Raw genomic sequence first — 57671 nt, forward strand, 5'->3', positions numbered from 1 at the left:
GCATTCACGCGGTTATCGGTCGTGGGGCTCCACGGGAGCAGCGCTCCGTCCGAAGCACGGAAGGCTGCCAGCCGGGACCGGGAGGCGGAACCTACGCTGCTGAAAAGTCCCCCCAGGTATACGGTGTCAGCTGACACCGCCAGAGCGCGGACGGTTCCACCCACTCGAGGATTAAAGGTGGAAATTACGGACCCGTCTGCAGCATTGAGCGCAGCGACCCGTGACCGCGAAATGCCATTGACTGTAGTGAATTCGCCGCCGACGTAGATCCGCGATCCGTCCGGGGACGCGGCGATACTCAGTGCCTGGCCGTTCAGGCTCGGAGCAAAGGAACTGAGCAGTTCGCCGGTGGAGAGCCGGTACGCAAGCAGATTATTTCGGGGAACTGTCCTGCTCCCGGGAGAAGCCCCGGCCGGACGGGCTTGGCTGAATTTTCCAGCTACATAGACCGTATCCCCCACCACTGTCTGCTGCCAGGCAACCCCGTCCAACTGCGCCGTGGGCAAGGGTCAGACGATACTGTCAGAGGTGTGGCCGGGTTGGATGGAACCGTTGGAGCAGTGTCCGCGACGGCTCCTCCTGCCGTCATGGACAGGGAAGTTATGGCCAGTGCAGAGGCTACCAGCAGACCGACTGCCCTTCGCCTGCTTTCTGCGGTGCGCCTCAGCGGCCGGCCGGCGTTGACCAGCCGGTACATGTGGTCGAATGAATGGTGCGGGTTCCTATTCCTTCTCATCGTGGTGTCCATCCCTCGTGGGTGCCCGTCGGGCGCACCTAACCCAATAAAGCGGACGGCGGCCGTGTGGCCCCCGGGGTGTTGCTGCCAAATTAATGCCGTTGACTGCTCTTGGCATTTAGTTCATATCTTCCGCAGTTCTTATCTCCTGTCTTGCCCCCCAGGGACTGGCACCTTGCCTTCCTACGTTGCCCTCTCTTTCGACGCTCCTTCCATCACCCTCACATCCTCCCGACTGTAGAGACGGCTAACCCATTCGTTGTTGCGGCCGAGAAGAACGTTCGATGACAGCAGGCTGCTGGACTGGCTTCCTGGAACAAGCGGAAAATGCCGTGGAACCGAGGCAACCTGACGAATGGGAACACGGTTCTGCAGCGCAACCCAATGAAGCCAAATGTCGTCCGCGGTGGGGCTTTTCTCAATAAAAGCCGTGCCTTCCTCCGCCAGGCGGGTCAACATCTGCGGAGGGTACAGGACTCCGGACACGCCCAAGGCGAGGTGGTCGCTCCGGGGTTCAGTCGTGTGGATCGGCTTCCAGCTGGAATAGTCCCCAATTCTGCCGTCCTGCACCGTGATCCGGTTCGCCCAGTGACAGGTCACCGCGTGCGGGTTCCCGGCATAGGAAACCAGCAGCGCCTTAAGCCAGTTGCGCGGATAGATGATGTCGTCGTCGGCGGTCACCAGTGGATCCACATGCGGTCCCTGAGATGAGGCATACGGATAGTACTTGGTGTGGGGTCCGTAGCCATTCGTCAAACGCAGCTCCAGGCCGCGTTCCTGCAACCGGGACAACTCCGCCGGCGGAGCCGCCACCACCTCCGGATCCTCTACCCACAGAATCACGCGGCGGGGACGGACCGAACCCCTGCCAATGGATTCAACGGCGAGATGGACAGTTGCGAGCCTGTTCCCGTAGGACGTCAGCGACACGATTGCCTGCTGATCGCCCACGACGGGGCCGAGGAGAACCTGTTCCGCAAGGCCAGAAGCGGTGTCTCGGTAGTGGCCCTCAAATGCCGCCCGGCCCGCCTCATGCCCCGCACAGCGGGACGCAAACGTGCCCGGACCGCCTGCAGGGCTGCCGCCATCGTCACGGTACCCACACCTCGAACTCGCGGAACGATGCAGTCACCGGCGCATTGGTTGCCGATCCCGAGGTATACGCGCTAAGACCGGAGGCACCCGCCGCCTGCAAACCAACCGCAGTATCAGTGGCGGATATTTGCCAGGCTACCGGCTCCGGCGAGCCATCCTTCCACACCTTCGCCTGGAGGTCAGTGGTGGTGGCGCTGTTGCTGGTCACGAGGATTTTCAGGCGGAGCCTCTCACCGGCAGCAAGCTTCAGTCCGCTGATGGGCTGGCTTCCAAGATTCGTGGTTGCACCGGCGAGCACCCTCGACACATCCAGGGTCACCCAGCCGGTGGCCGAAACCTTTGCCGTGGCCCGGTAGTCATTCTGTCCGTCGATCCTCCGGCCAAGCAGGGCAAGCTGACCCCCTCCCCCGTGGGAAGCTTGTCAAGAGAAGCCACAACGGAGGTCTGTGCATGTTTCGAAAGCACTAACGGGAGGAAGGCGCCGGCCCCCGTCCCGGCCCGCGGCATCTGCATCCTGGCCGTTCCCTCCGCCACGGAAAAATTCGCTGCGGCTCCGTTCAGCGTCCAGACACCGCCGGAATCAGCCGTCCCCAGGCCGCCCGTGACGCTCCGGTTGAAACTGTCGCTCCCCAGGATGCCATTTATCGGCGCCGCGGCAACGGTGACCGAGGAAGCGGATCGGTGCGTGGCGCCGTCGTCATCAGTAACCACCAGAGCAATCGGATACGAGCCGGCCGCCTCGTACATATGGGACACGCTCGCTCCGGTGCCTGTGGTACCGTCCCCGAACTCCCACCGGTACGCTGTTACGGTTCCATCAGCGTCTGTAGAGCCTGATCCGTCGAAGCCCACCGTCAGCCCAGAAACCTGGGTGCTGAAGGCAGCAACGGGTGGCAAATTGGCCGGTTCGGCTCCGGGAGCACCTGCCGCGAGGTTATCGAAGCGCATGGTGACCGGAGCGTTCGTGGCAGATGATGCGAGGTAGCTCTGGACTCCCACCCCGCCGGTCCGCTGCAGGGCAGCGGAGGCGTCGCTTGCCTGCACCTGCCAGTCCGGCTCGGCGGTACCGGCTTTCCAGGCCTTCCCCGAAAGTATGGTCGGGTTGGAGCCCGTCACGCTGATACGCAACTTCAGTGTCTCGTCCGCAGCCTGCCGAACACCCGTCAGGGTCCGGGTTGCCAGAACAGTTTCCGTGCCCGAAACAGTCCGGGTAAGGGTCAGGATCACGTTGGCGCCCGCAGCCGACTTCGCCTTGACCCGGTAGTCTCCCCCGTCCGGAACTGCCCGGCCTATCAGGGCGGCAAAAACGCCTCCGCCGTCCGCTGCCTTGTCGAGTGACACATCCACCACCGCATCGGTCTGGTCCGACAGTTGAGCCATCAGATAAGCCGAGGCTCCCCAGCCGGGCCGGGGCATTGCCACGTTGGCGCGGCCGTCGCTGACGGAAAAAGCCGATGCTCCGCCGCTGAGTGTCCAGGCACCGCCCGCTTCAGCGGTTCCGAGCCCGCCGCTCTGGGTGCGGCCTAAGGTGTCATTGACTACAAACGGATCGGCGGCCGGTGCCGTGACGGTGACTTCCGTCCTCCGGGTAGCAGTGGCGCCCCTGTTGTCCGTCACGGTAAGGGTAATCGGGTATGTTCCCGCAGCCGCATAGGTGTGCACGGCCGTTCCGCCGCTGCCCGCGGTGTTGTCCCCGAAGTCCCAGGCGTAGCTTGTCAGTGTGCCGTCAGCATCAGACGATGCCGCGGCATCCACCGACACCTCCAGCCCGTTCACCACCGGTGTGAAATTCGCCTGCGGCGGGATGTTCGGTGCCGGGGTGCCTTTACCCGCGTTGTAGTGGCTGGCCACGGAAGCCGCTGTCAGCTGGGTGGGATACAACGCCACTTCATCGATGCTCCCGGTGAAGTAACGGTTGGTGGGACGACTGGGCCAGCCCTGGAGTGTGTCACCGCCAATTCGCCAGAAACCGTCGTAGGACTCTGCGGAGGTGACATCCGGCCGGGAAGCGGCAAGTGCCCCGTCGACGTACAAATGCATCCCGGCGGAGCCGAGTGTGGCCACAACGTGGTGCCACTGCCCGTCGTTGTATGCAGTGCTGCTGTTCACTGTTGTTTTGACGCCGTTGGGACTCGCCCCAAACCAGAGCTTGCCTGTGTTGTCCATGTACACGTGCCGGTCCGCGTTGCTGGACAACGTATTGGGCATATTTCCAAACCCGATAATCTTCCCTCCGGTAGTACTGGTGGTTTTGATCCAGGCTTCAGTGGTGAAGGTGTTGGGCCGCTTGGCCCTGGTGGGGTTGGTCAGGATCCCCGCCGTTGTGCCGGAGAGTGTGGCAGCGGTATTGGAGTCATTCAACAGCGCCCCGCCGGCACCGAACACGGCGCCGGTCCCCGAAGCCAAGTCACCTATGCCGGCCTGGTCGAAACCGGTTCGAGCGCCCGATGCTTCGCCGAGCCGCCAATAATTGCTTGGTTCGTCCGCGCTGACAACCTTCTCGTAGGTGGGCGCGGCGGGTGTGGTCGCCGCGGCAGTAATGTTGACGTAGTCCGATTTGACGATGTTCCCTGTGGGATCGGTGGCGGTGATTCGGTAGCGGTAGGATTTGCCCGGGGTCAGCCCGGTGTCGAGGTACGCCATTGAGGGGCGTTCCCAAAAGTCGATTCCTGGGAAGTGGTGTGGATGGTTGCTGCATCCCGCAGCACCGAATACGTGAGGTTCTTGTTGTCCTGATCCCAGTTGGCCTGCCAGCGGACGCGGACAATCCCCGCGGCCGGTGAGACCAGGGTGGGGTTGAAATTGGCTCCGGTGACCCTGGGTCCGCGCAGGTTCGGAGCTTTGTCCCGGGCAGCGAAGCGCACCAGGCCCTGCTGTTCCCGCCCGTTGACTACGGGAAACTCTCCGCCCATCACCACGTATTCGGAGTTCCCGGCAACGGACCACGCTCCCTGGCTCTGACCTGTATAGGTGCCGTCGATGATGGAGGGGAACCAGGTCAGCAGGGAGGGTGCCGGAGTGCCCGTATAGCTGGTGTAACCGTGGGGATCGGCCGTGACGGTCTGGGTAGCCTGCTTGCTGAAGGCCAGCGCACGGTTGAAGGTCCAGGGGTTTTCCTGGGGAAAGCCGCCTATGTTCCCGCAGTAATGGGCATGTCCGGCTGTATAGACAACTTGTTCCGCGGCATAAACTGAATATGTGTCTCCATGGCAGTCTTGTATCCAGTTCGTGGAGAAGTCTGACCAGCGGACGGAGAACACCCCCTCAAGAGTGCTGGTGCGTCCGAACGTGTAGCCGGACCCGTAGACAAACGTTCCGTCCGAGGTGAGGCTAGTGATGGATCCATGGTTGCTACCGTTACGAACAACGTCATTGATAGGGAACGGCAGGCTTGCTCCGGCGACCGTATCCACGGCGCCTAGTCCGAACCCAGGCCTGCTGGAGCCGTTCAGGGTGGTGAATGTTCCGCCAACCACCATCTTGGTTCCGTCGGGAGACAGTGAAAGGGCGTTGACGCGCCCGGTGTTGGCTACAGGGTTCCATTCCAGCAGCGTCGCGTCTGCGGCATCAAAGGCTGCCAGCTTACTGCGGGAAACCGTGCCCACAGAGCTGAACACGCCACCCAAATAGACTCGATCGCCCACGGTTACGATAGCCCGTACAGACGCGTCCATCTTGGGGGCGAAGCTCGGGATAAGTGCACCTGTTGCGGCGTCCAACGCCGCTACCCGCCATACTTTCGCCCCGTTCACCGAGGTAAAACTTCCGCCCACATAAATACGGGAACCGTCCGGAGAAGACGCAATCGCTACCGCCTCGCCATTGAGGTCAGGCGCAAACGAATCGATGAGTTCTCCGGTCCGAATGTCGTAGGCCAGCACGTTGTTGCGCGTAACCGTGTTGACTCCTGCGGGGGAGCCGGCCGGGCGGGCGGTAGTGAAGCTTCCGGCTGCGTACACCGTGTCGCCGACAACTATCTGCTGCCAGACGACACCGTCTATTTGAACCGTCGGGAGTGCATCGGCCGTAACCGTGACCGGGGTTTTGGGGTCCGCGGGGTTCACGGGCGCCGAGTCTGCCGAGGCTGAGGATACCCCCGCCATCATCATGGAAGCGGCTAGAACCCCGGCAAGAACGCCAACAATTGTTTTCCGGAAGGAACGCGCAGCGAAGCGGGCCTGCCGATGATGAGTGCTCATTGTTTCCCTCATGGTGTGGGAACTTCCCCTTCGAACGCGGCCACTGGTGCGTCAACGGAGTAGCTCAGGTAAACGGTGACAAGGTCCCGGGTCTCAACCGGAATCAAAAAGACGTAACTGCCGGTAACTGTCTGGCTTGGTTCCGCCGCAGAGGGCAGAGGCTCTGCCTGAGGCCCGCTCAACTGCGTACACGGTACTTTGTCAGCACCCGTTTCGACGGTCATAACCGCATTGGCAAGATCGATGGGGCTGCCGCTGTTGTTGGTGACGGTGACGGTAAACCTGACAGCGGGTCCGGCAACTTCGCCAATCCCTTCTGCTTCACCATCAACCGCTTCCATTCCGGTGACCCTGATATCAATACCGGCGTTTGCGCTTGAATCTGTTGATATTTCCACCGGGTCCGCAACGGCACGGTCCTGAGTTGCGAGTTCGGCATCTCCCGCGGCTGCCGGACCCGGCGGCTCATCTGCCGCCGGGCCGGTATCGGATTCCGGTGTCCCGGGATCAGGTGTAGAGCTCGAACCCGTCACGGGTTCCGAAGGGCCGGTGGTCCCGACCGCAGGAGCAGATCCCGCCGCCTCCGAAGGCGGCCCTGTTGACGAGGGACTGGGAGAAACGACGGCCGCCGGGCCTCGCCCATTCTCGGCATTGATGAAAAGGACAACCCCGAGGACCACGGCCACCCCGGCCGCACATGCGGCCGCAACGCGCCAGCGGCGCAGCCCCGGACCCCGGCTCCTGCCGGCCCGTCTTGGTGTTCCTCATGCTGCCGGCACCCCCAGCCTCTTCATGTCCCCGAACCACTTGACGGAGGCAAGGGCCAGGTGGGCCAGGTTCACGGCAAACATGGCAGTGTAAAGGGGTATAAAGAACACAGGGAGCGCGGTAAAGAGAAATAGCAGACACAGGACGCCGTAGTCCGTGGGGATCAGCAGCACCGACCGCCGCCAATTCCCTGCTCCTTTCGGTGCTGTCCTGCCGGTCTTGAGCGCGTGGCCTGCTTTTAACTGGTCGTTCAGGATCATTGCGAAGAACGAGACGTTGGCTACCACCGTAAAGCCCAGAGGTATCAGGAGCCAACGTGCATCCGGGAGGTCGAAGAAACGGAATGCACACACTGCCACGGCCAGGTGGAGAGTGGAGAGCTTAATGCTGTCCAGGAAATGGTCCAGCCACTCACCCGCCAGCGAACCGCCCCCCTGAAGCCGCGCAACCTGCCCGTCCGCGGAGTCGAAAGCGTACCCCAGTGCCAAACAGAACCAGATGGCTATTGCGCTGATCCATGAAGGGCCGGCCAGGGCCAGAGTCAGGATGCCGGTGAGGGTGAAGGCGGCGCTGACCGCACTCACCAGATTCGGCGTCATTCCCCAACGGTGGCAGGCGGCAGCCAGGTAACGGCCAGCCCTCCGGTTAATGAAAAGTGAATATGCAGGTGCGCCCGAAGCCGCCGCTTTTTGCGCTGTGGCGAGGGAACGGACAGTCGATGCATAACTTGGCTCCGATCTGCCGTCCCGGGTATTTGATGCGCGGCCAGCATGTACGTTGTGGCTCATCAGGCACCGACTTTGGGTGCAGCACTGCGTGCAGCAGATGCCCGGCTTGAAGGGTCGGGCGACGTCGGGTTCTGGGCTGCTGCGGAAGGAGCCGCACGGAAGCGGCGTCGGAATCCGCCGGAACGGCGCTTCTCACCGGCCGCGAGCCGGAGCGCCAAATCCTCGTACCGCAGCGCAACGTCGTCCCAGTCGTAGGTCGCCGCATATGTGCGAGATGTCCGGCGGCGTTCGGTGGCAGTGTGCGGCAATTGTTCGGCTTTATCGGCCAGGTTGGCAACGTCTGCGGGGGTACTGAAGAATTCGCCAGCGTCCTTGAGCACTTCTCTGTTGAAGTTGACGTCGAAGGCGTTGACTGCAGTACCGGCTCCCATGGCTCGAAGCAGCGAGGGGTTGGTTCCTCCCACCGAGTGGCCGTGCCAGTAGATCCTGGCATTGGCGTAAAGCTGGTCCAGCAGCTCCTGGTCCCAGACTGCGCCTACGAGTCGGACCCTTGAATCAGCAAGGGCTTCAAGACTGCGGGTGTAAATACCCGCATAGGGAGCGCTGCCAACCACGACCAATGGCAACGCCGCCCCGCTGCGGACATATCCCTCGATGATGAGGTGGACGTGGTTTTCCGGTTCCAGCCGGGCAACTGCCAGATGATACTGGTCCGGCATCAACCCCAACTCCCCGAGCTTGTCGATGCTGCCGGGCTCAATAAGGGGTGCCCCATAGGAGATCAGCGTGGTGTCGGCACCGAACTCCTCACGGTAGTAGTCGCTGATGCCCTGGGCATCCGCAATGAGGGCATCAGAGAGCCGGACGGAGGCGCTTTCGGCGATGCGGTAATAGCGTTGGCCTATCGGCCCCCACTTGGCCCGCTTCCATTCCAAGCCATCAACGTGTGTGGCTACCGGGATTCCGGCTGCGCGGATGACGGGCAGCCAGGGGGCATTTGCGGCGTTGAACACTATGGCAGCGTCGGTTCGGTGGGCGGCCAGGTGCGCAGCGGAAAGCCCGCTGTGGCTGAGAGTTTCCAGCGATTTCTTCTTGAGTGCCGGCAGATACACCAGGTCCATGCCCAGGTACTCAGTTTCCGATTTGTTGGCGTCGGGGGCGTCCCTGCAATAGACAGTGACGCGGTGGCCCCGCGCAACCAGCCTTTTCCCCACTTCCTCAATGCACGTTTCGAAACCACCGTAGCGTGCAGGGACTCCTCGCGTTCCCAGCAGGGCGATGCTTATGCGTTCCTTGACCGGACGTTTCCCCAGCATGGTCATCCTTACGTTTTCTGTTTAGCGGCTATTGGTTCTGAGACGTGGCTGAGAGCCGTTGAGGATCTCCAAGGCTTTGCGAAGTGAAGTGCTTGAGGTGTGCACGGTATAGGGGAAATAGACGACCTCGACGCCAACCCCGGCGAACATCTCCTCCAGCGCAGTGCCTTGGGGCGTTCCCCGCCAGTCGTCCCCCTTGAAGAAGACGTTGAACCCCAGCTCTTTCCACATGTGGAGCTTGTCCGGGTGTACCTCAGCCACCGCTTGGTCAACGAATTCCAGGCTGCGTACGATTTCCAGTCGCTCAACTAGGGGAATGAACGGCTTGACGCCTTTTCGCGCGATGCAGAGCTCATCTGAAACGACACCCGCAATGAGGTGGTCGCACTGGCTTTTCGCGTGGCGAAGAATATTCAGGTGTCCTATGTGGAACAGGTCAAAGGCGCCTGCGGCGTAGCCGATTCGCTTACTCATGCTTCCTCCAGTGCAGGGATTGTGTGGTGGCTTTGGGGGTGTGATCAATACGCACCAACCGGCCGTATCATTTGAAGCAGCGTGCGCCAGAGAATTATCAGGTCACCTGCCAGGGACCAGTTCTCCACGTAGTAGAGATCCAGCCGCACTCCGTCCTTCCAGTTCAGTTCGGAACGGCCGTTCGTTTGCCACATCCCGGTGATCCCCGGCTTGATGTACAGCCTTCGGTGGACCCGGTTCTTGTACTGGTCCACCTCGCGCTGCAAGGGTGGCCGCGGCCCGACGAGGGACATGTTGCCCAGGAAGACATTCCAAAACTGCGGGAGCTCATCGAGGGAGTACTTGCGCATCCAGCGGCCGACGTTCGTGACCCGCGGGTCACGCTGCATCTTGAAGAGCAGTCCGTTTCCTTCGTTGTTCTCCAACAGGCCGGCGAGATCATCCTCAGCGGTTTCCACCATCGAGCGGAATTTGTACATCAGGAATTTTTCGCCGCCGCGCCCAACACGTTCCTGGCGGAAAATGACCGGCCCGGCGCTATCCTCCTAATCAGCATGCCCAGGAGGACAAGGACGGGAAGAAGTGTGAGCAGTGCCAGGCCCGAGACCGCAATATCCAGGGTTCGTTTAAGGACGTGCCGCGCGCCGGTGTACTGCGGCAGCTCCACATGCATCAGTGGCAGGCCCTCCACGGGCCGGGAATGGATGCGGGGACCTGCGACGTTGGTCAAGCCGGTGGTCAGAATCAGCTGGGTGGCAGATTCTTCCAGCTCCCACCCCAGCTCCTGGACGTAGGAGGCTCCGCCCTTCATTGACCCGGCGACGATCACTGCATCGGCGCGTGTCTGGCGGACGGCGCTTACCACCGTGTCACGGTTCGCGACCACAGGGATGAGCTGCCCGTTCACCGCCAGGTAGCCGGGCTTCCCCTGACCGGAGGTCAGCGCGACTCCTACAACACGGTAGCCGGACCCGGACTTTCGCTGAATCTGATTCGCAACGTACTTGACGTCCTTGGCCTTGCCAAGCACAACCACTTTGAAAAGGTAGCGTCCTTTGTTCCTCTGGGCGGTAAGCCAGCGGCGCAGCATCCACCGGCTGAAGATCAAGCCGAACACCCCGGTGGGAAAAGCCAGCGCAAAGAACCCGCGGGAAATGTCTATTCCAAAGACCAGACATGCCATGGCAAGGCAGCCCAGCAGTGTGACAGTTGCGCCCACAACCCGCTTGTACTCATCCACACCGTGTCCCACGATTCGGGCGTCCCGGCTGCCGTACCCGGCCAGGGCTGCCAGCCAGAAAACGACAATGGCCGCGGAGATCAGCGTGTACGGAAGTGCTATGGGGCCCGCATTTACTGAGGGTTGGGTCAGGCCGAACCGAACAATGTGTGCCAGAGTCATCACTGAAACGACCACCGCGGCGTCGAACGCCAACAGGATTCTGCGGTAGCGGTTGGTCCATCTCAGGCTGTCGCTGGCCACCCTCTGACTGGCAGGAACAAAGCTCCTGAAGTTCGGAAAGGCGATAGGTGCGGCAGGGAAGTTGAGGTCCAGCCGGACCCCGGCATCTTTCAGATCGGTCATCAGAGCCCCTCAAGCCCAGAGTCTTCCGAAGGGGCCGACGACGGCTGGGGGGAAGCCTTGGTCTCAAGAGGCTTCGACGCCGTCGACCCCGCTCGGGGGACCGGCGCCGGTGGCGCCGGATGATTGATTGCGGGGACGGAAAATTGGAATTATGCGGAAGATATTCGCTCCGGAAAATACCCGGAAAACAAAGCACCGTGTACCATTTTTATCCGCATTTATTTCCCCGCGGAACAATCAACACAACAAAGACTAGAAGCGGCACATATCGCTGGCACGAGTAATGCTTACTCGTGTCCCGGCAGTGACTTCTCCCTCTGCCGGGGATATACCTGCCACTACTTGGGTTGACACATTTCATCGAGGGGGCGCAGGCGGAAATCAGGTACGCCCGCAGCTTGCTTATTCTTCCGGCAGGGAGCTTGCCGGGGACGCCGGGGCGCGAAGGCGGTTAGTCCAGGACAGCGGAGCTGGCACCCGGTTCAAGCGCCAGGTAAGCCCCTTCGAGGTCCGCACGCCGGCTGATCCCCAGCTTCACGTAGATCCGGTAGACATGGCCCTCCACGGTGCGTTGGGAGAGGGTGAAATGGGCCGCCACGTCCTTAGTGCTGGCACCGGCAAGAAGCAGGTCGACAATTTCGTGTTCGCGGCGGGTCAGCCGCACCAGATGAAGCGAGGGACTGAGGTAGGAGACGGTGACGCCGGCGAGCTCCCCGCGGCGGCGGCGCAGCTGCTGGATGAGGGCCCGCTGGCGCCGCAGGTTGCCGTGCGCGCCGTAGAACCTGATGGCGTGGCCGATGCTCTCCACCGCAATCAGGTACTTGCGGTGCCGGACCGCTTCATCCGCCGCAGCAACCATCCGGTCCGGGTTCCCGGACGCCACGGCCCCTGCGTACGCATGCAGCGCCTGGGCCTCACCGCCTTCGAAAGCAGCGCTGACTTCCAGCAGCCGGCTGGCCTGCCGCAGATCACCAACGGCGAGGCACAGCTCCAGGATGTCTTTCTCGGCAGCCAGGAATCCTCCGGTCCGCGCCTGCTCTGCCGCTTCGGCCAGCTTCTCCGGAACGCTGCCGTCCGGCTCGCCGGAGGCCAGGGCGGCGGCGGCATACGCCTGGCCCACCAGCCACAGCGGGCGGGGGCCGGTGTAGCCGACGCCGCGCAGTTCTTCGCGTACCGTGCCGTCTGGGCATGGTCCCCAACAACTGTCGACGCGTAGCCGGCCAGCCCCAGCGCATAGGGCAGCAGCATTTCCGGATCCGAAGTCCGGAGGGCTTCCACAGCCGGGTGCAGGCGCTGCAGCCCTTCGCGCAGCCGGCCCTGGTGAATTTCCACCGCCCCTTCGAAGACTCCCATGGTGCCGCCGTAGGCAATCAGGTGCTGCGGAGCAGACTCCAGCTTGGCCTCGAGGAGGCGCTCGAGCTCGGCGAACCGTCCGCCGTGCAGCAGCGCCTGTGCGTGCTTGGCAAGTGATGCGCCGCAGTAGGCCTGGAGCGGACCGCCGAGGCGCCCAATCAGGTCCAGCGCGCCGCGCGAGTGCTCCAACGCGGCGCTGATCTGCCCCTGGGACACCAGGAGCTCGGCCAGCAGACCGTGGAAGACCACGCTCCGCCGGGGGTCGGAGCCGCCGGACACCGGAAGCTGCTGGCCGGCCGGGGAGGTGAGCCGGGCCAGGGCGGCAGTGTAGTCGCCCTCCGTCATCAGCGCCATGCTGCGCAGCAACTCAGCGCCGGCGTCAACGGCAGTGGCCGTTTGTCCGGTGCTGTCGCTGCGAAACGAGAGTTCACCCGACGCCGCACACCAGGCATCGGCAAGCTCCTCGAGGTCGCGTCCGGGCAGTCCCGAGCGAAGAATCAGCCGGGTGGCGGCCAGCGCTGCACGGTCCAGGGTTTCAGCGTCTTGTGCGAGGGTTCGCTGCCCGGGCTCCAGGATTCCTTCCAGCAGTATCCGCGCCTGTGCCAGGTCTCCGGACTGCACTCTGGCAGCAGCGGATTCCACCCGTGCCGGCAGCATGTGCGCAGGGCCGGTCACCGCGGCAGCAAAACGGGCCGCCAGAGATGACCGCGCGGCGTCGTTCGCAGTTCGCGCTGCCCTGAGCAGCTGCACATCCGCGATGGTGTCGCCGCAGTCCAGGCCCCACTCCAGCCGGCGGAGCCAGGCCTCCTCCTCACCCGGACCGGACGGCTCGCCGCCCGCCCCGTTCTCCAGAGCGGCCAGCACCCGGGAACGGATCGCCGCGCTGCGGACCGTCGGCACCAGGGACCGGATGACTTCGGAGTGGAGCGGCTGGGACAGGCACAGCAGTTCAGCCGCCCCCGGACCCGGCTGCAGAAGCCCATCGGCGATCAGGGCATGCACCGGCGCCGGGCCACTGACAGCAATAAGGACGGACCGGGGCAGCAGATGCGCCAGCGCCAGGGTTTCGAGGACCCCGCGCTCCTCCGGCGTCCGGCTCGCCAGCTGGCCTTTAACCAGATCCACCACTGAGGCGTCCAGACCGTCGGGTTCACCGCGCAGGAACCATGCACCGTTGACCTCCGCCAGGAGTCCCAGCCTCCGGGACTGGGCAAGCAGTGCCTTCAGGTACAGGGGGTTTCGGCCGGACACCGCAGCCAGCAGAGCTGAGGTTGCCCGCAGCACCGGACCGCCCAGGACATCCTCACACACTTCGTGGACTGCTTCGGCTGACAGCGCGCCGAGGTCGATGCGGGCGAGCAGCCCGTCCCGGGCCAGTGAGAGCAGCTCGTGGATGCGCCGTGCCCGGGGACGCGTCAGGACCAGCAGCCGCAGCTCGCCGGACATTGCCAGCTGGGTCAACACATGGCAGCTAGATTCATCCAGGCAGTGGGCGTCGTCGATCACGAGCAGCGGCTGCGGGCTGCCCGTCTCACTGATTCGGCGGAAGTGGCGGCGGATTGTCCGCAGGACCGCCAGCGGGGACTCCATGTCCTTCGGGCCGGCCGCCTCCAGATAAGGAGAGAGCACGCCGTACGGCATCCGGGACAACACCGGGCTGCCGTGGATGAAGGAGGCGCTGACAATCCCGTCCAATCGTTCCAGGACGCGGTCCGCGAGCGCCGTTTTTCCCATGCCTCCGGCTCCCACAACGACGGCTCCGCGCAGCCCGGGTTCCAGAAGACGGGCGGTAATCTCCTGCACTTCCCTGTCCCGGCCCAGCAGCAGCGGTGCGCCGCGCCCGCCGGAAGGAACCGTGCCAATCATTTGTGCGCCCCGGATTTGTCGGTGATCATCTTGGCAAGTTCACGCCTGCTGCCCACATGCAGCTTGGAGTAGACCTGATACAGGTGCCCTTCGACGGTGCGCACCGAGATGTTCAGCTCCGCAGCAATGGCTTTATTGCTCGTGCCAGCGGCGGCCATCTTCGCAATCGACCGCTCCCGGAAGGTCAGGGCGCCGAGGTACTCGTCTGCGGAATCGTTCCCCTCCGCTGTTCCCGTGGAACCCGTGCCGCGCCGGCTGCGGTGGATGAACCGCACGGTCGCCCGGTCCCCGCCCCTGAGGCAACGGCCAGCGCGCGTTCGGAGGTTTGCCGGGCGAAGAGCACATGGCCGGCGGCTTCCCCCATTTCCGCCGCCTGGATCAGCAGCTGCGCGTCATAGCTGCCGGCCCCCTTCGCGTACGTCTCGCACATCCTGGCGAACGCTCCTGCTGGTGGGCGGCAACGGTCAGAATGCGGTCCAGGCTTTCCACGTCCCCCACCCGCACGGCGTGCAGCAGGGACAGCAGTTCGTAGGAGTAAGCTCCCCTCCGGTGGTCATGGGCGGCCAGTTCAATGAAGCGGCGGGCGGCTTGGGCTGACCCGAGGGCGCCGTCGGCCAGGGCAGCGAAGTGCCGCGCGCCGCGGCGGACCGTCCAGGGACCGCCATCCGACGCCTTGCCGCTGAGCTGCAGGTACGCGTCGGCACCGGCGCTGTCCTTCTGCAGCGCGAAACAGTATGCTGCAGCGGCCGCGGCCAGCGGGATCATGGATTCCGGTCCGCCGACCCGAAGCTGTGCCACGGCCGGCACGAGGCAGCCCAGGGCGCTCTCGGCATCGCCGGAGTATGCGTGCAGCAGTCCCTGGCCCACTTCCCCGAACATTCCCGCAGACAGCGCGGCCTGTCCCTGCGCCCGCTGCTGGGCGAGTAGCCGCCTCGCATCGTGCAGCGCTCCGATGGCCAGATAAACGAGGATGATCCGGGTAACGGAGGTGCTCCGGTCATCGACGCCCACGTCCGGCTCGGCCAGGAGCCGCTCAACGTCCTGGGCCAGCTCCAAGGCTTCGTCCTGGCGGTCCGTCATCCCGAGCGCTTCACAGAGCCAGGAACCAATCAGGACGCGGAAACCCTTGTCGCGTCCGGTGGCGGCCGCCTGCAGCGGCGCAAGGTAGGCCGCGTTCTCGAGGAACCGTCCGTGGTTCGAGTTGCATTCGGCGCGGGCCAGGACCATGTCGCGGTTGAGGGCGGCCGTGTCAGCCCGGCTGATGCTTCCCGCCTCGGAGAGCTCCGCGGTGCGCTGTTCGGCCTGGCGCAGCAGTTCGCCGTGCTTCTTTGCAGTCCCGGCGGGCAGTGCCCCGGCGGGGAGCGCACCCGACAAAGCTCCCGTGGCAGCCATGCACAGCACCCTGTTTTCCGTGAGCAGCAGACGAACTTCCTCAAGCGGAGTTGCACCCTTCCCCCGGCTTCGGTAGCTGCTGAGTGCGGCCAGTGCGACGCCGTATTCCGCCCTCATCATCCGGGCGGAAACCAGTTCAAGGAGAGGACCCGGAGTCCTGGCGCTGTCCTCCCGGGACGAGAGGAAACGCAGCGCCCGTTCCGGGTCGCCCGATGAGTTGGCATCCCGTGCAGCCGCAACGGCGGCATCTGGGGTCAGCGACTCGCCGCTGTCCAGCCGCCACACGGCGAGGCGTGACGGTTCCACGACGGAAGAGGCAGGATCCGCGTCTCCGCTTTCCGGTGAAGCCCCTGCCTCGGATACCGACAGCGAATGGGCAGCCGCAGCGGACCGCAGCTCCTCCAGCAGCCGGCCGCGTTCGGAGACATCAAGGGACAGGCAGAGGGCGCTGGCCAGCACCTCGTTCCGGATCCGTATGCGCGGCACGCTCTGCCTTTCGACGGCGAGGATCCCCTGTTCCTGCAGGATGTCCACTTCGCCGGGGTCGGTATCATGCAGGGCTACGCCCAGCGGCAGCGAGCCCGACAGGGCCACGGTGCGCACCAGCGTCAACTGTCGTCCGGTCAGCCCGTCCAGACGCCCCAGCACCGCTTCGGCAACACGTCCGGCGGGTGCAGGCTGGTGCGGTTCCAAAACCCAGACCTGTCCGCTGTGGCTCACCCGTCCGCTCTCCCGGTAATCCCTGCAGCCCAGGGTAAGCAGGTGCGGGTTGCCCCCGGCATGACGGTGCAAATCGGCCACAGCCACCCCGGAAACGGGTCCGCCAAGTTCCGCAGACACCAGTTCTGCGGTCTCCGCCAAATCCAGGGGCTCCAGGTCCACCCGGGAGAGGATGCCTTCCCGCCACAGGCCGGTGAACTCAGCAGGTGCCCGGCTGAAGTCGCGGAAGCAGGCCAGCAGGCCCGCCGTTCTGCTCAGGACCATCTGGCTGAGCGCCATGGCGGAGAAGTCGTCCAGGTCCTCCCCGTTGTCCACGGCCAGCAGGACGGGACGGTCCTCTGCCCGCTCCCGGATAAGCCGTGTCAGTCCGCGCAGGATCAGCACCGGATGCGAGGAAATGTCCGATTCCAGTTCTGACAGGAGAAAGGTCAGTGCGCCGAACGGAGTGCGCCCGGAAAACGCCGACCCGCGAACGTGGACAACATAGGTGTCGGAGCTCAATTGCCTCAGCACGTGATGGATCAGGGTTGTCTTGCCGCTGCCCGGTTCCCCCACGAGGATACATCCGGCTCCGCCTCCCGATGCAAGCCGCTCTTGAATCGTTTGGGTGACAGCGCGCCGGCCGACAAATCGCGACGGAGCACTCTGGTCTTCCCTCGCAGCCTCGTCCTGCCGGAGAGCCTGGCTAGAGGGTGCTGCACCCGCTGCTCCGGGTACTGCGGAAGAACGAACGCGTGACGGGTGAATACTGTTGTGCACGGTGAGACCCGATTCTGCCGGTGGCTCCGCCCGGCGCTGATTTCCCGCCGGAAGAGGCTCATGTTCAATGTCTGCCGCAAGCGTAGGAGACGCTAACAGCAGGAACACGAGTACCGATCACCAGCGCAACGGACCCATTACTCAGGTTCAGCGTCGGCATCGTCCCGGAACTACTTGGAAGCGGTGCGCCGCACTACCTGGAATCATGTGATGCCACCGGTTCGGACGTACTGACCACCGGTATCACCGGCTTTCCTTGCTATCCTTCCCCGGATACTACTCGGCTAGCAGGGACAGGGCGTTGCGCAAATCGGATCGGCCCGAGACATGCAGCCGCGCGAACACCCGGCCCAGATGCCAGTCCACCGTGCGGGCTGAGAGATGGAACCGCCGACCGAGGGCGGCACTTGTTTCACCGGCGGCAGCCTGGAGCGCCAGATCCCGCTCGAAGTCGCCCAGCTGGGTCAGGCCGTGTTCCACGCTGTTGAGCGGCGACAGCGCTCGGAAGCCTTCATGCTCCAGTTGTCGGGCCCGCCGGACCACGGCGCGGGTGGCGTGGCCGTCGCCCAGTATCCGGGCGGCGCGCGCAGCGCCGTGGCCAAGGAGGCTGTTCCGCTGCGCGAGCGCTTGCTCCGCGGCCCGGATGAGGGCCTCTATGTCATCGGTGAGCAGCCCGGCGGCCAGTTGGCTGTACAGATTGGCCGGCACGCCGTCGGCCGCTGCTGCTGTTGCCGCCAGCTCCTGCGCTGAAGCACGGTTCCCGCGCAGGGCCGCGGCAGAGAACCCGAGGAGCGCATTAGGAACATCGCCTGCCTGCAGCTCCTCGGCGGCATAGCGGTGCAGCTCTGCCGCTGTTGCCGCCGGCTGGCTTGCACGGGACGCAAGGATGCGAAAATACCGGACCGCCGATGCCATGCCGGGGTCGGTCCGGACGGAATTCTCCAGCGGGGACGGCAGATCCATGACCGGATCGGTTGCCCGCTTCAGCAGGGCGCAATATCGTGCAGCCGCAGCAGCGAGCGGTATGAGATTGTCCGGATCGTGGGATTCCAGCTGCGCCAGCGCCGGTTGCAGGGATTCCAGGGCTGCATCGCTGCGCCCGGCGTAGGCGTGGACCAAGCCGACAGGGAGTTCGGTACCGGTGGAGGTGTGCAGCCCCGAGATGCTCCCGGTGCTCCCGGATTCCACCGTGGAGCGGGTCATGCCGAGTGCGGTTTCCAGTTCACCGCACCGGATCAACAGGAAGAAGAGGTGGTGGAATAGCAGTTCCCGGTTGCGTACATCGGTCTGGAGGCCCGCGGACAGCCTGGCGCGGATCTGGGACGCGAGCGCCCCCGCTTCAGTAAACCGGCCGGCCGCGGCGCTTTGCTGTGCCCGGCGGATTCCAGCCCAGAGTCGAAGACCCGGCGGCGCTGCGGGATCAGTGAAATCGTCCGCCAGGGATGCCGGCAGCTCGCCCAGCCTTCCACCGATGGACAGAAGCTCGGCACGCGCCAGCGACACTTCAAGCCTGGGGCCGGGACGCGCCCCAGAGTCCTCGGGCAGAAGCCGCTCGGCCTGATCCAGCATCTGCTCCGGGTCATCAACACAGGCGGGAGTCCGCGCCGCGCTCAGGGCACGGTCGGTCAGGACCCTGAGCTGCAGTTCCCTCGGGGCTTCCCGAACTGTGGTTTCCGCGGCGGCCAGCACTCCGTGCGCCTGGGCATGCAGGCCCTCGGCACGCAGCGCACCGGCTTCCTCCAGTACGACGGCGAGGGGGCGCGGCGCTGCCACGGCACGCGCGTAGCGGAGGGCGGCAGCGGTATCGCCGGTTTCGTTGGCCCAGCGCGCAGCCGCCAGCGCCGTTCCATCATCCGGTGCAATGCTCACTGACAGGGACCAGGCAGCCAGGCCGGCTGCGGTTGCTCCGGTAAGGACGGCGGCATCCACCACCCGTGTCACCTCGGACCATAGGTCCCGGCTGCGGCCAAACGGAATTCTGGCTGCGATGGTGGCAGGTTGCAGATGCCAGGCCAGGCGCACCGGTTGGCCATGCCCTCCGTTGATGGTCAGGACTGATGCTTCTTCCAAGGCGTCCACAGTGTGGGCAGGAACAAGCTGCAGGACAGTTTCCATCGGCAGTTCGCGGCACAACGCCAGTATCTCGACGGCACGCCGCTCCCCGGAGTGAAGCGCCGCAGCACCGTCTCCACCCTTTCCGGCAGCTCGCCCGAGTGGACCAGCGGCCCGGACCATGTCCAGAAACCCCGGCGCTGCACCACTGACTTGGAACTAATGTGGTCCCGGCAAAGCAGGGACGCCAAAAGCGGGTTTCCTCTGCTTTGCTGCCACAGCATGTACCGGGCCCTGGTGGTCAGCGGTCCGCCGGCATTTCCGGCCAGCAGTTCCCCGGTCCGTTCCTGATCCAACGGGGCCAAATCGATGCGTTTGAGCGAGCCGTCGGTCCAGAGCCTCACATACTCCTCATGGCACCGGATGAGGTCCCCGCTGATGAGAAGCAGTGCCACCGTTCCCCGGCGGCAAAGCTCGGAGGTGACCAGGACGCCAAGATCGTCAATTTCCTCCGCGTTGTCGATCACCAGGACGATCCGTCGCCCGGAGGCCTGACGGATCAGCAGGGATTCGAGCGCCCGCACCACGTGGACCGGATTGGCGAGCTCTTCCTGAGGCATGTCGCTGAGCAGCCAGGCCAGGGCACCGTAGGAAGTTTGGGCCGAGAGGGTACTGCCGCGCAGCTGCACGTTGTACCCGCCGTAGCGGTTTGCCGCCTCACGGGCCAGCGTGGTTTTACCGATTCCCGCAGCCCCCAAAATGACGGCGCCGGGACCATGCAAAGCGGCCAAGACCGCCCGCAGCGCAGTATCACGCGCATCACCGGGCTTCGGCGGCGCTGCCGCTCCGGCTGAGCGGACTCGGCTCGGAGAGACCGGACCCGTTCCCTGGCCGCCCGGGGGCGGGGGCTGGGTGGACGGGCCTGGTTGTTGAAGCGTGCTCATCGGGACCCTTATGAATTGACAGAACGCGTTGTGAGGCTGGAGGTTCACAGCCGACTGACTTTTCCCGTGACCGTGCTCCCCTCAGCAGGAACCAGCTCCGCCGAGGATCAACCCCAACCCTAGGTTTGGAATCTGCGTGCGGCACGGGTACCAGATACCCGACCGGCGGACTTCCGGCTACGTGGAAGTACGTTAAGCGGCGCCGGGGTACTGGCTGTTGCAGGAGCCGATCAGTTGCCGGCGCCGCTCAATGAATACCTAATCCATGGAGGTAGCCGCCGCTGCCTGCTCATCCCTGGCTGTTACCGGTGAGCAGCCCCTGTTTCAGATCCTCCCGCCGGCTGATTCCGAGTTTCTCAAAGGTCCGGTATATGTGGCCCTCAACCGTCCGCACGGAGAGGAAGAGCCGTTCGGCGATTTCGGCGTTCCGGTAGCCCTGAATAACCAGGGCGGCGATGTCCCGTTCCCGCCGGGTCAGCAGCGGCGCTCCGGCATGCAGGGTGTGGGACGGGGAGTGCCCGTTCTTTTTGTTGAGCAGCTTTTGGACCCGCTGAAGCAGCGCCTTGTCGCCGCTGGCCCTGGCAATCCTGAGCGCTTCATCGCAGCACCGGTTGGCTACGCGGCGCCATCCCGGCTCGACCTTTCCGGCACCAAAACGCAGGAGCTCATCGATGTCCTCGTCCAGGAAGGCCCGGGCCAGCCGCCCCGCCGCCTGAGCCTGGGGACCTTCAAACTCCTCGGTTATTTTCGCCAGCCGGCCCAGTCCGTCCATATTCCCGAGGGCCAGGGCCAAGATCCTTAGTTCGAGCTCCACTGCGGCAAAGCCCGCCTCCTGTGCCTCAGAAATGATCTCCCGCAGGTGCTTGGGGGCGTCACGCTGCATGGCGAGCACCGCTCCGGTAGCCGTGGCGTATCCGCGGGCGAGCAGGCGGTATGCCGCCGGCCCCCGGGGCTTCATGCCGCCGGCCTCGGCCAGGAGCTCCTCGGCCTGCTGCCGCTGTCCTCCGGTGGCTGCAACAAAGGCGCCCAGCGACAGTGCCAGCGGCAGCATTCCCTCGTCGTCGTGGGTTCGGAGCCCTTCGATCGATGCGGACAGGTAAGTAAGGGCCGCCGCGGCATCGTCTTTGCGCAGGTGCATGACGGCGAGTGCCAGGTCCACCATCCCGGCGACCCGCACGAGCGCGCCGAAAACCCCTGCCGTCCCGTGCTGCGCCGCGGTTTGCAGGGCGTCCCAGTTCCCCATCCACAGCAGCGCGGCCACATGGCGCTGGAGGACGAAGTGGTAGTAGGACATGAACCGGTGTCCGCCCCGGTCCAGCACTGCCATCGCGTCCTGGCCCAGCTCGGATGCCGCGGCCACCCGGCCGGTGGCAGTGTAGATTTCGGCCAGCACCGCTTCCGCCACCAAAATGGCTTCGTCGTCGCCGGCCCGCCTTGCATCCGCGAGGATGGAGCTGAGCTCATCCTCTGCCGGCTGCAGTTCCCCGTCGCCCACCCGGCTCATGAGGTTCAGAAGCCGGCCTCCCCGGCGGGAAGAAATCAGGTCGGCCGTGAGCTCCGCATCCAGGTTTCCGCCGGCTTCGATGCGGTCGACTCCGGCCAGCCAGTCAGCGGCAACGGCGCGCAGGCCCGAGACCCCCGACTGCTCCTGCCGGGACAGCTGGGCCCGGATCAACACTGCCATTTTGAGGGTGGTGGGGTCGGCGGCGGCATCCGTTACGCCGTCAATCAGTTCCCGCGCTGAACCGAGGTCACCGTCCTGGTGGCATGCCCGGGCCGCCTGGACCCGGGCGGCCAGGGCGTACTCCGGACCCTTGACCGCTCCGGCGGCCCGCAGTGCGGCGGCAGTGTCAAAGGCATTGTTGGCGCGGTAGGCAGCCTGGACCAGTTTGGCGTCGCTCACCTCGTCGCCGCAGTCCAGTGACCAGATAACCCACCGGAGCAGATTGTCGGCGGTGCCCGCTGCTGCGCCTGATGTCAGCAGCCGCTGCCGCAGGCGGGCGCTGCGGGCGGCCGGAACCAGCCGGCGCACCACATCGCCGTACAGGGGGTGCATCGGCTGCAGCAGGCGGGACGGGCCGGTGGAAATTTTCACCAGTTTAGCTTCGGTGAGTGCATCGACTGCCCGGTGCAGCCCGAGCTCAAACGCGGTGGATGCCGGCAGCGGCTCCGCCAGCGCAATAAGCTCCAGGGCGTCGCGCTCGTCCCGGGTCAGCCCCGACAGCTGTGCCCGGAGCAGGTCACCCAACCGTCCCTCCGGCGGGAGCATGTGTTCGTGCAGGAGCCATACGCCGTTGCGGGCCGCCAGGGTGCCCGCACGCGTGGTTTCCGCCAGCAGAGCCAGGGTTAGCATGGGGTTTCCCCCGGCGGCGAGCGCGAGATCCGTGCTTGTGCCGGTCAGCACCGGGCCGCCAAGCACCTGAACGCACAACTCGTGGACCTGCTCCTCGGTCAGCGGCTGCAGCTCGTGCCGGGTCAGCGCCCCTTCCCACACCTGGTTGGGAATACCGGAGGGAACATCGGCAATCCGCCGCGCGAGGAGCAGGATACGGATCTGCGCTGACGCGATGAGCTGGGCCAGCAGATCGGCCGAGGCTTCGTCCAGGGCGTCAGCGTCATCCACGATCAGCAGCGGAGCTGCCTCCGGACCGGATTTTTCACGGTCCGGATACAGCCTCCGCAGCAGTGCGCGCATCACGGCAAGCGGGGATCCGGCGTCCTGCGGGTCCACATCGCTGATCAGCGGAGCCAGGGCGCCGTAGGAAACCTGTGACAGGGATGAGCTGGTATGAATCCGGTACACCGGAATTTGGCCCTCCAGCCGCTGTGCGAGAATTCCCGCCAGCGCGCTCTTGCCCATCCCGGCGTCAGCCACCACGACGGCGCCGTGCCCGCCCGGGCGCAGCACGCTGGCCAGCACCTCCCGGAGCACGGCTTCCCGGCCCACAAATGGCCGCGCCGCCGCTGCTTGCATCACGAGTCCCCCCTGATTTCCGGCACAGCTGCCGCCTAACGCAGCGCCTCGCCGAGCTCCGAGCGCCCTGAAACATGCAGCTTGTGGAAGATCTTACCCAGGTGCCAATCTATGGTCCGCGGCGACAGGTGCAAGTCCTCGCTCATTTCCCTGCGTGTCGCGGTCCCCGCAGCCCGCCGCGCTAAATCCGCTTCAAACGGGGACAGCGCCGCCATCCGCGCCTGGATGCTGTTGGCCTGCCGGAGCTTGCGGAAACTGCTTTGCTCGAGCCGGCGCGCACTGCGCAGCTGTTCCCGGCTGTCACCGTCCGCCCGTCCTTCGAGCAGCTGAAGTGCGGCCTGTGCAGCGTTGTTGCAGAGCAGTTCGTTGCCCAGGAGCGCGGCGCCGGTGGCAGCTTCCAGCAGCAGGGCCGGGTTTCCCTGTTCCTGTCCGGCGCTGAAGCAGTACAGTGCTCCGGCCCAGCGGCCGGTAGCCGCAGCAGCTGCCGCAGCCAGTTCCCTGGCCGCAGCCGGACACCCATGGCGGGTTGCTGCGGCCAGGCAATGAAGGGCGACCGGAACCATGCCCCGGTCCAGACTGCTGCGGGCCAGGGAACGCAGCTCAGCGCACAGCTGTTTCGGGTCTCCGGCGAACCGGGCCTCCACTTGGAGGGCAAGCGTTATCAACCGCACCAGTTCCTGCGGACGGTAGCCGTAGGCTGTTCCTGAAGCCTCCCACCGGCGGGCTTCCTCAAGGTCCCCCCGAAGCGCAAGAACCTGTGCGGAGAGTGCCTGCACGAAAGGAGGACGTCCAGGGGGTCCTGAAGCCGGATTTGGCCCGCAGCACTGGTGAGGAGTTCGAGGGCGCTGTCCGTCCTGCCGCACAGGGCATGGACCACTCCGATCGCCACGTCCCCCGTGCTGCCACGGAAGGCGCGGCGGTTGGAGCCGTCCACCAGCTCCACCACCAGTTGTTCGGCGAGCCGGTGTTCCCCGGCTGCAACCAGCGCAAGGAACATCCTGATATGGACGGCGTCCAGGGTGTTTGCGCCCTGCGTGCCCTGAAATCCGTCCTTGAAGGGCTGCAGCAGTGACAGGAGCTCCTCGCCGTGTCCGGAGAGCGCCAGAACCTGGGCCTGCAGGACCAGTGCCTGCAGCCGGACGGGCGGGCCCAGCGTCCGGTCCACAGCAACGGCGCCGAGCCCGTCGGGTACGTCCCCCGGCCGTCCGCTGTCAATGGCGAGGGCGCTGCGCATCAGCAGGACCCTCGCTTCCCGCGTGTGCCGGGCGGCGTTCCCGCCCAGGGCAGGAATTTCCGGCGTGATCAGGTCCAGGACCTCCGCCGCGTCGCCGTGGCCGGGCAGGACCTGCAGCAGTGCAGCTTTCTGCAGCATCAGTTCCACCCAGGTTTCGGGGTCCTCCGGGTAGGGCGACGGCGGAAGCGCGCCCAGCGCACGGAGTGCGCCGGAACAATCTCCGGACTCTTTCAGTGCCCGGACCTCGGCCAGCAGCATCGCGGGGCTGCGGTGGTCCTCGGGGACCGCGCGGATAAACAGCAGCGCCGAGAGCGGATCGTCGGATGCCGAAGCCAGCCCGGCGGCCAGCAGCGCAGTTTCCGGGTCCAGGGTGCCCTGGCAGGCCAGGGTCCACCGCGCGAACCGGAGGGTGGCCCAGGGGCTCAGCAGGGACGGATTTACCAGTGCGGATATTTCCTCCCACAGTTCCCGGCTGCGCCCGGGAGCGATGGCAGCGGCAATGGCTGCATCCGTGCTGCGGCCGGAGAGCCGGACGCCCTGGCCTGACACTTCCACCATGCGCGCCTCTTCGAGCGAGTCCATGGTGTCGGCGGGGAAGAGCTTCAGCACCACGGAGAGCGGCAGGTCCCCGGACAGTGCCAGAAGTTGGATCAGGGATCTTTCGTCGGGCGGGAGTTTTTGAAGCCGGGCCGTGATCACTTCGGCCACTTGTCCGGAGAAGACCAGTGGTTTGGCAAGCGCCCACGCGCCGTCCAGCCGAACCAGGGATCCTACCCCGGCCTGGTCCCGGGTAAGGAGCGTGACGAGCTGCGGAACACCGCCGGAGTGGCGCTGGATCGACTGGACGGCCATGGTGGACACCGGGCCGCCCAGAATCTTCTGCATGAGCCTGCGGGTCTGCTCCATCGTCAGCGGGCCGAGGTCCACGCGGTGCAGCAGGCCCTCGGTCCAGAGCGCCAAAATGTCCGGTGAAGACTCCGAAAAGTTCACCGCTGTGGCCAGAACGCGGACGTCCGACCTTCGAATCAGCTGCGAAACGGCCAGCGCCGTCCAGTCATCAAGAAATTCGACGTTGTCCAGCAGCAGCAGAACCTGTTTTCCGCCGGCACGCTCTTCGAGCAGGGAACCCAGCTCCTGCAGGAGCCGTTCGGGCCGTGCTGCCGCCCCTTCCGGCAGGTCGGAGATCATCCAGGCCAGTGCGCCAAAGGGTGTTTGACCCGAAACCCGGGAGCCGCGGACGGTCACCGCGTGATAGGCCGGATCCGCGGCCGCGGCCCGGACGAGCGCGGTCTTGCCAATCCCCGCCGGGCCGGCCACTACCGCCCCGGCGGCTGCTTCCAGCCCGTACACCAGTTCGGCCAGCGCCTCGTCCCGGCCAACAAGTTGGTCCTGCACATCTTCGGTCCCCGACAACATACCTATAACCACGCCCCCAGGCATCCCCACAATTGGTGCTTCCACTTGCCGGCGAACGAAACGTCCCGGCCGGCAGCCGCAGGACGTTCCTCAAAACTGGTGCTGGTGGTGCCTATAACATGGTCCAAATGCCGGTCTGGAGGAAGCGTACCGCCCGGCGGCGGAATTAGTCCAGAACATAGAAAAGCATGCAGTTAGGCAGATGAGGGCTCCCGCACGGAAAAACCGGGCACCCGCCAGCGGTTAAACGCGGGGTGCCCGGTTATCGTATAAGGGACCGGCGCCGGGATGGGGGTGGCCCAGTCTCGGAGGCCTCCCGACGCCGGCCCCAGCTTTCCATGCCCGTGGGCATGGTTAGATTCTAGGCCCGCGGCAGGGGTCCAACAATGGGTGTGGACGCCTTTGCCGTGACGGGAGCCGTACCCGTTTTCCTCTGCGGGCTACTTGGTGCCGTTTCATCCGCGCCGGGTGTGCCGGTGTCGCCCGTCCCCGCACCGGCAGGACAGCGCCGGGCCGCGTATCCAACTCTTAGGAGGCGGCGGAGTGGAACTTCTGCTGCGCTGCCGTGAGTCCTTCGGTCAGCAGCAGCTCGACCGCATCTGCAGCGTCACCGATCAGGAAGGGCAGCTCTTTGGCTTCCACCGGCGGGAAGTCCTTCAGGACGTAGTCGGCGGTGTCCATGCGGCCCGGCGGCCGCCCCACACCGACGCGCACCCGGAGGTAGTCCTTGGTGCCCAGCGCGCGGCTCATGTCGCGCAGTCCGTTGTGGCCGCCTTCTCCTCCGCCGGATTTGAGCTTGATGGTGTTGAACGGGATGTCAATCTCATCGTGCACCGCCACGACGTGTTCGGCGGGGATGTCGAAGAACTTGCTCAGCGCCGAGACCGGCCCGCCGGAGAGGTTCATGTAGGTCAGGGGCTTGGCCAGGATCACCCGCGGCCCGCCGATGCCGAGCCGTCCTTCGAGGATCTGCGCCCGGGACTTGTGCGTCTTGAAGTTGCCGCCCGCCCGGGCGGCCAAGTCGTCCAGGACCATCTGGCCAATATTGTGCCGGTTGCGGCTGTAGCCGGGCCCGGGGTTTCCGAGCCCGACTACAAGCCAGGTGTTGCTGTTCACTTGGGAAGCTGCTCCTTGAACGGATGGCCAGTTGGCTCCGTCCCGGGAGCTCAGCTGCGCAAAGTGGTTTAGTTCTCGACTGCTTCGGGAACGACGTCACCCTCAGGAGCGGCGCTCTCGCCCAGGTCCTGAACAATGGACTCGGAGATGTTGATGATCATGGTGTCGGGGTCCAGCAGCAGCTCGACACCGGCAGGCAGTTCCAGGTCCGAAGCCAGGATGTGCTGTCCGGCTTCGCGGCCTTCGATGCTGACCGTGATGGTCTCCGGCAGGTTGGTGGCGTCAGCGGCCACCAGGACGGTGTTGGCTTCCTGGTTGAAGACGTTGGCGCCCGGGGCAAGCTCGCCCTCGACGTGGACGTTGACCTCAACCTCGACCTTTTCGCCCTTGCGGACGGTCAGGAGGTCGATGTGCTCGATGATCTGCTTGATCGGATCGCGCTGGATGTCCTTGGCCAGGGCCAGGTGGGACTCGCCGTCGACGTCGATTTCCAGCAGGGCGTTGGCCGTGCGGACAGCCAGCGTGGTGGCCTTGGCCGGCAGCAGGATGTGCATGACCTCGGCGCCGTGGCCGTAGATGACTGCGGGGATCTGGTTGGCAACGCGTGCCTTGCGGGCCGCACCCTTGCCGAATTCGGTGCGGACGGTTCCTGCGAGCTTCTGCTCAGACATTTCAAACTCCTGATTATGGATGTTCCGTGGTTGCCGGGACGAAGGCGCCGGTATGGGAACAGCGCCGCAGAAGTGGATAATCCGTAGATCAGGTCCATGCGGTCAGAAGTTGCCAGCCACCGTCGATAACGGAGTATTGTCCGGATCGATCCGGACCTCTCCCTCGCCTAGGCATCGCAGACCATCCTACCAGCAGCACGCTGCCCGTCCGAACCACGGTTCCTGGGAACCGGAGATTCGAACGGGCAGCGCGGTGATTCAGCTGTGGAGTTATGCCGGACAGGCTCCGAAGCGCAGGGTCAGGCCTTGCCGTCGAACAGGCTCGTGACGGAACCGTCTTCGAAAACTTCCTTGATGGCGCGGGCGATCAGCGGAGCAATGGACAGGACGGTCAACTGGTCGAAACGCTTTGCGGCGGGGATCGGCAGCGTGTTGGTCACCACTACTTCGCGGGCGCCGGACTCCGCCAGCGTGCGGGCTGCCGGGTCGGAGAACACGGCGTGGGTCGCGGCGATGATGACGTCCTTGGCGCCGGCCTCCTTGAGCACGCGGACGGCTCCGGCGATGGTTCCACCGGTGTCGATCATGTCGTCGATCAGGACGCAGGTGCGGCCTTCGACCTGGCCCACAACCTGCTTGGAGACAGCCTGGTTCGGGACGGTCAGGTCGCGGCTCTTGTGCACGAAGGCCAGCGGGGCGCCGCCCAGGCGCTCGGCCCACTGCTCGGCGACGCGGACCCGGCCGGTGTCCGGGGACACCACGGTGACGTTGGAGACGTCGACGCGGGTGCGGATGTAGTCGGCCAGCAGCGGAATGGCCATCAGATGGTCCACGGGGCCGTCGAAGAAGCCCTGGATCTGCGAGGTGTGCAGGTCGACGCTCATGATTCGGTCAGCGCCGGCGGTCTTGTACAGATCAGCGATCAGGCGGGCCGAGATCGGCTCGCGGCCGCGGCCCTTCTTGTCCTGCCGGGCGTACGGGTAGAACGGGGACACCACGGTGATGCGCTTGGCGGAGGCCCGCTTCAGCGCGTCGACCGTGATCAGCTGTTCCATGAGCCAGTTGTTCATGGGCGCCGGATGCGCCTGGATCACGAAGGCGTCGGTGCCGCGGACACTCTCGCCCGGACGGACGTAGATCTCGCCGTTGGCGAAGTCATAGGAAGCCAGCGGCAGCAGGTCCGTGTCGAGACAGCGTGCGATCTCCTCGGCCAGCTCCGGATGTGCCCGGCCAGTGGCAAGGACAAGCTTCTTTTCACCTTGGGCGGTGATCTCGCTGCTCATTAATGATCGCTTTCTCGCGTGGGGGTATCAGTTTCCGAGGAGGGTTTGGAGGCGGCAGCGGCTGCAGCATCGGCTGCCGCAGTGCCGGGACGGTTGGTCAACACCCAGCCGTCGAGGTTGCGCTGAGGCGCTACGTTGATGGCCAGGGAGCCCGCCGGCACGTCCTTGCGGACCACCGTTCCAGCTCCACTGTACGCGCCGTCGCCTACTGTAACGGGGGCCACGTACATGTTGTCGCTGCCCATGCGCACGTGTGATCCGATGGTCGTGTGGTGCTTGTTCACGCCGTCGTAGTTCACGAAAACGGAGGCCGCACCGATGTTGGACTGCTCACCGATGGTGGCGTCCCCCACATAGGAAAGGTGCGGAACCTTGGAGCCTGCGCCAATGTCGGCGTTCTTGGTTTCCACGAAGGTGCCGATCTTGCCCTGGCGCCCAGGACCGTGCCAGGACGGAGGTAGGCGAAGGGGCCGACGTCGGCCCCGGCGCCCAGGCGCGCGTCGGAACCGTGGGTGCGCACCACTTTCGCGCCCTCCCCGACGCTCACGTTGGTGAGGGTGGTGTCGGGGCCGACGACGGCGTCGCGCGCCACCGTGGTGCTGCCGTGCAGCTGGGTGCCGGGCAGGATGGTGACGTCTTCAGCGAGTGTGACGCCCGCGTCGATCCAGGTGGTGGCGGGATCCACGACGGTGACGCCGGCGCGCATCCAGCGCACCAGGTTCCGGCGGTTGTGCTCGGCGTTCAGCGCGGCCAGCTGGACGCGGTCGTTGGCGCCCTCCACCTGCCAGAAGTCGCCGGTGACGACGGCGGCCACGCGTCCGCCGCGGGCGCGGGCCAGGCCCAGCACGTCGGTCAGGTACATCTCGCCCTGCGAGTTGTCCGAGGTGACGTCGGCCAGTGCGGCGCGCAGCACGGCGGCGTCAAAGGCATAAATCCCGGAGTTGATTTCGGTGACGGCGCGCTGGGCGTCGTCGGCGTCCTTGTGCTCGACAATCGCGGTGACGGTGCCGTCCGCGGCGCGCAGGATCCGGCCGTAGCCGGTGGGATCGTCCAGATGGGCGGTGAGGACGGTGACGGCGTTGCCGTCCACGCGGTGCACGGCCACGAGCTCGCGCAGGGTGTCGGCTTCCAGCAGTGGCACGTCACCGTAGGTGACGACGACGGTGCCCTCCAGCGCGGTGAACGCGTCCAGCGCTTCCAGTGCCGCCTGGACGGCGCGGCCGGTCCCGGGGATCTCGTCCTGGTCCACAATGAGGGCCCGCGGAGCCGCGGCGGTGACGTGTTCCGCCACCCGGTCCCGTTCATGCCGGACGACGACGGCGAGGGCCCGGGGATTCAGGGCTTCGGCGGCGGCCAGGGCATGGCCGACCATGGAGGTGCCGCCCACGGGGTGGAGGATCTTCGGGGTGCGGGACTTCATCCGGGTGCCGGCTCCGGCCGCCAGGACAATCACTGCTGCGGGTCCGCCGCCGAGGGCACGTTCGGTGGATTCAGTTTCCTGCGTGGTCACGAAGAAGCGCTCCTGATATGGGACGGCCGCTGTTGGAGGCGGCCACCGGGTATGTGGACCGGCACTGCTGCCGTTCCGCCCATAGGATTCGAACCTATACTCCACGGCTCCAAAGGCCGGGGTGCTGCCATTACACCAGGGCGGAAAATGTGCAGGTCGCCCCGCACACAAGAGTTTAGTTTGCCATGCCGGCGGACACCGGCGCGACTTGACGACTTTTCCGCCTCCCGGCGGGCACGTTGGCAGGCCTTAGACTGTCATGGTGGTAAGAATTCCGGCCGGTGGCGCCCGCGTGCGCATGACCGGTGTGCAGCGCCGCGCTCAGCTCATTGACGTAGCCCGGGGCCTGTTCGCCCTGCGCGGGCTCGACGGCGCCACCATCGAAGACATTGCCACGGCAGCCGGCGTCTCCAAGCCGGTGGTGTACGAACACTTCGGTTCGAAGGAAGCCCTCTACGGCGAAGTCGTTGACGCCGAATTTGACCGGCTCCTGGCTGTCATCACCGAAGCGCTGAGCGCCGACGCGGGCCCCCGGATCCTGATCGAACGGGCCGCCTACGCCTTGCTGGACTACATCGAAAACCACACCGACGGGTTCCGGATCCTGGTGCGGGATGCACCGCCGTCGCAGCCCGAGGGCACCTTCGCCTCCCTGCTGTCGCGCATCACCGGCCACGTGGAGCACATCCTTGCCAAGGAGTTCGGCAACCGCGGCCTCAGCGCCGAAGTGGGCGGGATGTACGCCCAGATGCTGGTGGGCATGGTCGCCATGACCGGACAGTGGTGGCTGGATGCCCGGACTCCGGACAAGACAACGGTGGCGGCGCACCTGGTCAACCTGTCCTGGAACGGCCTGACCGGGCTCCAGAAGGATCCGCAGCTCCGGCAAATGGATCCCGCCAACCCTCCCGCGCCGTCCGAAGGGGTAAATCCGAAACCGGAAGCGGTCCTGCCGGAAGCCGCCAGTGCCGCCGCGGCTCCCCTGGATTCCGATGCCCCTGTTGTCCTGACCCTGTCGGCGGTGCTCGTCCGTGACCCTGCCGGCCGCATCCTGCTGGTCCGCAAGCGCGGCACCACCAAATTCATGCAGCCCGGCGGAAAGCTTGAACCCGGTGAGTCCTTCAGCGCCGCGGCAGCACGGGAGATGAAGGAAGAGATCGGCCTGGATGTTCAGGAATCGGACCTGGAATCCCTAGGCGACTGGTATGGCCCGGCGGCCAACGAGGACAACACTTTTATTAACGCCGGCCTGTTCGCCTATTCCCTTCCGAACACCGGAGGTGCTCCGGGCGCCGGGGCAGTGGCGGCAGCCGAAATCGAAGAACTGCTGTGGACGGATCCGGCCCAGGCGCTGGTCCGCGACGACATTTCACCACTGCTGCGCGACCATATCCTGCCGCAGCTGCTCGCGGAGGCATAAAGCGGGGTTTCCGCTGCGCTTTTCCGCCTTTTCTTGGTGCGCTAGGCTGAGATTTAGAAATACGCCCCCTGCCGCACTGCGAATCATGTCCCGCCGTGGGCCATTCAGCGTCCTTGCTGTTTTCGGCCAACGGCACGCGTGATAGTTCTACGAATGTCTTGGAGGAACACCCAATTTCCCGAGCCGTTTCCATAAAGGACGACATGCGCAGTCCAGCCAGCCTCACCCGACGCTCAGTGCTCTCGCTGGCGGCCACCACTGGGTTCCTTACAGCAGTGATCCCGCCAGTTGCGGCGTCCCCCACCATGCCGGCTCTTCCGCTGGCACCAGCAAGTTCCCTTCCGTCGCAGCTGCGGGTCATTGCTCCGGGCGGCGGAATGAAACAGGTCTATAAGGATGTTTTCCAGTCCTCGTCCTATCTCGACATGCTCCTGGTCACGGATCCCGCCGGGGCCGCCAAGCTTGTCACAGCAACCGCCGGAGACAACAATCAATTCCAGGTTTGCGACGCCGTCACGGGCAAACAGGAATTCGTAGCCACCACCCCCGCCGGGGAGAAAATCACCTCAAGGCTTCTGTGGGACCCCGCCGGCGGCACTGTCTACGCCGGGTGCGGCGGTGAACTCCTCGCCTGGACGTTCGCCGACCGCAAGTTGGTCTCGCTCGGCCCAGTGGCTCCCGTGGCCACTCATGTTGGGGCTCTCGAACTCGACGCTGCGGGCAGGATCTGGGGCGGCTCATATCCCGACGGAATCATCTGGACTTATGATCCGGGTTCCGGGAAGTTCGCTTCGTACTCCGCTTTCGATGACCGGACGGAGTACGTCCGAGCCATCGGTATCTGGAAAGACACGGTATTCGCGGGCACCGGGTCGCAGGACCCCCACATCGTGTCATTTCCCCAGGGCAGCCCGGAACAGCGGACTGTTATCCCCCTCCCCGATGCCCCCGGCACCGGCTTTGTGCACAGAATCATCGTGAGAGGCGACAAGATCTTCGTCTTCGCCGAGGATTCCGAGAACATCACCCGCTGCCACGTTTACGACCCGATCAAATCCCGATGGGGAGATGACCTCGATTCCGTGTCCTACGCCTTCTCCAAACCCGCTGGCACCGCGGTATGGCGCGTGGCGGACGCCCATCTGGTCCGCACTGAGACGAAGACGATGGCGGACACCATTCTGTGCCCGACGAACGTTGGACTTGCCCGTTCCCTCCTGGTGACCGGGGATCGGATCCTGGCCGCCGGTAACCATGAGGGCGAGCCGGTCGTCGCCGAATACTCCGTGCGCGGAGGCGCCGAGGTCCGCCGTGTCCGACCCAATGTCACCATGGGTTCCTTCGCAGTGCAGTCCCTTATCGGCTCCGATCATGGACTGCTGTATTTCGGCGGGTACCAGGGAAACGGTCTTGGCTCCCTGGACCCCGCCACCGACGCACGCTGGCGTTCCGCCGGCACCGTGGGGATCTCGCAGATCGAGCACCTGATGCAGTACGACAAGAACCGCCTCTACATTGGGTCTTACGGTTCAGCGAAACTCTACTCGTTTGACCGAAACCGGATAGGCGAAGGAAATGCGGCGTTTAACCTCATCTCCACCCTTCGCAAGCCCCATATGCAGTCACGTCCCTTCGCATGGGCCGCCGCCGGCGGAAAAGTGCTGGCGGGAACGGTCCCGGAATACGGGCTGCGCGGCGGTGCGCTGGCCGTGATTGATCCCGAAAAAAATGAGCTCGAGAAAGTCCTGAACAAGTTCATCCCCGAACAATCCATTGTCGGCCTCGCCGGCAATGGAGACATCGCTTACGGGACCACCTCCGCCCGTGGGGGCTACGGCGTCGATGACTATGCGGGAGACGCCTGCGTTTTTGCCTATGACGCCCGGGCGGACAAGACGCTGTGGATTTCCTACCTGCCGGGACATAAGGACATGTACTCCCCCATCCTCCTGGATGACGTTCTCTACGTCGCCACGATAAACGGCCTCCTGGCGGTGAACCCGTCCAATGGGGTGCTGCTGGAAACGATCGCGGTGCGGGAACGGACTGCCCGTCCCGGCTACCAGAGCGCAAGAGCCCTGCGTATCCCGGGCACCGGCAAGATCGTGCACAGCTCCGGGGAGATAGCGCTGCTCATCGATGTCCGGGATAGGACCCAGTCCGTCCTGGGGAAAACGGGGTACGGCACCCCCTTGGCCGTCATGCCCGACGGCCGGGTCTTCATTTCATACCAAGACAACCACATCGCTGAGGTCCATACGGATCCCAACCCGACGATCCGCTCTGCATCAGACCTTGTCACCATCGATTCAGCCGGCAACTTGATGATCGCACCGTCCGACGGCGGGGGCGGCTACGGAGCGGCCGTCCGCCGGGGCAGCGGCTGGCGCCGGAAACCATCCGGAGCTTCCACGTCACCGATTGGAATGGAGATGGTGTCCCGGACATCCTCGTCCAGCGTTCCAACGGGGTCCTGGAGCTGTGCCGAGGCAAGGTCAACGGCGGATTCGAAGAACCGGTCACTGTTGCTTCTGGCTGGGCATCAAAAACCATGACCGTCGGTCCATGGACGAAGGGAATCTATCCTTCGATCGTCAGTGTTAACCCGTCCGGAGAGGTGCGGCGCCACTCGGTCGACGCTTCCGGCATGGTTGGCTCCGGTTACAGCATCGGCACCGGATGGAAGGGCCGGAACATCACCATGATCGACATGGGTTCCGGACGCCAGGGACTGCTCGGCAGGTCAGGCACCAGGCTCTACTTCCAGCCGTCCACCGGACAGGGACCGTTCCAGGGACCCGCATCGGTGGTGGCCTCGGCCGGGTGGGGCGACACCACGGCGCTGAGCTCGGTGCAGGGGCACTTCAGGGACAACTTCGGCCTGCTCTCCGTGAAGCGCAGCGGAGAATTGCAGTACATCAGTGCCAACAAAACGGGCTTTGCCGGCATCATCACCTATCCGATGGACCTTCGGGGCTCCATGATGGCGGGTTCCCAGAGTTTCTAGCAGCCCTATTCGAGCTTCTCCGAGGCCTCCAGCCACTGCATTTCCAGGTCATCCTGCTCAGCGGCAAGGGTCTGCAGTTTCTTGTTCAGTTCCGCCAGCTGCTCAAAGTCGGCCCCGCCGGTCTGCTCCGTAGCGGCACTCATCTGCGTGTTGACCTTGTCGATCTGCACCTTGAGCTTGGTCATTTGACGGTCGATCCGGGTGAGGTCCTTCTTCGCAATCCGCTTTTCCGCTTCGGAAACACCGGATCCGGCGGCCACCGCGGTGGCAACTGCGCCGGAACCGGGCCGTGTGGACCCTGCTGCCGCAGCGCGGGCCGCCTGCGAGGACCCGCGGGCGGCGGTCGACGCCGACGAGTTGGCAGCCAGGGCTTCGCCGCGCAGCTCGAGGTACTGGTCCACGCCGCCGGGCAACCCGCGGAGCTTGCCGTCGCCGAGCAGGGCCATTTGGTGGTCGGTCACCCGTTCCAGCAGGTACCGGTCGTGGGAGACCACCACGAGCGTGCCGGGCCAGCCGTCCAGGACATCCTCGACCGCGGCAAGGGTGTCGGTGTCCAGGTCATTGGTGGGCTCATCCAGCATCAGGACGTTCGGTTCACCCACGAGCAGGCGCAGCAGCTGCAGCCGGCGGCGCTCACCGCCGGAGAGTTCCTTCACCGGAGTCCACTGGCGCTGCGCGGAAAAGCCGAGCTGCTCCACCAGCTGGCCGGCGGACAGTTCGCGGCCGCCGACGTTGAAGACGCGCTTCTCGTTTTCGATGACCTCGATGACGCGCAGGTCCGCGACTTCGTCGAGTTCCTTGACTTCCTGGGTCAGGACGGCGGTCTGCACGGTCTTGCCGCGCTTGAGCCGGCCCTTGGTCGGTTCCATCTCGCCGTTGAGCAGGCGCAGCAGGGTGGTTTTGCCGGCGCCGTTGACGCCCACCAGGCCCAGCCGCTCCCCGGGTGCCAGGCGCAGGGTGATGTTCCGAAACAGCTCGGTGTCCCCCAGCGTCAGCGACACTTCCTCAAGGTCCAGCACGTCCTTGCCCAGGCGGGCGGTGGCCATTTTGTTCAGCGACAGGGTGTCGCGGGGTTCGGGCACATCCGCGATCAGGGTGTTGGCCGCCTCGATGCGGAACTTGGGCTTGGCGGTGCGGGCCGGGGCGCCGCGGCGCAGCCAGGCCAGTTCCTTCTTGACCAGCTGCTGGCGCTTGTTCTCGATCACGTTGGCCATGCGGTCACGCTCGGCGCGGGCCAGCACGTAGGCTGCGTAGCCGCCGTCGAACGGGTCGATCACGGCGTCGTGGACTTCCCAGGTGCGGGTGCAGATTTCGTCCAGGAACCACCGGTCGTGGGTCACCACCAGCAGGCCGCCGGCATCGGAGCGCCAGCGGCTCTTCAGGTGCTGGGCCAGCCACGCCACGCCTTCCACGTCCAGGTGGTTGGTGGGCTCGTCCAGCATGACGACGTCGTCGTCCGCGGTCAGGAGCTTGGCCAGCGCCACGCGGCGCTTCTGCCCGCCGGAGAGGGAGGAGACAGAGGCGTTCCAGTCCACTTCCTGGATCAGCCCGCTCATGACGTCGCGGATCCGGGCGTTGGAGGCCCATTCATAGTCGGCGGCGTCGCCCACGATGGCCTGGCCCACGGTGAGGTCGCCGTCGAGCACGTCGGACTGGTCCAGATAGCCCACGGTGACGTCGCGGCGGCGGGTGACCCGGCCGTCGTCGGGCGTCTGCCGCTCCGCCAGCAGGCGCATCAGGGTGGATTTGCCGTCACCGTTGCGGCCAACGACGCCAATCCGGTCCCCCTCCTCCAGGCCCAGGGAAACCCCGTCCAGGATCGTGCGGGTGCCAAAGGAAATGCTGAGGTTTTCAGCACCAAGCAGGTGTGCCAATCGGTACTACTTTCTTGTGGTGTTAGGAATGTACGGGTGGTGCAGTGCTATGCGCCAGCCGGCCCGGCCCCGTGAACGGGCCCTCGACAGCCAGTGCGCGGTGTCCTTCGCCGCGCAGGGCCGCTTCCAGCGCCGCCGCGGCAACCGCGTCTTCGGCCAGGAAGGCGAGGGTGGGTCCGGATCCGGAGACCATGCCGGCCAGGGCCCCCAGCTGCTTCCCGCGGTGCAGCACCGCCGCGAGTTCCGGAGCCAGCTTCAGCGCGGCGTCCTGCAGGTCATTGGAAATAACGGCTGCCAGCTCCCGGGCATTCCCGGACCGCATGGCGGCGAGGACAGCCGGTTCCACGCCGTCGGGCTCCTCCGCCTGCACCTGCTGCTCCTCACGGAGCGCATCAAGCGCGCGGTACACCGCCGGTGTGGAGAGCCCTGCGTCGGAGGCAACCAGTACCCAGTGCAGCGGGGTCTTGGAAATGGCAGGGGTGAGCCGGTCCCCCACCCCCAGTCCGACGGCAATGCCGCCGAGCAGCGAAAGGAACGTCCGCGCCAAGCCCGGACGCGACGCCGGCCAGTTCCTCACGGGACAGATGCGTGTTCCAGAGGGCATCGCAGGCAACGAGGGCCGCCGCGGCGTCGGCTGATCCGCCGCCCATGCCGCCGGCGACCGGAACGCGCTTGGTGATGTGCAGGTGCACCCCGGAGGGTTGTCGGCGTAGGCGGCCAGCGCCCGCGCCGCGCGGGCGGCCAGGTTGTCCGGGCCCAGCGGAATACCGCCAACCGGCACCTGCAGGGCGCCGTCGCTCTCCACTGTGACGCTGATGCCGGGGTCTGCAGTGGCGGTGGCCGTGATCTCCTCGAACAGGGACACCGCCAGGTAAACGCTGGCGACGCCGTGGTACCCGTCCGGGCGGAGCGGGCCGACGCGCAGGGAGACGTTGATCTTTCCCGGGGCGCGGACCCGTACTGAGGCAGGTGCTGCCGCCGGGGCCGGTGCTGCCTCCGGGGCCGGTGCGGAGGACATGTTTGCTGCGCTCATACCTTCCAACTTAGAACAAGCGCCGCCCGCGCCGTTAATGCCGGGGGTGCGGGCACCGGCGCCTACAGCGATGCCGCGCCGCCCGCAGCGGCCTTGGCTTCGGCGATCCGGGCAAAGGCATGGATGTCGATGACTTCGCCGCGGGCCTTGGGATCCACGCCGGCGGCCAGCAGCGCGTTTTCGGCCTGGCCCGGGCTGCCTGCCCAGCCGGCGAGGGCCGCGCGCAGGGTCTTGCGGCGCTGGGCAAACGCCGCATCGATCACGGCGAAAACTTCTTCCTGGTTGCCGTGGTCTCCAGGGGTTCGTGCCGGGTGAAGCCGACCAGCCCGGAAGCGATTTTCGGAGCCGGCCAAAAGACGTTCATGCCGATCACGCCGGCTTTGCGCATGGTGGTGTACCACGCTGCCTTGACCGACGGCACCCCGTAGACTTTGGAACCGGGCACCGCAGCCAGCCGGTCCGCAACTTCGTCCTGAACCATCACCAGGCCGTGCTGCAGCGAGGGGAAGCGTTCCAGCAGGTGCAGCACCACGGGCACGGCCACGTTGTACGGCAGGTTGGCCACCAGCGCGGTGGGTTCCACGGGCAGCTCAGTGATGCGCATGGCATCCCCGAGGACCACGTGCAGCCGCTCCGCCTGTTCCGGCCGCCAGGAGGCAGCGGTGGCCGGCAGCCGTTCCGCCAGAACGGGATCGATTTCGACGGCGACAACGGACTTGGCCGCGTCCAGCAACCCGAGGGTCAGCGATCCCAGCCCGGGACCGACTTCGAGGACCGTCTCGTCCGGTCCGATGCCTGCCGCAGCGACGATCCGGCGGATGGTGTTGCCGTCAATCACGAAGTTCTGGCCGAGGGTCTTGGTGGGCCGAACTCCCAGCTCCTCGGCGAGGGCGCGGATGTCGGTGGCACCCAGCAGCGGTTTTACCGGCGGGCGGGAGGCAGAAGCGGATTCAGTCACTGAGTAATACTAGCCGAGCGCACCGTCCCGGACCGGGGCCGGCCTGTGCGGGCGGGCACCGGAGCGGGCCCGCGGGTGGGCCCGCGGGCGGGCCCCATGACGGGTGGCGGGAGGGCGGCGGGCAGCAGGTCAGTCGGGCCAGTTTCCCACCTTGGTCACGGCCCGGCCGGGCCATGGATTCCTCTTCATGGTGTTTCCTTTCCAGAATGGGGCCGCACCCTGCCGCCCCCGAAGTGCGGTCGGTAGCATTCTGCGCGGGGGCACTCTTCAAGTGTCCCGCGGCCCGAGATCGGCGGGAATGGCAATGGGCAGAACCTTCGGAAACCGGCTGCAGACCGTTCGCGCGGACCGCCGGCTGACACAGGCTGAACTGGGGGCCGGTGTCTTCGGCCCCCGGGACATTTCGGCTTTGGAAAAAGGACGCCGGGAACCAACCGGCGGAGCGGTCCGGCTGCTGGCGGAGCGGCTCACGGCGGTGCGGGGCTTCCCCCAGCCGCAGCCGGGAACCGACAGCCGCACGTTCCTGGCGCTTTCCGCGGCGCAGGCCTGGGATGAGCGCGATTACCCGGCCGCACGGAAGTACTCCCAGCTGGCGGCCGACGCCGCGCTCGCCGAAGACGATCCGGGGGCTGGTGGGAGCTCGCCTTCCTCTCGGCGGCCTGCCTGCGCCGGCTGCACCAGTACCCCGAGTGCATGTCGGAGGCGGAAATGCTGGCTCAGCATCCGCTGGCAGCCGAAGGACAATCGCTGCGCCCACAGGCCGAAACGCTGCTCGCCACAGCATGCCAGGGTGCCGGACGCCTGCCCGACGCGGTCCGCCATGCCCGGCGGGCCCTGGAACTGTCAGCCTCAGTCCGGCTGGACAATGCGGCACTGATTGAGGTCTACCAGGCCCTGATCGCGGCACTGTCGGAAAGCGGCCTGCAGGACGAAGCATGGGGGCACTGTCAAACCTTCCTGATCCCCCTGCTTGAAGCCACGGCGGACCGGCAGGTGGCCGGCAAGGGCTTCTGGGCAGTGGGCAACGTCGCGTTCCGGCGCGGCAGCATTACCGCAGGGGTCCGCCACCACACCCGGGCCGGTCTACTCCTGACCCCGGACGCCGACCTCGAAGTATGGGCCGCCTTCAACCGCGCCTCGGCCGCCATGCGGCTGGCCGGAGGGCTGCACGACGCCGCCACCCGGGAGTGCATGATGCACGCGGAAACTGCGCTGTCGGTGGTGGGCGGCGGCGACGAGGAGTCGCTGTCCACTCTCCACAGCCGCGGCCGGTGGCTGCAGCTGGGCGGACACCATGCGTCCGCCGTGCGGACGCTGCGGGATGTCTATAACCGCCGCGGCGCGCTTTCGCTGCAGGACACCGGCGAAGTGGCCCTGCATTTGGCCATGAGCCTCTCGGCACTGGGCCGCTGCCGCGAATCGGTGGAGTTCCTGGACAAAAGCGCCGCCGCGTTCGTTACGGCGGGCGCGCGGGACCGCGCCGGCCATGCCGGGCGGCTGGCCACGGAAGCGCGGACGGGAAACTCGGTGGAGCAACCGGACGGACCGGGACCTGATGACAGGTCCCGGTCCGTCCGGCAGCGCGGGGTGGGGTGGGGTGCTGCGGTGCTAGAGCAGGCCCAGCTTGGCGGCACATGCGGGCCAGTGCCCCCAGCCGCCGTTGGCCCGCAGTTTCTCCGCGACGGCAATCTGCTGATCCGGGGTAGCGCCCGCAGCGATCGGAGCGTACTGGCCACCGCCGGCTCCCAGCCAGCTCGAAGCACTGAACTGCAGTCCGCCGGAATAACCGTTTCCGGTGTTGATGTGCCAGTTTCCGCCCGATTCGCACTGCGCCAGCGCGGCCCAGGTTCCTCCGGACGGTGCGGCGCCGCCCGGCGACGCCGTGCCTCCCGGCGCCGAGGGAGCGGGAGCGGCAGGCTTTTTCTTGGTGCCTACGGCAATTTCTCGGCCACCGGCGCAGAGGCGACCGATTCGCTGACCAGGGTGCGGCTGGCCTCGATTCCGTCGACGAGGACAGTGTCAAACACGCGGACGATTTCACCGGGCGTGCCCTTGGCGGTGACCTTCTTCTCGCCCTCCAGCAGGTTGGGATCGGGCACTTCGGTGGTCTCGTAGGGTACGGGTTCAGTGACCGTATCCTTTTCACCGGGCTGCACGCGCGTGACCTTCAGGGCCATGCCGTCCACCAGGGCGGCGGTTCCCGGAACGGTCAGCCGGTCGGTGGCCCCAGGGTAATCCCGGCCTCGTCCAGCAGCTCGTCGACGGTTCCCGCCGTCGTCGGGCGCTCGTACGACGTGCCGTCCAGGACCATGGTGACCGTCTTGGGCGTGGAGATCGCGAGCGGATCCTCCAACCCGGTCAGTGCGGTGTCGAGCGAAGCGGAAACGGCGGAATTGGAGGAGACCCGCAGTTCGGAAACGAGGTCCGCCACGGTTTGGCCGGTGGTGCTCACCGTATGGCCTTCGCCGTCGAGCGTGACGTCCACGGTTTTTGCCGTGGAGACCTCGATGCTGGCGCCGTCGGTGATCTCGGTGTCCAAATCCGGGCTGACCCGGTCCGCTGCCGTGACCTGGATGTCCGCCTTCTGCAAGACCTCGGCGACCGTGCCGCCGAACGTCTTGACGTCACTGCTCTGGCCGTCGACCGTCAGGGACACGGACTTGTTGGTGCCCACAAAGGCCACCATCCCCAGGATGAGGGCGACCATGACAACGGCCTGCCCGGTGATTTTTACCCCGCGCCTCACGAGTGCATGTGCCACGAAATTCCAAACGTTAAGAGATTCCGGGCACGGGGATGAGGGCGCGCGGCAGCCGTTGGTCCCCGAATCGCACAGGGCGGAGCGTTGCACAGGCGTGGAACCTCAACCGCAGCCAGGCACAGGAGCATCGCCGCATCTCAGATGAAATGAGCGCGCAACTGTTCACAGGACGGTGTGTGGTTCGGTATTAGTTCCGGCGCCTTCCCCGACCCCGGCTAATAGGTCCCTACCGTAACCGAACTGTGATGTGAGGGCAACCCGGGGTTTCTGCGCCTGCTGTGACCGCTGCTACAGGGGTGTTCCGCATCACCGAGCCGAACTGCTGTCCCAGGAACCGTAGACACGCTCGGTGTTGGCCACCAGGTCAGTCCCCAGTTCGGCCAGGCCGGCCCCCAGCTGGCCGGCCATGAACCGGACCGTCAGCGGCACCATATAACTGGCGTTCGGTCGGCCGCGGAACGGATGCGGAGTCAGGAACGGCGAGTCGGTTTCCACCAGCAGCAGCCGCCGTTCCGCCACGGCGAGTGCCCCGCGGAGGTTCCCGGCATTCTTGAAGGTGAGCGTACCGGCGAACGACATGTTCCAGCCGTGCTCATTGCAGGTCCGCGCCAGCTCCGCATCCCCGGAGAAGCAGTGGAAGACAACATTCTCCGGCGGGCCCTCCTCCAGCAGGACCCGCACGACGTCGTCGTGGGCGTCCCGGTCATGGATCTGCAGGGCCAGTCCCAGCCGCTTGGCAATGTCGATGTGCCGGCGGAAGGAATACTGCTGGTGTTCGACGCCGTCCGCCCCCGTGCGGAAGTAGTCCAGGCCGGTCTCACCGATGCCCCGCACCCGCGGGTGGCGCGCCAGCTCTTCAATTTCCTCCAGCGCTGCTTCCAGGGTTCCCTCACCGGCGAGCACCGGAGCATCGTTGGGATGGATGGCCACCGCGCCGAGCAGCCGCGGTTCCCTGTCCAGGACGCTGACGGTAAAGCGGGACGATTCCAGGTCCGTGCCCACCTGCACGGCGCCGCGGACGCCGGCCGATTCGGCAGCGTCCATGGCCGCCCGGACACCTGCGGCGCCGGCTTCACCGGGGGCGAAATCGAGGTGGGTGTGGTTGTCGATCACCGGAACCGGCAGCGGTTCCGGTGCCGGGGGTAAGGTTTTCCTGAACCGGATGCAAAGTCCAGATACGCGGAAGGGATTTCGCCCGGAACATAACCACTGTCATTACACATGTCCTTAACCCTAAGTGAGCTTGTAACCTGTACAGACATAAGGCCGCTGCCGAACCGGCGGAGGCCTTACCGCGTCGCTGGCGGCTCCCGGTCCCGGGCTCCCGAGCGATCCGCCGAGGCTTGGAAGGTATCCATGGACGCTCGAACTCCAGCTGCAGCCACCGCACCGTTTTCGGGGGCCTCCCCGGGGCGGCGGCCCCCGGACAACCGGCAGCCTGGAACCGCCCGGCGGACGCACCATCCGGGGCCGAAGCCTTTCAGCAGGCAGCCTCGGGGATCCTGACGTCGATCAATACGGTGATCGACGGCAAGGAGGAAGCGGCGTCCCTGGTGCTGACCGTCCTGCTCGCCCAGGGGCACGTACTGCTGGAGGATGTGCCCGGCGTCGGAAAAACGCTCCTCGCCAAGACGCTCGCGCGGACCATCGACTGTTCCGTCACCAGGATCCAGTTCACGCCGGATCTGCTGCCCTCCGACGTCACCGGCGTGTCCATTTACAACCAGGATTCCCACCGCTTCGAATTCCGCCGGGGCCCCGTCTTTTCGAACATCGTCATCGGGGACGAAATCAACCGTGCGTCCGCCAAGACCCAGTCCGCCCTGCTGGAATGCATGGAAGAGCGGCAGGTGACCGTCGACGGCGGCACCTACCGGCTGGCCGAACCGTTCATGGTGGTGGCCACCCAGAATCCGATTGAGATGGAGGGCACGTACCCGCTGCCCGAAGCCCAGCGGGACCGGTTCATGGCCCGGATCTCCATGGGCTACCCGGACACGCGGTCTGAGATCGAGATGCTCGAATCCCACCAGTCCACGTCGCCGCTGGACAAGGTGGCCGCCGTCGTCAACGTCGGTGACATTGCCGCCATGACGGCGAGGGTCCGGGAGATCTTCGTGTCCGCCGCGGTGAAGGAATACACCGTGGCCATTGGGCAGGCGACCCGTGAACACAGCCACTTGAGGCTTGGCGCGAGCCCCGGGCGCTGCTGCAGCTGCTGCGCGCGGCCAAGGCCCATGCCGCCCTGGCGGGACGGGATTTCGTCCTGCCCGACGACATTTCACGCCTGGCCGATTCCGTCCTGGCGCACCGGCTCATCCTCGACCGCAAGGCGGCCAGCTCCGGCGACACACCCGGCGGACTGCTGGCGCACCTCCTTTCCCGGGTTCCGGTTCCCCGCAGTCCCGCCGGCGAGCGCATGCGCAGATAGTTAGGGTGCGGGTCCGGCAGTATCCAATGTGACGGCAACTCCAGCTGCGGGAAGGCTCCATGGAATCAGCAACTACCCGGCTCCTCACTCCGCGCGGCTGGGGCCTGGCCCTGGCCGGCGCGGCGGCGCTCGTCATAGCCCAGGTGATGGGCCGCCGGGACGTCCTTGTTCTCGCAGTGTTCCTGCTCGCACTGCCCCTGTTGTCCGCCCTTGCCCTGCGGCTGGTGAAGCCGGTGTTCGACGTCGAACGCACCTTCAGTTCCTCGACCGTGGAAACCGGGACGCCGGTCACGGTGACCCTGTCCCTGCGTACACCGCGCCCGGTGCGGGAGAGCGCCACCATGCGCGAAGGCCTGCCCCTGCGCTTTGGCGAAAGCCCCGTGTTCCGGTATCCGGCGCGCTTCCCCGGCCCGGCGGCGCGAGCACCTATGAATACCAGCTGCGCTCCACGCGGCGCGGGCTCTTTCCCATCGGACCGGTGACGGCGGACTTCCAGGATCTGTTTGGCCTTTCACGGCGCCAGCACACCCTGGGAGCCACCGACTCCCTCGTGGTGGCGCCCGCCCCGCGGCCCCTGCCCCGCACACTGCTGGGCGGCCCGCGCGGCACCGAGGGGTCGGTCTCGAGTCCGCGCCGCGGCAGCCCCAGCGAAGATGACGTGTCCACGCGGGAATACCGACCGGGTGATCCCATGCGGCGGGTGCACTGGGCGGCAACGGCGCGGCACGGGGAGTTAATGGTCCGGCAGGAAGAACCCGTCACCTCCCCGGCGCGGCGCTCCTGATCGATGCGCGGGAAGGATGCCATGCGGGCGGCGTCGGCTCCGCCCCGTGGCTGGAGCCGGCGGGCGGCAACGGCCTGTCCACCTCCGAGTCCTTTGAATGGGCCGTCACGGCCGCGGTCTCCGCCGCTGCGCACCTGGTGGACAACGGATACTCGCTGCACTTGCTGGACGCTTTCGCCCGGCCTGCCCTGCTTCATTCGCCCTCGGCACCGGATCCGCGGCAACGCACCTTCACCGGGCCCGCCGGCCTCCAGGACATCGCCGACGGGCTCGCGGCGCTGGGCCTCGAATCGCGCCCTCCGGAACGGGTACGGACTCCCGACAGCGGCGCCGCCGAAGGTCCGGGACGGCAGGGACGCCGGGGCCGCCGCCCCTCCGCCGGCCGGGCGGCAAACCGCAGGGACGGCAGGCCCGGCCCGTCCGGAGACAGAGCATCCGGCGCCGACCAGCCGGAGGGCGGCGGGCGGGCCTTTGGCGATGCCCTCCTGGATTCCCTGGCCCAGCGGCGCCGCGGCCCCCTGCTGGCGGTGCTGGGCCGGTTGTCCGCCGGGGAAGCACAGCGGCTGGCACCCGCCGCCGAGTATGCATCGCGGGCCTGCGCCGTCCTGGTCGTCAACCGGCTGGCCGACGCCGCTCCGGCGCTTGCGGTCCTTCGGGCCGGCGGGTGGGACGCCGCAGCGGCAACCCCGGAATCCGACCTGGCCCGAATCTGGGCGTCCTTCGGAGCTCCCGCCGTCCTGCCCGCCGCTGCATCGATCACCCGTGAGGACCGCCCATGACCGCTACGCTGACCCGGCCGCCGCTTGAGGGCCCTGCCGCTCCCCCGCCCGCAGCCCGTGCCCGGCCGCCGTGGGACTGGGCCTCCGCGGGAGCCAGCGCCGCCGCGGTGCTGCTGTGCGCTTACAGCCTGCACGGCGTCTTCGACGGCTGGGCCTGGTTTCCGCCGCTGTTCCTCACTGCCGCCGCCGTGGTCTCCGCCATGGCCGCTGCCCGCCGGTTCCGGGTCCCCACCGCCCTGGTTCCGGCCGCCGGGCTGGCTGCCCTGGCCCTGGTCCTGACCTGGCTGTTTGCGGCCTCGACGGCCCTGTTGGGGCTGCTGCCCACGGGCGCGACGCTGAACCGCAGCGGGCAGCTCATCAACGAAGCGCAGGCCACCATCATGAACCAGGTGCCTCCGGTGCTGTCCGATCCGGGAATTGTCTTCATCGCCTGTCTGGGCACCGGTCTCATTACGCTGCTGGTGGACACGCTCGCCACCACCCTGCGGATGCCTGCAGCCAGCGGACTCGGCCTGCTGGCCCTGCTCACGGTGCCGGCGGTCCTGAAGCCGGACAGCATCGGGGTGTTCCCGTTTATCCTGGCCGGCGCCGGATACCTGCTGATCCTGGCCACGGGCTCGTGGCAGGACCGTCCCCGCAGCGCACCTGCCGACCGCCGCCCGCCGGGCCGGCAATTGGGCATCGCCGCGGGAATCGGCGCCGCGGCACTCGTCGCCGCACTGGCCGTGCCCGCCGCCCTCCCGGGATTCAACCAGGGGACCTTTCCGCAGGGATCCCGGCTGAACATTTGGACCGGCCAATCCGGATTGAACCCGGTGGTCGCCCTGGGCAATGACCTTCGCCAGCCTTCGGCATCGGGCCGGATCCGCTACGCCACCGATTCGGGGCAGGCCGTCTACCTGCGCTCCACCACGCTGGAAGACTTCTCCGGCCAGCGCTGGGCACCGGATCTACGGTCGGATACGCGCCGGTCCGGCCTGGAGGACATGGTTCCGGAGGACGGGGACGGGCCGGCCGGGGGCGTGTCGACGGTCACCACCCGGGTCCGGTCCGATACCTATGCCAGTCCCTGGCTCCTGGCCCCCTATGCTCCGGTGGAGGTCAGCGGCGCTGCCGGCCGGTTCAGCTGGGATCCGAAAAACATGACCATCATTTCCGAGGCGAACAACGGCACGACGCGCCTGGATTACGAGGTGCAGAGCGCATCCCGAACCATCTCCGCCGACTCCCTGCGGGTGCTGGAACCCGCGCCGGAGGGTGCCGTTGACTCGATCTTCACCGACCTTCCGGAGGACCTGCCCGAAAGCATCCGCGAAGCGACCCGCACCGCCACCGCCCGGGCCAACGGCCCCTACGAAGAGGCCATGGCCATCCAGGCCTATCTGCGCGGCCAGGACTTCACGTATTCACTCGACGCCCCGGTGGAAGGCGGCTACGACGGAAACGGCATGGACGTCCTGGACCGTTTCCTCGAGGAAAAATCCGGCTACTGCGTCCACTACGCGGCGGCAATGGCCGTCATGGCCCGGGACGCAGGCATCCCCAGCCGGATGGCCCTGGGGTTCGCGCCCGGACGGTCCACCGGAAACACCGTGCAGAACCTGCGCGGGCAGGACCTGAGGGAGTACGAGGTGGACTCCCGGGACGCGCACGCGTGGCCGGAACTCTATTTCGAGGGCATGGGCTGGGTCCGGTTTGAGCCGACTCCGTCCCGCGGGTCCGTCCCCTCGTATGCTCTGCAGCCGCGTCCCGACATTCAGGAAACTCCCGGGCCGGACGACCTGCTCAACGTTGACCGGCCGCTGCCGGAAACCGTTCCGCAGCCCGCCGTTCCGCCGCCCGCGCCCGCCCCGTCGGCTCCGGTGGAACCGGCTGACACCGGAGTGGGACAAGCCGCAGCTGCCGGACTGGCCGTCGTCACCGCCGCGGCTGCACTGCTGAGCCCGTGGGCGCTGCGGGTCCGCCGCCGCCGTCTCCGCCGGCGCGGAGTGGCCGGCCACGGCCGGCCTCCAAGCGGTGCCGGAGGAACGGCGGGTCCCAACCGGCCGCCCTCCGGGCCTGCTTCCCTGGCCTGGGATGAGGCCGCCGACACCGGCCTGGACTTTGGCCATGTACCGGCGAAATCCGAGTCACCCCGGGCCTACGCCGCGCGCCTGGCGGACGATGCCCGGCTGGCGGACGGTCCTTCGCTCGCCCTGGAGCGGCTCCGGGAGGCCTATGAGCAGGAGGTCTACGCAGCACCGGGCGCCGTCCGGGGTGCCCCCGGACCCGGGCGGGGGCTTGAGCCCGGGCCTGGAACCGGCGGTGCGGCGGATGACCGGGCCGGCCGGCTCTGGGCCGATGTCACGGCGGTGCAGGACGGCCTCGCCGCCTCAGCATCGTGGACCGCCCGGCTTCGGGCACGGTACTTCCCGGCGTCGCTGGCATCCCGGTTCCGCCGCTAGGCAGGCCCCGGGCCGTCGCACGGTCCGGAGCGGCCGCACCTAGCCGTCGGACGGATCGGCAATGCCGACGTACTGCGTGTAGAGGTATTCCTCGATCCCTTCGGCTCCGCCTTCGCGGCCCAGTCCGGACTGCTTGACGCCGCCGAAGGGTGCTGCGGCGTTGGACACGACCCCGGCATTCAGGCCGAGCATGCCGGTTTCCAGCTTTTCGCCGATCCGCAGACCGCGGTTCAGGTCCTCGGTGAAAACGTAGGCGACGAGTCCGTATTCGGTGTTGTTGGCCAGAGCCACGGCTTCGTCCTCCGTGGCGAAGGTGACGACCGGGGCCACGGGGCCGAAGATTTCCTCCTGGAGGATCCGGGCGTCCGCGGCGACGTCCTTGAGCACGGTCGGCTGGTAAAAGTACCCCGGTCCATCGACCGGCGCGCCGCCCACAACAGCCACGGCGCCGCCGTCGACCGCGTCCACGACCAGCGAGTGCACCTTGTCCCGGCTCTTGGCGTCGATGAGCGGGCCAATTGTGGATTCGTCCTCGGTGCCCCGGGCGGTGGTCATGGCGCCGACTTTGGCAGCGAACTTTTCCGCAAACTCGTCCGCCACTGATTCATGCACGATGAACCGGTTTGCCGCGGTGCAGGCCTCGCCCATGTTCCGCAGCTTGGCGGCCATCGCACCGGTGACTGCCTTGTCAATGTCGGCGTCTTCGAAGACCACGAACGGGGCGTTGCCGCCGAGTTCCATCGAGGTGCGCAGCACCCGGTCAGCGGCGTCGCGGATAAGGCTCTGACCCACCGGAGTGGAGCCGGTGAAGGAAACCTTGCGCAGCCGCTCGTCCTTCATGATCGGTCCGGTGACATCGCCGGCCGAGGTGGTCGACACCACGTTCAGGACTCCGGCGGGCAGCCCGGCCTCGACCATCACCGCAGCGAAAAGCTGTGAGGTCAGCGGGGTGAGTTTGGCGGGTTTGAGCACCATGGTGCAGCCGGCGGCAACGGCGGGGGCGATCTTGCGCGTGGCCATGGCCAGCGGGAAGTTCCACGGCGTGATCAGCAGGCAGGGACCCACCGGCTTTTTGTTCACCATCAGGCGGGACTTGCCGTCCGGGGACATGCCGTAGCGGCCGGAGACGCGGACTGCTTCCTCGGAGAACCAGCGCAGGAATTCGGCGCCGTAGGCGACCTCGCCGCGGGCTTCGGCCAGCGGTTTGCCCATCTCGAGGGTCATCAGCAGCGCAAAGTCCTCGGCCCGCTCGGTGACCAGCTCAAAGGCCCGGCGCAGGATCTCCCCGCGCTCCCGCGGGGCTGTCCTGGCCCACGCGTCCTGCGCGGCGGCGGCGGCATCCATCGCGAGGGCGCCGTCGGCGGCTGTGGCGTCGGCGATGCTCAGCAGGACTTTTCCGGTGGCCGGGTCTTCCACGTCAAAGGTTTTTCCGCCCTCCGCGTCCCGCCATTCACCATTGATCAGCAGTCCGGTGGGCACCTGGGCCAGCAGGGCGGCTTCTCGGTCAGCAGTTATATCCATGGGGATGCCTCCAAAACTTTACGGTCGTTACCCGGGCGCCTCGCCCGTCATCTGAACTTCACCGTATGCGCGCCCGCTTGCGGGTGTAAAGACTGAAGTGCACCACACGCCGATGCCTCGGTTGTGCAGTTGGCCAAAGCGGCGCGGACGGCGGCGCACCGGCTCCAGCCGGCCCGGGTCAACCGGCCCGGGGCAGCGGCCCGGGTCAACCGGCCCGGGGCAGCGGCCCGGGTCAACCGGCCCGGGGCAGCGGCCCGGGTCAACCGCAGGTCAGCCGCGGGCCGCCAGGACGGCCGCGTAGAGTTCCCGCTTGCTGATGCGCGCGTCTTCGGCCACGGCGGCGACGGCGTCCTTGAGCCGTGACCCCTGGCTGATCAGGCCGTTGACGGCGGCCACATGGTCCTCGGGCTGCTCGGGCGCGGCCTCTCCGGCGCCGGCGACCACCACGGCGATTTCCCCGCGGATCTCGGAGGCCTCGGCCCATTCCAGCAGTTCACGCAGCGGGCCCCGCAGCACCTGCTCGTGCAGCTTGGTCAGCTCGCGGGCGACGGCGGCACGGCGGTCGCCGCCGAACGCGGTGTCGAGCGCGCGCAGCATCGGTTCCAGCCGGTGCGGTGCTTCGAAGAACACCATGGTGCGCTGCTCGGAGACAAGCTCCGCCAGCCGGGCGCTGCGCTCTCCGGCCTTCCGGGGCAGGAACCCCTCAAAGCAGAACCGGTCGGTGGGCAGGCCGGACAGGGCCAGGGCGGTCAGGACAGCGGACGGGCCCGGCGCCGCCGTGACGGTCAGGCCTTCCTTCGCGGCGGCCTCCACGAGCCGGAAGCCGGGATCGGACACCGCGGGCATGCCGGCGTCGGTCACCATCAGCAGGGTGGCACCTCCGCGCACCATGTCCAGCAGATCCGCGGTGCGGCTTGCCTCGTTGTGCTCGTGGTAGCTGATAATCCGGCCCGTGGTGGAGATCTGCAGCGCCGAAACGAGCCGGTGCAGCCGCCGGGTGTCCTCGGCCGCGATCACGTCGGCGGTTTCCAGCAGCCCGATCAGCCGGTTGGTGGCATCGCCCATATTGCCGATGGGCGTAGCCGCCAGGACTATCTGCCCTGCCGCGGCGCCGGTGCTGCCGCCGTCGTTCCGGGTGTTCTGGGGAGTACCGGGACCGGTCGTCTTCTTGCTGGAATTCACCATCTAACCCTACGCGAGTTGGGGGCGGGGAACGTCCGGGAGCCGCTATAGAGTGGAGCGCGTGAGCCTGACCGTGAGCGAAACCCCAGCCCCCGGCCCGGCGCCGCTTGTCCAGGACCCCCGTGAAGCGTACCGCTTCACCGTGCTGCGGAACCGGCTGCTGGGATGGGCGCCGGGCACCACCTTCACCCTTGGTCTCTGGGGCTGGGTCCTCCCCTGCTGGCGGCCGCCGTGGGCGGTGTGCTGCGCTTTGTCCGGCTGTCGGAGCCGCGGTCCCTGGTTTTCGACGAGACCTACTACGTCAAGGATGCCTACTCGTTCCTGGTATCCGGGTATGAGCGCGAGTGGCCCGAAGACGCCAACGCCTCGTTCAACGCGGGGAACCCCGACATCCTGCTGTCGACGCCGGAATATGTGGTGCATCCCCCTGTCGGCAAATGGATGATTGCGGCGGGGATGGCGCTGTTCGGCGCGGACAACAGCTTTGGCTGGCGGTTTGGCGCTGCGGCCACCGGAACCCTGACGGTCCTGCTGGTGGGCCTGATCGCCGTCCGGCTGTTCCGCTCTCCGCTGCTGGGTGGAGTTGCCGGGCTGCTGCTGGCCGTCGACGGACACCATCTCGTGCACTCACGCACGTCGCTGCTGGATGTCTTCCTGGCCTTCTGGATCGTGGCCGCGTTTGGTGCGCTCCTGCTTGACCGAGACGACGGACGGCGCCGCCTGGCCCGCAGGCTCTCCGCCGGGGCCGGCGGCGGACCGCCGGCGGCGGGAGCCCTGGTGTTCGGTCCCTGGCTGCTGTGGCGTCCCTGGCGTCTGGTGGCCGGAGTATGCCTGGGCCTGGCCGTTGGCACCAAGTGGTCGGCACTGGCGTTTGTCGCGGTGTTCGGCCTGATGACCGTGCTCTGGGACGTCGGCGCGCGCCGGGTGGCCGGCATCAGCGCCTGGCCCACCGCCGGGCTGCTTAAGGACGGGGTGCCTGCCTTCTTCACGGTCATTCCCGCGGCGGCACTGGCCTATCTGGGGTCCTGGTCGGGCTGGCTCCGGTCCGCCGACTCCTACGGGCGGAACTGGGCGCAGGACAACCCGTCGCAGGAGTGGGGCTGGCTGCCGGACTGGCTTCGTTCCCTGGCGGAATACCACCGCAGCGCCTACACCTTCCACAACGGCCTCAGCTCCGACCACACCTACGAAGCCAGCGCCTGGACCTGGCTCTTCATGGGCCGGCCGACGTCGTTCTTCTACGAATCCTCTCCGTTGGGCGTTGACGGCTGCACGGCTGAATCGTGCAGCACCGCCGTGACCGTCCTGGGCAATCCCCTGATCTGGTGGGCGGCTGCTCTGTCACTGCTGGTCCTGCTGTTCGCCTGGATTGGCCGCCGCGACTGGCGGGCCGGAGCCGTCCTGGCGGGCGTCGCCGCCGGTTATCTCCCCTGGTTCGCGTATCCGGAACGCACCACGTTCTTCTTCTACGCCGTGTCCTTTGAACCGTTCCTGATCCTCGCCCTGACCTGGGTGCTGGGACTCGTTCTGGGCCGGCGCACCGATTCCCTCCCCCGCCGGCGGGCCGGTGCGGCGGCCGTCGCGGTCTTCCTCCTGGCGGCCGTCCTGGTAAGCGCATTCTTCCTGCCGGTCTGGACGGCCGAAACTATCCCGTATTCTGACTGGCGGCTGCGTATGTGGATGCCCAGCTGGATTTAGTCTCCATACCCATGTGCGCAGGCACAGAAAGAGAGGCCAACGGTGCGCGAATCCGCCACTGATTTGCTGGTCCATCTCGCCGCAGAGTCGAACATCACCGACATCCTGGTGGGACTGCATGCGAAGACCCCCAACCATTCCCTGTTCTCGCTGAAGAGCGACGGCGGATGGAAAGACGTCAGCGCCCATGACTTCCTGGCTTCGGTCAGCGAACTGGCCAAGGGGCTGATCGCATCCGGCGTACGCCCCGGCGACAGCGTCGCTGTCATGTCCCGGACCTGCTACGAATGGACCTTGGTGGATCTGGCCGTTTGGTTCGCCGGCGCCGTCACGGTTCCGATCTATGAAACGTCCTCCGCCTCCCAGGTGGAGTGGATCCTGGAAGACTCCGGCGCCACCCATGTCTTCGCCGAGGATGCCCGCAAAGCCGCGGTCGTTACGGCGGCCGCGGCCGGCGCTGACCTGGATCTCCAGCTGTGGCTCATGAACGGCGACGACGCCGAAGGTGCCTTCCGTGAGCTGGTTGCCGCCGGTTCCGCGGTTGACGATGACCGGCTCGAGGCGGCACGGACCGCGGCCACGCTGGAGTCCGTGGCATCCATGGTCTATACCTCCGGGACCACGGGACGGCCCAAGGGCTGCGAGATCACGCACGGCAACTTTGCCCTGTTTGGCGTCAACATCATTGAGTTCCTGCCGGAAATGCTCAAGGAGAAGGACGTCAGCACGCTGATGTTCCTGCCGCTGGCGCATGTCCTCGCCCGGGCGGTGCAGGTCGGCTGCCTGGCCGCGGGGGTGCGCGTTGGCCATTCCGGCAGCGCCGCGGACCTGATGGGTGACCTGAAATCCTTCCAGCCCACGTTCCTGCTCGCCGTACCGCGGATCTTCGAGAAGATCTACGCCGGGGCGCAGCAGTCCGCCGAGGCCGCCGGCAAGGGCAAGCTGTTTGCGGCGGCAGCAGAGACCGCGGTGGCCTACTCCACCGCCGTCGACGCCGCATCCCGCGGGGGCAGGGGCCCGTCGGCAGCGCTGAAGCTGCGGCACAAGCTCTTCGACAAGGTGCTGTATCCCAAGGTGCGCAACGTTTTTGGCGGCAAGCTGACCTACGCCATCAGCGGGGCGTCCGCGCTGAGCCCGCAGCTTTCGCACTTCTTCCGCGGCGCCGGCGTGATGGTGCTGGAAGGCTACGGCCTCACCGAGACCACGGCGCCCGCCACTGTGAACACCGTTCCGCTGTCCCGCGCGGGGTCGGTGGGCCTGGCCCTGCCCGGCACCGCCATCCGGATTGCCGACGACGGCGAGGTGCTGATCAGCGGCGCCGGCGTCTTCAAGGGCTACCACAACAATCCTGAGGCCAACGCTGCCGCCTTCACGGGCGAATGGTTCCATTCCGGCGATATGGGTTCGCTGGACGACGACGGCTTCCTGACGATCACGGGCCGGAAAAAGGACATCCTGGTTACGGCCGGCGGCAAGAACGTTGCCCCCGGTCCACTGGAGGAGAAGATCCGGGAGCACCGGCTGGTGTCCCAGGCCATCGTTGTCGGCGAAGGGCGGCCGTTCGTGACGGCCCTGCTGACCCTCGACGACGAGACCCTGGCCGCATGGGCCCGCGAGAACGGTTCGGCGGTCACCACGCGAACGGCGGCGGACGACCCGGCGGTCCGGGCCACCCTGCAGGCGGCCGTGGATGCCGCGAATGCCACGGTGTCCCAGGCGGAACAAATCCGGAAGTTCACGGTGCTGCCGCAGGACTTCTCACTGGAATCCGGCCACCTGACGGCCACGCTGAAACTGCGCCGCAACGCCGTGATCGCCGACTACTCCGCCGAGGTGGAAAAGCTCTACACGAAGTAGCGCTGCGGCCTGCGAAAAGGAAACTGCACGTCTCCGGCCGGAGACGTGCAGTTTCTTTTTGTTGGTGCAGATTTTGCGGGTGCCAGCGGGACCGGTGCCCTCAGGCAGCCGGTTTTCGGCTAGACGGCTTCGAGCGAGTCGAGGTACCGGCGGCGGGCTGCTTCCTGCTTGGCGCGGGCGCGCTCCTCCGGGCCTTGGTCGGCCATGCGCAGATCAGCACGACGAGGCAGACGAGAAGCACCAGACCGGCGATGGCGATGCCGGCGTCCATCCAGAACTGGGCCGGGAAGAGCCGGATCAGAGTGTCATCCATCCGGAACGTCCAGTTGCCGTTGGCGAAGAAGATCGTGTGCACCTGGGTAAAGAAGCTCTCCCAGCCCAGTACGGCCGTGACGATCAGGGCACCCACGAGCACCAGGGTCAGCACCGCGCCGGAGAAGAGCGCCCGGCGGATACCTCCGGGACTGCGCTTGGCCAAGTACACACAGGCCAGCACGCTCAGCAGCGCCATGGCCAGCGCGGACACAAAGGCGATGGTCAGGACCGTCTTCACGTCAGCCATATGGCTGACTTCGCTCTCCAGATACAGCGGCTCTCCGCCGCTGGTGACCAGATCTCCCAAGTAGCGGGCGCCGGAAAAGTTCAGCAGGTAATCCACCGCGTACGAACCGTAGGTCATACGGTCATCGGTGGAGAAGCCGTAGCTGTCAGCCGGGAAACCCGGACGGTGGTACTCAATCCACAGGAACAGGGGGTCGCCACGGCCCGGATTGCTGCCGCGAGCAGCATTACCGGGAAGAACACCGCAACCATCACCTGCAGGATGCGGGCCAGGACCGGCTTTGGCGCACCGGCCCGTTCCCGCTCCTCGGCCCGGCGGCGGGCTTCCTCCTCGGAAATCTCGTCATCGGCGTCACGATCAGTGGAACTGTCCCCGCCGGCCGGATCCGCGCCAGCGGAGCCCTTCCCGCGCGGAGAGTCAGCCGACGGCGCGGTGCCGGCGGCCGCACTCATTTGAGTGGTTTGCGGCGAAACAGCCGTTGCGCCGGATGCTGTTGCGCCGGAAACGGCGGCTGCGCCGGCGGCCGCCGGTGCTGTGCCGTTTCCGCCCGAGGTGCCGGCGTCCGGACTTCCGCTGTCCGGAGTTCCGGTATGCGGAGCCTTGCTGTCCGGAGTTCCGCTGTCCGGAGTTCCGGCGGCAGCATCGGCTCCGGCGCCGGCCGTTGCTACGGCCGGGGGCGTCCGCGCAGGCCCGGAGCCCTCAGCGGCATGGTTGCCCGACGGCGGCAGGACGGCATCTATGGACCCTGCCTGCTTCAGTTCCTCGTCGGAGAGTTCGCCGTAGCCGCTCAGATCGGGCAGGGTGCTGGCGCGCCGCATCGGCAGGCTGCTGCGCTGAGCCAGGGAGGGGTGTCCTCCCGGTACGACGTCGTCACCGGCATCCGCTGCAACACCGCGGGCTGCTGAGGCGCCCGTTCCCGAAGTGCCCGTTCCTGAGGCGCCCGTTGCCGAGCCCGACGGGGCTCCTGCGGCGTCGGCGAAGGCGGCGTCCCAGTCATCGTGGTCGAGGCCGTCGTCGGCGGCACCGGTCTTGGCATCGCCGGCAGCGGCGCCGGGTGTTGCCGTGCCGCCGGGTGCTGCCGTGCCTTCCGCAGGCGCGGTGGCCGCCGCGGTTCCCGCAGCCCCGGTTCCCGCAGCGTGGTCGCCGCTGACAATGGTTTCGCTGGCGTCGCTAAGGCCGTCACCGGCACCCGGTTCGTTCCGGTTCCGGCCGGTCTCCACGGAGTCTTTGGGTGTCGGTTTTTGGTGGGGGGTATCGTCCTGGCTTGCCACTACTTCCTCTTTCACTTCCCTGGCCTGTCAGTACGGCCTGTTTGCGGATTCCGGTGGGCTTTCGGGCTCCATCCTCCTTCGACCCTACCGGGAGAGCGCAGCGGGAAACGGCAGCCACCCCGAACCAGCCCCAAGTCGCCGCGACCGTTACCCTTTTGTCGCCGCAGCAGCCCCGCCCGCGGCGGCAGGTAATCAGCAAGTCAGGCGGTCAGGCGGTCCGCAGCACGTCGGCGCTGTCCCGCCGGGACAGGTCGCCGCGGTGCCCGGCCCGGTAGGCGCGGCTGCCCAGAACGAGCGTGTAGACCCAGTAGGCGCAGAAAAGCGCGGCACCAATCGCGAGCCGCAGCCAGGCGGGCAGGGGCGAGGGGGTCACAAAGCCCTCCACGAGCCCGGACAGGAACAGTACGATCACCAGTCCCAGGGCAACGGTGAACAGTGACCGGCCCTCGGCGGCAACCGCTGCGGACCGGGTCTGCCGGCCGGGGGCCACCCAGGCCCAAAAGATCCGCAGCCCGGCTGCCACGGCAATAAACACGGCTGTCAGTTCCATCAGGCCGTGCGGCAGGATGTAGGTAAAAAAGACATCCAGCTGACCGTACACGGCCATGGTTCCGCCGGCGATCCCCACATTCACCGCATTTTGATACAGAATGAACGGGCCCCAAATCCCGGTGATTCCGAACGCAACGGCCTGCAGTGCGATCCAGGCGTTGTTGGTCCATACCTGTCCGGCAAAGGAGGCGGCCGGGTTCTCCGAATAATAGGAGACAAAGTCCTGCTCCACATACTGCTGGATTTGGGTGTCCGATCCCAGTGCCGCAGAGATGACCGCGGGCGTGGACGCCGCCCACATGCCGGCGAGCCAGGCCGTCAGGATGAAGGCTGCACCCACGGCCAGCGTCAGCCAGCGGACCCGGTAAAAACCGGCCGGCAGCGCGTAGACGAAAAAGGACACCAGATCCTCGAGGAAGTTCGAGCGGGCGCCGGTAAAGCGGGTCCGGGCCCGGGACAGCCGCATGGACAGTGCCGCGGACAGCGCGCCTTCGGGCGCCACCGACCGGATGGTGGACAGATGAGCTGAGGTACGCCGGTACAGGCGGAGCAGTTCGTCAGCTTCCTCGCCGCTGAGCCGGCGCTGCGCCGAGAGTTCGTCCACGCGCTGCCAGTCCGGGGCGTGCACTGCGCTAAAGGCATCCATATCCACGGTTACACACTAACGCTGGGTACAGTGGAGTTCCCACCACGAATTGCCGCCGGGAGGAGCACGGGTGAGTTCGATTGTCACCGGAGAGGCCGTTGTCCTGGAGCTGCGCCCGGCGTCGTTCGCGGCACGCGCCGTCAGCTCCATCATCGACGTAACCGCCCAGCTGGTGGTGTTGTTCGGGCTGCTGGTGCTGTTCGGGCAGACGCTGGGCGAGTCGGTGGATCCGGCGCTCGGCACCGCACTTATTCTGACGATCGTGGTCCTGGTTATGGTCGGAGCACCGGTGGCGGTGGAAACCCTGACCCGCGGCAAGTCCCTGGGCCGGCTCGCGATGGGCCTGCGGATTGTGCGCGACGACGGCGGTGCGGTGCGCTTCCGCCACTGCCTCATCCGCGGCATGACGGCCATCCTGGAGATTTACCTGTCCTTCGGCTCCCTGGCCTTCATCGTTGCCCTGTTCAATGAAAAGTCCAAACGCCTCGGGGACGCCATGGCCGGGACCTACGCCCTCCGGGAACGCATTTCAGCACCTCCGGCTCCGCAGGTCATTGTGCCGCCGCCGCTGCGGACGTGGGCCGGGCTGGCCGACCTGGGCCGGCTGCCGGACGCCCTGTCCCGCCGCGTCACGCGCTTCCTGACCCAGAGCGCACGGCTGTCGCCGCAGTCGCGCAGCACCCTTGCCGCCGGGCTGGCC

At 66.5% G+C, this 57671-nt stretch carries 42 protein-coding genes, 1 tRNA gene and 4 pseudogenes (2 of these 47 only partly in view); 11 read left to right on the plus strand and 36 right to left on the minus strand.

What is annotated here, in order from left to right:
* From OL239_RS14955 to OL239_RS15075, 25 genes and pseudogenes are all read right to left on the minus strand, one after another.
* Positions 1 to 506, minus strand: partial view of a PKD domain-containing protein gene (locus OL239_RS14955; protein WP_268909573.1) — the beginning only. 1660 nt of this gene lie to the left of the window's left edge; 506 of the gene's 2166 nt are visible here — the first part of the coding sequence; it begins with the start codon at positions 504 to 506; its stop codon lies off the left edge, out of view.
* Between the two features lie 413 nt (positions 507 to 919).
* Positions 920 to 1417: a hypothetical protein gene (locus OL239_RS14960; protein ID WP_268909574.1), complete on the minus strand. Its 498-nt coding sequence runs from the start codon at positions 1415 to 1417 to the stop codon at positions 920 to 922.
* 409 nt (positions 1418 to 1826) lie between these two features.
* Positions 1827 to 2150 carry a hypothetical protein gene (locus OL239_RS14965; RefSeq protein WP_268909575.1) on the minus strand — a complete coding sequence of 108 codons (324 nt, stop codon included), beginning with the start codon at positions 2148 to 2150 and terminating at the stop codon, positions 1827 to 1829.
* Entirely contained in the window at positions 2147 to 4474 is a 2328-nt protein-coding gene (locus OL239_RS14970; protein ID WP_268909576.1) for a PKD domain-containing protein, read from the minus strand. Before OL239_RS14970 ends, OL239_RS14965 begins: the two co-directional genes overlap by 4 nt.
* On the minus strand, positions 4450 to 6030 hold the full coding sequence (locus OL239_RS14975) for a YncE family protein (RefSeq protein WP_268909578.1): 1581 nt from the start codon (positions 6028 to 6030) through the stop codon (positions 4450 to 4452). The genes OL239_RS14970 and OL239_RS14975 overlap by 25 nt, the downstream gene beginning before the upstream one ends.
* An 8-nt stretch (positions 6031 to 6038) precedes the next feature.
* Complete coding sequence (locus tag OL239_RS14980; protein ID WP_268909579.1) at positions 6039 to 6428, minus strand: hypothetical protein; 390 nt, start codon at positions 6426 to 6428, stop codon at positions 6039 to 6041.
* A gap of 366 nt (positions 6429 to 6794) precedes the next feature.
* Positions 6795 to 7397 carry a CDP-alcohol phosphatidyltransferase family protein gene (locus OL239_RS14985; RefSeq protein ID WP_329609244.1) on the minus strand — a complete coding sequence of 201 codons (603 nt, stop codon included), beginning with the start codon at positions 7395 to 7397 and terminating at the stop codon, positions 6795 to 6797.
* 188 nt (positions 7398 to 7585) lie between these two features.
* Positions 7586 to 8848 (minus strand): DUF1972 domain-containing protein, encoded by a 1263-nt coding sequence (locus tag OL239_RS14990; protein WP_268909582.1) that lies wholly within the window; start codon positions 8846 to 8848, stop codon positions 7586 to 7588.
* Positions 8849 to 8863: 15 nt separating this feature from the next.
* Positions 8864 to 9316 carry an adenylyltransferase/cytidyltransferase family protein gene (locus OL239_RS14995; protein WP_268909583.1) on the minus strand — a complete coding sequence of 151 codons (453 nt, stop codon included), beginning with the start codon at positions 9314 to 9316 and terminating at the stop codon, positions 8864 to 8866.
* A 44-nt stretch (positions 9317 to 9360) separates the two neighbouring features.
* Positions 9361 to 9795, minus strand: a complete 435-nt coding sequence (locus tag OL239_RS15000; protein WP_268909584.1) for a sugar transferase — start codon at positions 9793 to 9795, stop codon at positions 9361 to 9363.
* Complete coding sequence (locus tag OL239_RS15005) at positions 9795 to 10901, minus strand: hypothetical protein (protein WP_268909585.1); 1107 nt, start codon at positions 10899 to 10901, stop codon at positions 9795 to 9797. The genes OL239_RS15000 and OL239_RS15005 overlap by 1 nt, the downstream gene beginning before the upstream one ends.
* A gap of 451 nt (positions 10902 to 11352) precedes the next feature.
* Entirely contained in the window at positions 11353 to 11784 is a 432-nt protein-coding gene (locus OL239_RS15010) for a LuxR family transcriptional regulator (RefSeq protein WP_268909586.1), read from the minus strand.
* A complete protein-coding gene (locus tag OL239_RS15015) occupies positions 11715 to 14120 on the minus strand; it encodes an ATP-binding protein (RefSeq protein ID WP_268909587.1) in 2406 nt (801 codons plus the stop codon). Before OL239_RS15015 ends, OL239_RS15010 begins: the two co-directional genes overlap by 70 nt.
* Positions 14117 to 14395 (minus strand): response regulator transcription factor, encoded by a 279-nt coding sequence (locus tag OL239_RS15020; protein WP_268909588.1) that lies wholly within the window; start codon positions 14393 to 14395, stop codon positions 14117 to 14119. The genes OL239_RS15015 and OL239_RS15020 overlap by 4 nt, the downstream gene beginning before the upstream one ends.
* Before the next feature lie 103 nt (positions 14396 to 14498).
* Positions 14499 to 17099, minus strand: a complete 2601-nt coding sequence (locus tag OL239_RS15025; protein ID WP_329609245.1) for an AAA family ATPase — start codon at positions 17097 to 17099, stop codon at positions 14499 to 14501.
* Between the two features lie 168 nt (positions 17100 to 17267).
* Complete coding sequence (locus OL239_RS15030; protein ID WP_268909590.1) at positions 17268 to 19061, minus strand: helix-turn-helix transcriptional regulator; 1794 nt, start codon at positions 19059 to 19061, stop codon at positions 17268 to 17270.
* Entirely contained in the window at positions 19040 to 19987 is a 948-nt protein-coding gene (locus OL239_RS15035) for an ATP-binding protein (RefSeq protein ID WP_329609246.1), read from the minus strand. The genes OL239_RS15030 and OL239_RS15035 overlap by 22 nt, the downstream gene beginning before the upstream one ends.
* A gap of 289 nt (positions 19988 to 20276) precedes the next feature.
* Entirely contained in the window at positions 20277 to 22961 is a 2685-nt protein-coding gene (locus OL239_RS15040; protein ID WP_268911784.1) for a helix-turn-helix transcriptional regulator, read from the minus strand.
* 35 nt (positions 22962 to 22996) lie between these two features.
* Positions 22997 to 23632, minus strand: coding sequence for a LuxR C-terminal-related transcriptional regulator (locus OL239_RS15045; protein WP_268909592.1), 636 nt, complete (start codon positions 23630 to 23632; stop codon positions 22997 to 22999).
* The gene (locus OL239_RS15050) at positions 23623 to 25590 is read right to left on the minus strand and encodes a hypothetical protein (protein ID WP_268909593.1); all 1968 of its coding nucleotides are present in this window, start codon (positions 25588 to 25590) and stop codon (positions 23623 to 23625) included. The genes OL239_RS15045 and OL239_RS15050 overlap by 10 nt, the downstream gene beginning before the upstream one ends.
* Positions 25591 to 26139: 549 nt before the next feature.
* On the minus strand, positions 26140 to 26727 hold the full coding sequence (gene pth, locus OL239_RS15055) for an aminoacyl-tRNA hydrolase (RefSeq protein WP_268909594.1): 588 nt from the start codon (positions 26725 to 26727) through the stop codon (positions 26140 to 26142).
* A 68-nt stretch (positions 26728 to 26795) separates the two neighbouring features.
* Positions 26796 to 27398 (minus strand): 50S ribosomal protein L25/general stress protein Ctc, encoded by a 603-nt coding sequence (locus OL239_RS15060; RefSeq protein WP_268909595.1) that lies wholly within the window; start codon positions 27396 to 27398, stop codon positions 26796 to 26798.
* 299 nt (positions 27399 to 27697) lie between these two features.
* Complete coding sequence (locus OL239_RS15065) at positions 27698 to 28681, minus strand: ribose-phosphate diphosphokinase (protein WP_104104432.1); 984 nt, start codon at positions 28679 to 28681, stop codon at positions 27698 to 27700.
* Positions 28681 to 30101, minus strand: a pseudogene (gene glmU, locus OL239_RS15070) (bifunctional UDP-N-acetylglucosamine diphosphorylase/glucosamine-1-phosphate N-acetyltransferase GlmU). The gene OL239_RS15065 and the pseudogene glmU overlap by 1 nt, the downstream one beginning before the upstream one ends.
* A 163-nt stretch (positions 30102 to 30264) precedes the next feature.
* Positions 30265 to 30336: transfer RNA gene (locus tag OL239_RS15075), tRNA-Gln, on the minus strand.
* Between the two features lie 114 nt (positions 30337 to 30450).
* On the opposite strand from OL239_RS15075, the gene OL239_RS19675 reads away from it, so the two are divergent.
* The 3 genes from OL239_RS19675 (at position 30451) to OL239_RS15095 (ending at position 34618) form a co-directional block, all read left to right on the plus strand.
* Entirely contained in the window at positions 30451 to 31611 is a 1161-nt protein-coding gene (locus OL239_RS19675) for a TetR family transcriptional regulator (protein ID WP_329609247.1), read from the plus strand.
* Positions 31612 to 31814: 203 nt separating this feature from the next.
* Positions 31815 to 34166 (plus strand): hypothetical protein, encoded by a 2352-nt coding sequence (locus OL239_RS15090; protein WP_268909596.1) that lies wholly within the window; start codon positions 31815 to 31817, stop codon positions 34164 to 34166.
* Positions 34163 to 34618, plus strand: a complete 456-nt coding sequence (locus OL239_RS15095) for a hypothetical protein (RefSeq protein ID WP_268909597.1) — start codon at positions 34163 to 34165, stop codon at positions 34616 to 34618. The genes OL239_RS15090 and OL239_RS15095 overlap by 4 nt, the downstream gene beginning before the upstream one ends.
* Before the next feature lie 5 nt (positions 34619 to 34623).
* On the opposite strand, the gene OL239_RS15100 is transcribed toward OL239_RS15095, so the two are convergent.
* The 6 genes and pseudogenes from OL239_RS15100 to OL239_RS15130 form a co-directional block, all read right to left on the minus strand.
* The gene (locus OL239_RS15100) at positions 34624 to 36492 is read right to left on the minus strand and encodes an ABC-F family ATP-binding cassette domain-containing protein (RefSeq protein WP_268909598.1); all 1869 of its coding nucleotides are present in this window, start codon (positions 36490 to 36492) and stop codon (positions 34624 to 34626) included.
* A gap of 22 nt (positions 36493 to 36514) precedes the next feature.
* A pseudogene (locus tag OL239_RS15105) lies at positions 36515 to 37510 on the minus strand (4-(cytidine 5'-diphospho)-2-C-methyl-D-erythritol kinase).
* A gap of 77 nt (positions 37511 to 37587) precedes the next feature.
* Positions 37588 to 38483 (minus strand): annotated as a pseudogene (rsmA, locus tag OL239_RS15110) (16S rRNA (adenine(1518)-N(6)/adenine(1519)-N(6))-dimethyltransferase RsmA).
* 1931 nt (positions 38484 to 40414) lie between these two features.
* Positions 40415 to 40660, minus strand: a complete 246-nt coding sequence (locus OL239_RS15120) for a G5 domain-containing protein (RefSeq protein ID WP_268909599.1) — start codon at positions 40658 to 40660, stop codon at positions 40415 to 40417.
* Between the two features lie 32 nt (positions 40661 to 40692).
* Entirely contained in the window at positions 40693 to 41190 is a 498-nt protein-coding gene (locus tag OL239_RS15125; protein ID WP_268909600.1) for a ubiquitin-like domain-containing protein, read from the minus strand.
* A gap of 360 nt (positions 41191 to 41550) precedes the next feature.
* Complete coding sequence (locus OL239_RS15130) at positions 41551 to 42408, minus strand: TatD family hydrolase (protein WP_268911786.1); 858 nt, start codon at positions 42406 to 42408, stop codon at positions 41551 to 41553.
* A 188-nt stretch (positions 42409 to 42596) separates the two neighbouring features.
* On the opposite strand from OL239_RS15130, the pseudogene OL239_RS15135 reads away from it, so the two are divergent.
* The 5 genes and pseudogenes from OL239_RS15135 to OL239_RS15155 all read left to right on the plus strand — a co-directional run bounded on the left by OL239_RS15135 (position 42597) and on the right by OL239_RS15155 (position 47682).
* Positions 42597 to 43675: pseudogene (locus tag OL239_RS15135) on the plus strand (AAA family ATPase).
* Positions 43676 to 43734: 59 nt separating this feature from the next.
* The gene (locus OL239_RS15140; RefSeq protein ID WP_268909601.1) at positions 43735 to 44157 is read left to right on the plus strand and encodes a hypothetical protein; all 423 of its coding nucleotides are present in this window, start codon (positions 43735 to 43737) and stop codon (positions 44155 to 44157) included.
* Positions 44154 to 44459: a DUF58 domain-containing protein gene (locus tag OL239_RS15145; RefSeq protein WP_268909602.1), complete on the plus strand. Its 306-nt coding sequence runs from the start codon at positions 44154 to 44156 to the stop codon at positions 44457 to 44459. The genes OL239_RS15140 and OL239_RS15145 overlap by 4 nt, the downstream gene beginning before the upstream one ends.
* Positions 44460 to 44596: 137 nt before the next feature.
* Positions 44597 to 45238 carry a hypothetical protein gene (locus tag OL239_RS15150; RefSeq protein WP_268909603.1) on the plus strand — a complete coding sequence of 214 codons (642 nt, stop codon included), beginning with the start codon at positions 44597 to 44599 and terminating at the stop codon, positions 45236 to 45238.
* The gene (locus OL239_RS15155) at positions 45235 to 47682 is read left to right on the plus strand and encodes a transglutaminase family protein (RefSeq protein WP_268909604.1); all 2448 of its coding nucleotides are present in this window, start codon (positions 45235 to 45237) and stop codon (positions 47680 to 47682) included. Before OL239_RS15150 ends, OL239_RS15155 begins: the two co-directional genes overlap by 4 nt.
* Before the next feature lie 39 nt (positions 47683 to 47721).
* On the opposite strand, the gene OL239_RS15160 is transcribed toward OL239_RS15155, so the two are convergent.
* Together OL239_RS15160 and rsmI are read right to left on the minus strand one after the other, a co-directional pair.
* Complete coding sequence (locus OL239_RS15160) at positions 47722 to 49203, minus strand: NAD-dependent succinate-semialdehyde dehydrogenase (protein ID WP_268909605.1); 1482 nt, start codon at positions 49201 to 49203, stop codon at positions 47722 to 47724.
* A 270-nt stretch (positions 49204 to 49473) separates the two neighbouring features.
* Entirely contained in the window at positions 49474 to 50388 is a 915-nt protein-coding gene (gene rsmI, locus OL239_RS15165) for a 16S rRNA (cytidine(1402)-2'-O)-methyltransferase (protein ID WP_268909606.1), read from the minus strand.
* Positions 50389 to 50550: 162 nt separating this feature from the next.
* Between rsmI and OL239_RS15170 the strand changes: the two genes are divergently transcribed.
* Positions 50551 to 52083 carry a dolichyl-phosphate-mannose--protein mannosyltransferase gene (locus OL239_RS15170; RefSeq protein WP_442864156.1) on the plus strand — a complete coding sequence of 511 codons (1533 nt, stop codon included), beginning with the start codon at positions 50551 to 50553 and terminating at the stop codon, positions 52081 to 52083.
* Between the two features lie 42 nt (positions 52084 to 52125).
* Positions 52126 to 53940 (plus strand): AMP-dependent synthetase/ligase, encoded by a 1815-nt coding sequence (locus OL239_RS15175; protein WP_268909607.1) that lies wholly within the window; start codon positions 52126 to 52128, stop codon positions 53938 to 53940.
* A gap of 100 nt (positions 53941 to 54040) precedes the next feature.
* Here the strand turns inward: OL239_RS15175 and OL239_RS15180 are convergent, their stop codons facing one another.
* From OL239_RS15180 to OL239_RS15190, 3 genes are all read right to left on the minus strand, one after another.
* Positions 54041 to 54691: a TIGR01906 family membrane protein gene (locus OL239_RS15180; protein WP_329609419.1), complete on the minus strand. Its 651-nt coding sequence runs from the start codon at positions 54689 to 54691 to the stop codon at positions 54041 to 54043.
* A complete protein-coding gene (locus tag OL239_RS15185) occupies positions 54616 to 55773 on the minus strand; it encodes a hypothetical protein (RefSeq protein WP_268909608.1) in 1158 nt (385 codons plus the stop codon). Before OL239_RS15185 ends, OL239_RS15180 begins: the two co-directional genes overlap by 76 nt.
* Before the next feature lie 208 nt (positions 55774 to 55981).
* Positions 55982 to 56977 carry a stage II sporulation protein M gene (locus OL239_RS15190; RefSeq protein WP_268909609.1) on the minus strand — a complete coding sequence of 332 codons (996 nt, stop codon included), beginning with the start codon at positions 56975 to 56977 and terminating at the stop codon, positions 55982 to 55984.
* 64 nt (positions 56978 to 57041) lie between these two features.
* Here OL239_RS15190 and OL239_RS15195 point away from each other — a divergent pair, with 64 nt between their 5' ends.
* A protein-coding gene (locus OL239_RS15195) for an RDD family protein (protein WP_268909610.1) crosses the window boundary here: on the plus strand, positions 57042 to 57671 show its 5' portion. 174 nt of this gene lie beyond the right edge of the window; only the first 630 of its 804 coding nucleotides appear in the window; it begins with the start codon at positions 57042 to 57044; the stop codon falls past the right edge of the window.

It is taken from the genome of Arthrobacter sp. ATA002, from assembly GCF_026898095.1.
Lineage (GTDB): Bacteria > Actinomycetota > Actinomycetes > Actinomycetales > Micrococcaceae > Arthrobacter_B.

Bases quoted from the DNA above. Each gene is read 5' to 3' on its own strand.
- OL239_RS15040 (WP_268911784.1), bottom strand. From the start codon at position 22,961: ATGCAAGCAGCGGCGGCGCGGCCATTTGTGGGCCGGGAAGCCGTGCTC.
- OL239_RS15060 (WP_268909595.1), bottom strand. From the start codon at position 27,398: ATGTCTGAGCAGAAGCTCGCAGGAACCGTCCGCACCGAATTCGGCAAG.
- OL239_RS15140 (WP_268909601.1), top strand. From the start codon at position 43,735: ATGGAATCAGCAACTACCCGGCTCCTCACTCCGCGCGGCTGGGGCCTG.
- OL239_RS19675 (WP_329609247.1), top strand. From the start codon at position 30,451: ATGGTGGTAAGAATTCCGGCCGGTGGCGCCCGCGTGCGCATGACCGGT.
- OL239_RS15095 (WP_268909597.1), top strand. From the start codon at position 34,163: ATGACCGTCGGTCCATGGACGAAGGGAATCTATCCTTCGATCGTCAGT.
- rsmI (WP_268909606.1), bottom strand. From the start codon at position 50,388: ATGGTGAATTCCAGCAAGAAGACGACCGGTCCCGGTACTCCCCAGAAC.
- OL239_RS14990 (WP_268909582.1), bottom strand. From the start codon at position 8,848: ATGACCATGCTGGGGAAACGTCCGGTCAAGGAACGCATAAGCATCGCC.
- OL239_RS14975 (WP_268909578.1), bottom strand. From the start codon at position 6,030: ATGAGCACTCATCATCGGCAGGCCCGCTTCGCTGCGCGTTCCTTCCGG.
- OL239_RS14970 (WP_268909576.1), bottom strand. From the start codon at position 4,474: ATGGCGTACCTCGACACCGGGCTGACCCCGGGCAAATCCTACCGCTAC.
- OL239_RS15090 (WP_268909596.1), top strand. From the start codon at position 31,815: ATGCGCAGTCCAGCCAGCCTCACCCGACGCTCAGTGCTCTCGCTGGCG.
- OL239_RS15065 (WP_104104432.1), bottom strand. From the start codon at position 28,681: ATGAGCAGCGAGATCACCGCCCAAGGTGAAAAGAAGCTTGTCCTTGCC.
- OL239_RS15155 (WP_268909604.1), top strand. From the start codon at position 45,235: ATGACCGCTACGCTGACCCGGCCGCCGCTTGAGGGCCCTGCCGCTCCC.
- OL239_RS15015 (WP_268909587.1), bottom strand. From the start codon at position 14,120: ATGATTGGCACGGTTCCTTCCGGCGGGCGCGGCGCACCGCTGCTGCTG.
- OL239_RS15125 (WP_268909600.1), bottom strand. From the start codon at position 41,190: ATGGTCGCCCTCATCCTGGGGATGGTGGCCTTTGTGGGCACCAACAAG.
- OL239_RS15160 (WP_268909605.1), bottom strand. From the start codon at position 49,203: ATGGATATAACTGCTGACCGAGAAGCCGCCCTGCTGGCCCAGGTGCCC.
- OL239_RS15000 (WP_268909584.1), bottom strand. From the start codon at position 9,795: ATGTACAAATTCCGCTCGATGGTGGAAACCGCTGAGGATGATCTCGCC.
- OL239_RS14985 (WP_329609244.1), bottom strand. From the start codon at position 7,397: ATGACGCCGAATCTGGTGAGTGCGGTCAGCGCCGCCTTCACCCTCACC.
- OL239_RS15170 (WP_442864156.1), top strand. From the start codon at position 50,551: ATGGGCGCCGGGCACCACCTTCACCCTTGGTCTCTGGGGCTGGGTCCT.
- OL239_RS15035 (WP_329609246.1), bottom strand. From the start codon at position 19,987: ATGAGCACGCTTCAACAACCAGGCCCGTCCACCCAGCCCCCGCCCCCG.
- OL239_RS15005 (WP_268909585.1), bottom strand. From the start codon at position 10,901: ATGACCGATCTGAAAGATGCCGGGGTCCGGCTGGACCTCAACTTCCCT.
- OL239_RS15120 (WP_268909599.1), bottom strand. From the start codon at position 40,660: ATGGCCCTGAAGGTCACGCGCGTGCAGCCCGGTGAAAAGGATACGGTC.
- OL239_RS14995 (WP_268909583.1), bottom strand. From the start codon at position 9,316: ATGAGTAAGCGAATCGGCTACGCCGCAGGCGCCTTTGACCTGTTCCAC.